The 55,520-nt window shown below is 68.2% G+C and carries 56 protein-coding genes (1 of these 56 running past the window's edge); 32 read left to right on the top strand and 24 right to left on the bottom strand.

What is annotated here, in order from left to right:
- The 3 genes from NN2_RS14970 to NN2_RS14960 all read right to left on the bottom strand — a co-directional run.
- On the bottom strand, window positions 1-277 hold the 5' portion of the coding sequence (locus NN2_RS14970) for a hypothetical protein (RefSeq protein WP_063014101.1). The gene continues 344 nt to the left of window position 1, outside the view; the window shows 277 of its 621 coding nt (coding positions 1-277); its start codon is at window positions 275-277; its stop codon lies off the left edge, out of view.
- Between the two features lie 207 nt (window positions 278-484).
- A complete protein-coding gene (locus NN2_RS14965) occupies window positions 485-1,111 on the bottom strand; it encodes an NAD(P)/FAD-dependent oxidoreductase (RefSeq protein WP_063014099.1) in 627 nt (208 codons plus the stop codon).
- A gap of 175 nt (window positions 1,112-1,286) precedes the next feature.
- Complete coding sequence (locus NN2_RS14960) at window positions 1,287-1,502, bottom strand: hypothetical protein (RefSeq protein WP_063014097.1); 216 nt, start codon at window positions 1,500-1,502, stop codon at window positions 1,287-1,289.
- A gap of 86 nt (window positions 1,503-1,588) precedes the next feature.
- Between NN2_RS14960 and NN2_RS14955 the strand changes: the two genes are divergently transcribed.
- The 5 genes from NN2_RS14955 to NN2_RS14935 all read left to right on the top strand — a co-directional run bounded on the left by NN2_RS14955 (window position 1,589) and on the right by NN2_RS14935 (window position 5,019).
- On the top strand, window positions 1,589-2,605 hold the full coding sequence (locus tag NN2_RS14955; RefSeq protein WP_063014090.1) for an RNA polymerase subunit sigma-70: 1,017 nt from the start codon (window positions 1,589-1,591) through the stop codon (window positions 2,603-2,605).
- Between the two features lie 14 nt (window positions 2,606-2,619).
- Entirely contained in the window at window positions 2,620-2,862 is a 243-nt protein-coding gene (locus tag NN2_RS14950) for a hypothetical protein (protein ID WP_218022026.1), read from the top strand.
- 62 nt (window positions 2,863-2,924) lie between these two features.
- Window positions 2,925-3,662: an SDR family NAD(P)-dependent oxidoreductase gene (locus tag NN2_RS14945; RefSeq protein WP_063014086.1), complete on the top strand. Its 738-nt coding sequence runs from the start codon at window positions 2,925-2,927 to the stop codon at window positions 3,660-3,662.
- Window positions 3,659-4,393: an SDR family NAD(P)-dependent oxidoreductase gene (locus NN2_RS14940; protein ID WP_063014084.1), complete on the top strand. Its 735-nt coding sequence runs from the start codon at window positions 3,659-3,661 to the stop codon at window positions 4,391-4,393. Before NN2_RS14945 ends, NN2_RS14940 begins: the two co-directional genes overlap by 4 nt.
- Window positions 4,394-4,443: 50 nt before the next feature.
- Window positions 4,444-5,019, top strand: a complete 576-nt coding sequence (locus NN2_RS14935) for a dihydrofolate reductase family protein (RefSeq protein ID WP_063014082.1) — start codon at window positions 4,444-4,446, stop codon at window positions 5,017-5,019.
- Between the two features lie 83 nt (window positions 5,020-5,102).
- Here NN2_RS14935 and NN2_RS14930 read toward each other — a convergent pair whose 3' ends face one another.
- Both NN2_RS14930 and NN2_RS14925 read right to left on the bottom strand, forming a co-directional pair.
- Entirely contained in the window at window positions 5,103-6,344 is a 1,242-nt protein-coding gene (locus NN2_RS14930; RefSeq protein ID WP_063014080.1) for a fatty acid desaturase family protein, read from the bottom strand.
- Between the two features lie 8 nt (window positions 6,345-6,352).
- Window positions 6,353-7,465, bottom strand: coding sequence for a ferredoxin reductase (locus NN2_RS14925; RefSeq protein WP_063014078.1), 1,113 nt, complete (start codon window positions 7,463-7,465; stop codon window positions 6,353-6,355).
- Between the two features lie 254 nt (window positions 7,466-7,719).
- Between NN2_RS14925 and ilvD the strand changes: the two genes are divergently transcribed.
- Together ilvD and NN2_RS14915 are read left to right on the top strand one after the other, a co-directional pair.
- Complete coding sequence (gene ilvD / locus NN2_RS14920) at window positions 7,720-9,411, top strand: dihydroxy-acid dehydratase (protein WP_063014076.1); 1,692 nt, start codon at window positions 7,720-7,722, stop codon at window positions 9,409-9,411.
- A gap of 28 nt (window positions 9,412-9,439) precedes the next feature.
- On the top strand, window positions 9,440-10,234 hold the full coding sequence (locus NN2_RS14915; protein ID WP_063014074.1) for a PIG-L family deacetylase: 795 nt from the start codon (window positions 9,440-9,442) through the stop codon (window positions 10,232-10,234).
- Window positions 10,235-10,265: 31 nt separating this feature from the next.
- On the opposite strand, the gene NN2_RS14910 is transcribed toward NN2_RS14915, so the two are convergent.
- Window positions 10,266-10,916 carry a TetR/AcrR family transcriptional regulator gene (locus tag NN2_RS14910; RefSeq protein ID WP_063014072.1) on the bottom strand — a complete coding sequence of 217 codons (651 nt, stop codon included), beginning with the start codon at window positions 10,914-10,916 and terminating at the stop codon, window positions 10,266-10,268.
- A 112-nt stretch (window positions 10,917-11,028) separates the two neighbouring features.
- Between NN2_RS14910 and NN2_RS14905 the strand changes: the two genes are divergently transcribed.
- Window positions 11,029-11,589 (top strand): OsmC family protein, encoded by a 561-nt coding sequence (locus NN2_RS14905; protein WP_063014070.1) that lies wholly within the window; start codon window positions 11,029-11,031, stop codon window positions 11,587-11,589.
- A 100-nt stretch (window positions 11,590-11,689) separates the two neighbouring features.
- Here the strand turns inward: NN2_RS14905 and NN2_RS14900 are convergent, their stop codons facing one another.
- Window positions 11,690-13,336, bottom strand: coding sequence for a flavin-containing monooxygenase (locus NN2_RS14900; RefSeq protein ID WP_063014068.1), 1,647 nt, complete (start codon window positions 13,334-13,336; stop codon window positions 11,690-11,692).
- 327 nt (window positions 13,337-13,663) lie between these two features.
- On the opposite strand from NN2_RS14900, the gene NN2_RS37745 reads away from it, so the two are divergent.
- Together NN2_RS37745 and NN2_RS14895 are read left to right on the top strand one after the other, a co-directional pair.
- Entirely contained in the window at window positions 13,664-13,819 is a 156-nt protein-coding gene (locus NN2_RS37745) for a DUF6131 family protein (protein WP_086006941.1), read from the top strand.
- Between the two features lie 71 nt (window positions 13,820-13,890).
- A complete protein-coding gene (locus tag NN2_RS14895) occupies window positions 13,891-14,370 on the top strand; it encodes a hypothetical protein (protein ID WP_063014066.1) in 480 nt (159 codons plus the stop codon).
- Between the two features lie 32 nt (window positions 14,371-14,402).
- Here NN2_RS14895 and NN2_RS14890 read toward each other — a convergent pair whose 3' ends face one another.
- Window positions 14,403-14,909 (bottom strand): hypothetical protein, encoded by a 507-nt coding sequence (locus NN2_RS14890; protein WP_063014187.1) that lies wholly within the window; start codon window positions 14,907-14,909, stop codon window positions 14,403-14,405.
- A 171-nt stretch (window positions 14,910-15,080) separates the two neighbouring features.
- Between NN2_RS14890 and NN2_RS14885 the strand changes: the two genes are divergently transcribed.
- The 6 genes from NN2_RS14885 to NN2_RS14860 all read left to right on the top strand — a co-directional run bounded on the left by NN2_RS14885 (window position 15,081) and on the right by NN2_RS14860 (window position 21,492).
- Window positions 15,081-17,027, top strand: a complete 1,947-nt coding sequence (locus NN2_RS14885; protein ID WP_063910767.1) for a glycoside hydrolase family 15 protein — start codon at window positions 15,081-15,083, stop codon at window positions 17,025-17,027.
- A 94-nt stretch (window positions 17,028-17,121) separates the two neighbouring features.
- On the top strand, window positions 17,122-17,541 hold the full coding sequence (locus NN2_RS14880) for a DUF4186 domain-containing protein (RefSeq protein WP_227463013.1): 420 nt from the start codon (window positions 17,122-17,124) through the stop codon (window positions 17,539-17,541).
- A 92-nt stretch (window positions 17,542-17,633) separates the two neighbouring features.
- Window positions 17,634-18,965, top strand: a complete 1,332-nt coding sequence (locus tag NN2_RS14875; RefSeq protein WP_063014182.1) for an APC family permease — start codon at window positions 17,634-17,636, stop codon at window positions 18,963-18,965.
- A gap of 151 nt (window positions 18,966-19,116) precedes the next feature.
- Window positions 19,117-19,614, top strand: coding sequence for a beta-class carbonic anhydrase (locus tag NN2_RS14870; protein ID WP_063014064.1), 498 nt, complete (start codon window positions 19,117-19,119; stop codon window positions 19,612-19,614).
- A gap of 89 nt (window positions 19,615-19,703) precedes the next feature.
- Window positions 19,704-20,552 carry a helix-turn-helix domain-containing protein gene (locus NN2_RS14865; RefSeq protein WP_082856998.1) on the top strand — a complete coding sequence of 283 codons (849 nt, stop codon included), beginning with the start codon at window positions 19,704-19,706 and terminating at the stop codon, window positions 20,550-20,552.
- Window positions 20,553-20,676: 124 nt separating this feature from the next.
- Window positions 20,677-21,492, top strand: coding sequence for a sterol desaturase family protein (locus NN2_RS14860; RefSeq protein ID WP_082857003.1), 816 nt, complete (start codon window positions 20,677-20,679; stop codon window positions 21,490-21,492).
- Window positions 21,493-21,495: 3 nt separating this feature from the next.
- Here NN2_RS14860 and NN2_RS14855 read toward each other — a convergent pair whose 3' ends face one another.
- The 3 genes from NN2_RS14855 to NN2_RS14845 all read right to left on the bottom strand — a co-directional run bounded on the left by NN2_RS14855 (window position 21,496) and on the right by NN2_RS14845 (window position 24,464).
- The gene (locus tag NN2_RS14855; RefSeq protein WP_063014060.1) at window positions 21,496-21,927 is read right to left on the bottom strand and encodes a DUF427 domain-containing protein; all 432 of its coding nucleotides are present in this window, start codon (window positions 21,925-21,927) and stop codon (window positions 21,496-21,498) included.
- A gap of 37 nt (window positions 21,928-21,964) precedes the next feature.
- Complete coding sequence (locus tag NN2_RS14850; RefSeq protein WP_082856997.1) at window positions 21,965-22,873, bottom strand: acyl-CoA thioesterase; 909 nt, start codon at window positions 22,871-22,873, stop codon at window positions 21,965-21,967.
- 67 nt (window positions 22,874-22,940) lie between these two features.
- Complete coding sequence (locus NN2_RS14845) at window positions 22,941-24,464, bottom strand: WS/DGAT/MGAT family O-acyltransferase (protein WP_082856996.1); 1,524 nt, start codon at window positions 24,462-24,464, stop codon at window positions 22,941-22,943.
- Between the two features lie 356 nt (window positions 24,465-24,820).
- Here NN2_RS14845 and NN2_RS14840 point away from each other — a divergent pair, with 356 nt between their 5' ends.
- Complete coding sequence (locus NN2_RS14840; RefSeq protein ID WP_063014178.1) at window positions 24,821-25,855, top strand: hypothetical protein; 1,035 nt, start codon at window positions 24,821-24,823, stop codon at window positions 25,853-25,855.
- 16 nt (window positions 25,856-25,871) lie between these two features.
- On the opposite strand, the gene NN2_RS14835 is transcribed toward NN2_RS14840, so the two are convergent.
- The 4 genes from NN2_RS14835 to NN2_RS14820 form a co-directional block, all read right to left on the bottom strand.
- On the bottom strand, window positions 25,872-26,210 hold the full coding sequence (locus NN2_RS14835) for a histone-like nucleoid-structuring protein Lsr2 (protein WP_063014056.1): 339 nt from the start codon (window positions 26,208-26,210) through the stop codon (window positions 25,872-25,874).
- A 97-nt stretch (window positions 26,211-26,307) separates the two neighbouring features.
- The gene (locus tag NN2_RS14830) at window positions 26,308-27,477 is read right to left on the bottom strand and encodes a zinc-dependent alcohol dehydrogenase (protein WP_063014054.1); all 1,170 of its coding nucleotides are present in this window, start codon (window positions 27,475-27,477) and stop codon (window positions 26,308-26,310) included.
- A 9-nt stretch (window positions 27,478-27,486) separates the two neighbouring features.
- On the bottom strand, window positions 27,487-27,993 hold the full coding sequence (locus tag NN2_RS14825) for an SRPBCC family protein (protein ID WP_063014052.1): 507 nt from the start codon (window positions 27,991-27,993) through the stop codon (window positions 27,487-27,489).
- Between the two features lie 438 nt (window positions 27,994-28,431).
- Window positions 28,432-29,220: a hypothetical protein gene (locus NN2_RS14820; protein WP_063014050.1), complete on the bottom strand. Its 789-nt coding sequence runs from the start codon at window positions 29,218-29,220 to the stop codon at window positions 28,432-28,434.
- A gap of 130 nt (window positions 29,221-29,350) precedes the next feature.
- Between NN2_RS14820 and NN2_RS14815 the strand changes: the two genes are divergently transcribed.
- Window positions 29,351-29,797 (top strand): Zn-ribbon domain-containing OB-fold protein, encoded by a 447-nt coding sequence (locus NN2_RS14815; RefSeq protein WP_425437945.1) that lies wholly within the window; start codon window positions 29,351-29,353, stop codon window positions 29,795-29,797.
- A complete protein-coding gene (locus tag NN2_RS14810; RefSeq protein WP_063014046.1) occupies window positions 29,790-30,989 on the top strand; it encodes a lipid-transfer protein in 1,200 nt (399 codons plus the stop codon). Before NN2_RS14815 ends, NN2_RS14810 begins: the two co-directional genes overlap by 8 nt.
- A gap of 93 nt (window positions 30,990-31,082) precedes the next feature.
- Here the strand turns inward: NN2_RS14810 and NN2_RS14805 are convergent, their stop codons facing one another.
- Entirely contained in the window at window positions 31,083-31,433 is a 351-nt protein-coding gene (locus NN2_RS14805; RefSeq protein ID WP_227463012.1) for a hypothetical protein, read from the bottom strand.
- A gap of 148 nt (window positions 31,434-31,581) precedes the next feature.
- On the opposite strand from NN2_RS14805, the gene NN2_RS37195 reads away from it, so the two are divergent.
- Window positions 31,582-31,743: a hypothetical protein gene (locus NN2_RS37195; protein WP_156511338.1), complete on the top strand. Its 162-nt coding sequence runs from the start codon at window positions 31,582-31,584 to the stop codon at window positions 31,741-31,743.
- Window positions 31,744-31,802: 59 nt separating this feature from the next.
- Here the strand turns inward: NN2_RS37195 and NN2_RS14800 are convergent, their stop codons facing one another.
- Together NN2_RS14800 and NN2_RS14795 are read right to left on the bottom strand one after the other, a co-directional pair.
- A complete protein-coding gene (locus NN2_RS14800) occupies window positions 31,803-32,474 on the bottom strand; it encodes a hypothetical protein (protein ID WP_063014044.1) in 672 nt (223 codons plus the stop codon).
- Between the two features lie 91 nt (window positions 32,475-32,565).
- Window positions 32,566-32,880 (bottom strand): cold shock domain-containing protein, encoded by a 315-nt coding sequence (locus NN2_RS14795; protein WP_245658709.1) that lies wholly within the window; start codon window positions 32,878-32,880, stop codon window positions 32,566-32,568.
- A 264-nt stretch (window positions 32,881-33,144) separates the two neighbouring features.
- Between NN2_RS14795 and NN2_RS14790 the strand changes: the two genes are divergently transcribed.
- Window positions 33,145-33,957 carry an alpha/beta hydrolase gene (locus tag NN2_RS14790; protein ID WP_030518502.1) on the top strand — a complete coding sequence of 271 codons (813 nt, stop codon included), beginning with the start codon at window positions 33,145-33,147 and terminating at the stop codon, window positions 33,955-33,957.
- Between the two features lie 17 nt (window positions 33,958-33,974).
- Here the strand turns inward: NN2_RS14790 and NN2_RS14785 are convergent, their stop codons facing one another.
- Window positions 33,975-34,952 carry an adenylate/guanylate cyclase domain-containing protein gene (locus NN2_RS14785; protein ID WP_063014042.1) on the bottom strand — a complete coding sequence of 326 codons (978 nt, stop codon included), beginning with the start codon at window positions 34,950-34,952 and terminating at the stop codon, window positions 33,975-33,977.
- A gap of 134 nt (window positions 34,953-35,086) precedes the next feature.
- Here NN2_RS14785 and NN2_RS14780 point away from each other — a divergent pair, with 134 nt between their 5' ends.
- Together NN2_RS14780 and NN2_RS14775 are read left to right on the top strand one after the other, a co-directional pair.
- The gene (locus NN2_RS14780) at window positions 35,087-35,938 is read left to right on the top strand and encodes a SigB/SigF/SigG family RNA polymerase sigma factor (RefSeq protein ID WP_063014175.1); all 852 of its coding nucleotides are present in this window, start codon (window positions 35,087-35,089) and stop codon (window positions 35,936-35,938) included.
- A gap of 131 nt (window positions 35,939-36,069) precedes the next feature.
- Window positions 36,070-36,552 (top strand): hypothetical protein, encoded by a 483-nt coding sequence (locus NN2_RS14775; protein ID WP_146098737.1) that lies wholly within the window; start codon window positions 36,070-36,072, stop codon window positions 36,550-36,552.
- On the opposite strand, the gene NN2_RS14770 is transcribed toward NN2_RS14775, so the two are convergent.
- A complete protein-coding gene (locus NN2_RS14770; RefSeq protein ID WP_063014173.1) occupies window positions 36,528-37,325 on the bottom strand; it encodes a hypothetical protein in 798 nt (265 codons plus the stop codon). The genes NN2_RS14775 and NN2_RS14770 overlap by 25 nt on opposite strands.
- Before the next feature lie 89 nt (window positions 37,326-37,414).
- Between NN2_RS14770 and NN2_RS14765 the strand changes: the two genes are divergently transcribed.
- The 4 genes from NN2_RS14765 to NN2_RS14750 all read left to right on the top strand — a co-directional run bounded on the left by NN2_RS14765 (window position 37,415) and on the right by NN2_RS14750 (window position 40,545).
- Window positions 37,415-38,017, top strand: a complete 603-nt coding sequence (locus NN2_RS14765) for a DUF4232 domain-containing protein (protein WP_063014038.1) — start codon at window positions 37,415-37,417, stop codon at window positions 38,015-38,017.
- Window positions 38,018-38,174: 157 nt separating this feature from the next.
- On the top strand, window positions 38,175-39,125 hold the full coding sequence (locus NN2_RS38580) for a glycoside hydrolase family 25 domain-containing protein (protein ID WP_227463010.1): 951 nt from the start codon (window positions 38,175-38,177) through the stop codon (window positions 39,123-39,125).
- 21 nt (window positions 39,126-39,146) lie between these two features.
- Window positions 39,147-39,482, top strand: coding sequence for a PQQ-binding-like beta-propeller repeat protein (locus tag NN2_RS14755; RefSeq protein WP_063014036.1), 336 nt, complete (start codon window positions 39,147-39,149; stop codon window positions 39,480-39,482).
- Window positions 39,483-39,489: 7 nt separating this feature from the next.
- On the top strand, window positions 39,490-40,545 hold the full coding sequence (locus NN2_RS14750) for a glycoside hydrolase family 183 protein (RefSeq protein ID WP_063014034.1): 1,056 nt from the start codon (window positions 39,490-39,492) through the stop codon (window positions 40,543-40,545).
- A gap of 8 nt (window positions 40,546-40,553) precedes the next feature.
- Here the strand turns inward: NN2_RS14750 and NN2_RS14745 are convergent, their stop codons facing one another.
- Window positions 40,554-41,105, bottom strand: coding sequence for a TetR/AcrR family transcriptional regulator (locus tag NN2_RS14745; protein ID WP_030518493.1), 552 nt, complete (start codon window positions 41,103-41,105; stop codon window positions 40,554-40,556).
- Window positions 41,106-41,267: 162 nt separating this feature from the next.
- Here NN2_RS14745 and NN2_RS14740 point away from each other — a divergent pair, with 162 nt between their 5' ends.
- The 5 genes from NN2_RS14740 to NN2_RS14720 all read left to right on the top strand — a co-directional run bounded on the left by NN2_RS14740 (window position 41,268) and on the right by NN2_RS14720 (window position 52,750).
- The gene (locus NN2_RS14740; protein WP_063910769.1) at window positions 41,268-42,194 is read left to right on the top strand and encodes a ParB/RepB/Spo0J family partition protein; all 927 of its coding nucleotides are present in this window, start codon (window positions 41,268-41,270) and stop codon (window positions 42,192-42,194) included.
- 43 nt (window positions 42,195-42,237) lie between these two features.
- The gene (locus NN2_RS14735; RefSeq protein WP_063014029.1) at window positions 42,238-44,481 is read left to right on the top strand and encodes an MMPL family transporter; all 2,244 of its coding nucleotides are present in this window, start codon (window positions 42,238-42,240) and stop codon (window positions 44,479-44,481) included.
- Window positions 44,482-44,668: 187 nt separating this feature from the next.
- On the top strand, window positions 44,669-50,983 hold the full coding sequence (locus tag NN2_RS14730) for a type I polyketide synthase (protein WP_063910765.1): 6,315 nt from the start codon (window positions 44,669-44,671) through the stop codon (window positions 50,981-50,983).
- Window positions 50,980-51,939, top strand: coding sequence for an AvrD family protein (locus tag NN2_RS14725; RefSeq protein WP_063014027.1), 960 nt, complete (start codon window positions 50,980-50,982; stop codon window positions 51,937-51,939). The genes NN2_RS14730 and NN2_RS14725 overlap by 4 nt, the downstream gene beginning before the upstream one ends.
- 31 nt (window positions 51,940-51,970) lie before the next feature.
- On the top strand, window positions 51,971-52,750 hold the full coding sequence (locus NN2_RS14720; RefSeq protein ID WP_063014025.1) for an ATP/GTP-binding protein: 780 nt from the start codon (window positions 51,971-51,973) through the stop codon (window positions 52,748-52,750).
- 63 nt (window positions 52,751-52,813) lie between these two features.
- On the opposite strand, the gene NN2_RS14715 is transcribed toward NN2_RS14720, so the two are convergent.
- The 3 genes from NN2_RS14715 to NN2_RS14705 form a co-directional block, all read right to left on the bottom strand.
- The gene (locus NN2_RS14715) at window positions 52,814-53,773 is read right to left on the bottom strand and encodes a DUF5996 family protein (protein ID WP_063014172.1); all 960 of its coding nucleotides are present in this window, start codon (window positions 53,771-53,773) and stop codon (window positions 52,814-52,816) included.
- A gap of 35 nt (window positions 53,774-53,808) precedes the next feature.
- A complete protein-coding gene (locus NN2_RS14710; RefSeq protein ID WP_063014023.1) occupies window positions 53,809-54,681 on the bottom strand; it encodes an NmrA/HSCARG family protein in 873 nt (290 codons plus the stop codon).
- A 151-nt stretch (window positions 54,682-54,832) separates the two neighbouring features.
- Window positions 54,833-55,520: mycofactocin-coupled SDR family oxidoreductase (locus NN2_RS14705; protein WP_063014021.1), on the bottom strand; the 688-nt coding region annotated here is incomplete at its 5' end.

Genomic DNA, 55,520 nt, shown 5'->3' with positions numbered 1-55,520 from the left:
TGCTGCGCGACTGGGTGTGACCGATGCAACGCTGCACCGCTCGCTCGACGCGCTGGAGCAGGGCGGCACCACGGGGGAGCGCGGCGAGGCCGCTACCGCGACCGCCGTGCACGCGGTGTGGCGTGCTGGATATCGCGCCGGCGCTCGGGTATTCCGGGTCCGCGCATTCGGACCGGAGCATCGCGTCGACCAATTCGAAGGCCTGCGACAACGCATTCCGCACCGCGACGTGGGCGGTTGGATCGTTGTCGTTGCGGCCAGTGGGGGTGGGAGCCATGGATGGCGTGACCTCTTCATACCGACACACAGCGAGCCGACCCTGCGTATAGAGCCGAGAACGTCGTGCGCAGAATGACCGGTATCGGCCACGGCTAAACCGGAAGTCGCCCCTCGCGCGCTGAGGCGTCGCACACAATGCGCTGTCGCTCACATCTCGCTGATCACCCGTCCCGCACCTGGTCATGCGTCCGAGTGGTGTCCCGGCTCAACCGATTTCGTACTCGCCCGGGTCCGGTGCGCTGGTCCATCTCCAGTAGTCGACGAGGCGGAACGGATTGAGCCCGGTGACCTCGCCCGCGTCGTCGCGGTAGTAGTTGTGTGCGATATGCGGCGATGCCCAGACCTTGCGCGACATCTCCTCTCGGGCCTCGGCGGTGTAGGCGTCGAAGGCCTCGGCGCGGACCTCGATGCGGCGACCATCGCTCGTGGTGAGCAAGCGCAGACAGCACATGATCAGGCGCACCGCGCATTCGGCGGCGAAGATGATGCTGCCACCGCTGGCGAGATTGGTGCCGGGACCGTAGAGCAGGAAGAAGTTCGGAAACCCGGGGACGGTGACGCCGAGGTGGGCGCGGGGGCGTTCGCCCCAGAACCGGTGCAGGTCGCGCCCGGTGACGCGCAGCGGTGTGAGAAAGTCGTTGGGCCGGAAGCCGGTTGCCCAGACGATCACATCCGCGCGATGGAATGTGCCTGTGCTGTCGACGATTCCGTCCTCGGTGAGGCGCTGCGCGCCGGCGCGCACCAGATGCACATGGTCGCGGCGCAGCGTGCGCAGCCAGCTGCCGTTGTCCTGCAAGGCGCGTTTGCCGGTGGGCGCGGTGAGCGATTCCACCCGGTCGGTGATGGCGGGTGCGAGCTGGAATCCGGTGCGCCGGCGCCGACCATGACGACATCCTTACCGGATAGATCGATATCGTGGCGCCAGCGTGCGGTGTGAAACGCCGGACCGGCGAATTCGCCGGGCACATCGGGAACGAACGGCCGATTGAGTTGTCCCACGGCGCTGATCACGATCGCGGCGTCGAGTCCGACATGAAGCCCTGGAATTCGTTGAGCATCGACCCGGCGGGCCGCAGCGGTCCGTCCAGAATCGCGCGACGCCGGTCCGGAGGGGCCGTGTGGATGCACGACAGCAGCAATGCCGGCACGGACAGATCGGTGAGTGCGGCGGCGATGTCGGCGGGCGACTCCGCGAAGGGATTGCCGCTGTGTCTGTTTCGCATACACGGCAGTAAACACTTTTGAAAAACTGTCTACTATTGTTTTCGGCAGACCGATGACCGATGGGGCCCGGATGCGTCATACAGGTATGGATCGGAAAGTGGAGGCAGCGCGCGAGGGCGACCAGGCCGCGTTCGCGCATCTGGTCGAGCCTTTGCGGCACGAGCTGCAGGTGCATTGTTACCGCATGCTCGGCTCGGTCGAAGATGCCGAGGACGCCGTGCAGGAGACCCTGTTGCGGGCATGGTCGCGGCTGGACTCCTACGCGGGCCGCGCTCCGCTGCGGGCCTGGGTGTACGGGATCGCGACCCATACCTGCCTGGACGCGCTGAGAAGGCGCAAGGCACGGGCGTGGCCGGTGGATCTGGCCGGCCCGGCGGACCCGCATCGCTACGAGCTGGCCTCGGTGGACGTGCCGTGGCTGCAGCCCTATCCCGATCGGCTGCTGAACGTAGGCGGCGCCCCGGGGGAGGAACCGGAAGCGGTCGTCACCGCGCGGGAGACGATCGAGCTGGCGTTCCTGGCCGCGATCCAGCGGCTGCCCGCGCGCCAGCGCGCCGTTCTGATCCTGCGGGACACGCTGGACTGGTCGGTCGCCGACACCGCCGCCGCACTGGGAGTCAGCCGCGCGGCGGTCAACAGCGCGCTGCAACGGGCCCATGCCACCCTGTCGGAACATCTTCCCGCACAACGGGATCGGTGGCGTCCCGCCTCGACCGCATCCGAACGCCGGGCGCTGGCGAAGCTGATCACCGCGTGGGAGAGCGCCGATCCGGCCGCACTCGTCGCCCTGCTGCGCGAGGACGCCGCGCTGATCATGCCGCCGGGCACGGTCTGGTTCGCCGGTCGCCGCGACATCGGCGCATTTCTCACCGACCACGTGTTCGGCGAGATGGGCAGCGGCTGGCGGCTCCTGCCCACGGGCGCCAACCGGCAACCGGCGTTCGGACTGTACTGGCGCGAACCGGGCGCGAACGCATTCGATGCCTTCGCCATCGGGGTGCTGACCGTCGACGGCGATTCGCTGGCCGAGATCGCGCTGTTCCACCAGCCGGAGCTGTTCGCCGCGTTCGCGTTGCCGTCCGCCCTGCCGTCCCAGAGCTGATGGACTCTCGGCGCGTGCGGCGCTGGAGCGTGGTCCTGCGGCCGGGGGAGGCACTCGATTACCTCGCCGCCGACTGGGCCGACGCCCTCGTCGTGGTGACCAGCGGCGAACTCGAGCTGGAATGCCGCAGTGGCCGGCGGGCTCGATTCGCCGCCGGAGCGGTCCTCGCGCCCGCCGCCGTGCCGGTGCGACGGCTGCTCAATCCCGGCTCCGAACCGCTCGTGCTGTCCGCGGTGACGCGCCGACGTCACCGATGACGGAACGGGCCGGCGTGCGTCACACAGGTGGACACATCGCAGACACCGAACAGGAGCAAACCATGTCCGTCCCAACCACTCTGGCCGGCAAGGCGGTACTCGTCACCGGCGCCGGGCGCGGCCTCGGGCGCGCACTCGTCGACGAGGCACTGCACCGCGGTGCGGACCGGGTGTACGCCGCCGCCCGCCGTCCGGTCGAGCATCCGGACCCGCGGATCACTCCGGTGCGGCTCGACATCACCGATCCCGAGCAGATCCGCGCCGCAGCCGACCTGGTCGGCTCGCTCGACGTCCTGGTGAACAACGCGGGCGTCTCCACGCCGGACGACCTGACCGACGCGGCCGCCATCGAGGCTCATCTGGCGGTCAATCTGTTCGGCACGTATCGGGTCACCGACGCCTTCCTCCCGCGATTGCGCGAAGCCGGCGGGGCCGTCGTGAACGTGCTCTCGCTGGCCGCGCTGGCGACCGTGCCGGTCACCCCTGCGTACGCCATCTCCAAGGCCGCCGCCTTCTCGATGACGCAGTCGCTGCGGTTCCTTTCGGCCGCGCACGGCGTCGGCGTGCACGCCGTACTGCCCGGACCGGTGGATACCGACATGATCCGCGGATGGGACATTCCCAAAGCCGAGCCCGCGGCGGTGGCCCGCGCCATCCTGTCCGGTCTCGCGGACGGCCGGGAAGAGATCTTCCCCGACCCGATGTCCGGGGCGATCGCGCCCGGGTGGGACGAGGGAGTCGTCAAGAGCCTGGAGCGAGCGAACGCCGCTTCCGTGCAGGCAGTGGCGGTGGCGTCATGAACGCGTCCCGCCGCACGATGGTCGTCGGTGGCAGCCGCGGCCTGGGCCGGGGCATCGCGGTGGCGTTCGCGCGCACCGGTGCGGCGGTCGTGGCCGTGGCGCGCACGGAGTCCGCGCTGCGAGAACTGGCCGCCGAGACGTCCGGCATCGATATCGAGGTCGCCGACGCGGCCGATCCGACCGTGCCGGGAACACTGCTCGACCGCCACCGTCCGGACACCGTCATCATCGTGGCGGGTGCCGCCCCGCTCCCGCGCCCGCTGCACCACCACACCTGGGAGACGTTCTCGGCGAACTGGAATACCGACGTGCGCATAGCCTTTCACTGGTTGCGCGAAGCCCTGCTGACTCCGCTGCCGCCCGGCGGTCGCGTGATCGTCGTCAGCAGCGGCGCCGCCGTCAACGGTTCGCCGCTCAGCGGCGGGTACGCCGGCGCCAAGGCGACGCAGCGGTTCATCACCGGCTACGCCCAGGACGAGGCCCGGCGCGCCGGCTCGGACCTCACCTTCACGGCGGTCCTGCCGCAGATCACTCCGGCCACGAGCCTCGGCCTGCCCGCGGTGCGCGCCTACGCGGCCCGCGCCGGCCAGAGCGTGCAGGAGTACGTCGATCGGCTGGGTGAGCCACTCACTCCCGAGATCGCCGGGGCGGCTCTGCTCGAACTCGCCTCCGTCGATGAGCCCGCGGCGTCCTATCGGCTCACCGCCGACGGACTGACGGCACTGCCGTGACCGCACCGCAGACGTGCCACACCGCGACCGAACGAAAGGAGAGAAGCGGCATGCGCAAGCTCATCGCGGCGATGAAGATCTCGGTGGACGGGAAATACGAAGGGGCGCAGGGGTATGCGGACTGGGTGCACGGCTGGTCCGATGATTACGGCCTGACGCCCCAGATCGACGCCTGTGTGCTCGGCGGCCGGATGTACGACGGATACGAACCGTATTGGACGGCGATCGGCGACGACCCGGGCAAGCCCCTGCCCGAGACCGGCTCGGCGCCGACTCCGGGCGAGCTCGAATGGGCCGAATTCGCCCGTCGCACACCGCATTACGTCGTCTCGGCAACCCGGAGTGCGGCCGCGTGGGCGAATACGCGATTTCTGCGCGGCCTCGACGAGGTCGCGGCACTGAAAACGCAACCGGGACAGGACATCTACCTCATGGGTGGCGCCGCCCTCACCGCCGCCGCGCTCGACGCGGGCCTGGTGGACGAGCTGCGACTGATCGTCTACCCGCTCATCGCGGGCAACGGCCCGGCCCTGTTCGCGAGCGCGAATGTCCGTCATCGGCTCGAACTACGAAAATTCGAGCAACTGCCCGACGGCCGGTCGAGTTACGTCTACGACATCGGCTGACGCACATCGAACGCCGAACCGCTCCCGGGCCTCCACCCGGCGGCGGGCCGGCGTTCGATGTGGGTGGTGTCGGCACCCCGCGGTCAGGACGCCGCTCGCACCGGCGCCTGCTTCAGTTCGCGCAGCGCAGTGCGCAGCCCCCGGCGCTTACCGGTCTCGGGGTCGACGCCGAAATGTGCACGCATCCCGTCGCGGATCGCGAACCGCAACTCCGACGCGGTCTCGGGAGCATCGTCGGAGCTCGCGGTGAGCAGCGCGTTGGGCAGCGCCAGTTTCGCGATCGTCCGGAACGACTGCAGGTATTGGCGGCCGAGCGAACCGGTCGTGTACGGCAGGTCGTACTTGTCGCACAGTTCCCGGACCCGGACGCCGATCTCCTCGTACCGGTTGCTCGGCAGGTCGGGGAAGAGATGGTGCTCGATCTGGTGGCTGAGGTTACCGCTCATGAAGCGCATGAGCGGCCCGGCGCGAAAGTTGGCCGACCCCAGCATCTGTCGCAGATACCAGCGCGGCTGATCCTCCTCCGCGAGTTCCTCGGTGGTGAATTTCTCCGCGCCGTCGGGGAAGTGGCCGCAGAAGATGACCATGTAGGCCCAGTAGTTGCGGATGAGATTGGCGGTGGCGTCGGCGGTCAGCGTCGTCTTCCAGTTGCGTCCCGACAACGCCGGATAGATCAGATAATCCTTGGCCGCCTGTTTGCCGACCTTCGTGCCGATGATGCGCAGATCCCGGAACGCCTGCCGCCAGGTCTTGTCCTTGCGGCGGATCTTCTCCACCTCGAGGTGGTGCAGCGCGACGCCCCATTCGAACAAGGTCCCCAATGTCAGGTTGTACACCGGATTTCCGATGTTCCACCACTCCCAGCGCTGGTCCCGGGTCACCCGCAGAATTCCGTAGCCGACATCGTCGTCCCTGCCGACGACATTCGTGTACTTGTGATGGACGAAATTGTGCGAATGCTTCCACTGCACGCTGGGGCAGGTGGTGTCCCACTCCCACGACGAGGAGTGGATCTCCGGATCGTTCATCCAATCCCATTGCCCGTGCATCACATTGTGGCCGAGCTCCATATTCTCGATGATCTTGGCCAGCCCGAGCATCGCCGTGCCGGCCAGCCATGCGACCTTGCGGTTGCTGAACATCAGTGTCACCCGTCCACCGGCCGCCAGGGCACGCTGCAGGGCGATGGTGCGATGGATGTAGCGAGCGTCCCGTTCGCCGCGGGACTCCTCGATATCGCGGCGGATGGTGTCGAGTTCGGCGCCGAGCGCCTCGATGTCCTCGGGGGTGAGATGGGCGTAGGCGTCGATATCGGTGATGGCCATAAGGGCTCCTACAGATCGAGGGTGCATTCTCCGGACACGCTGCTGATGCATGTCTGGATTCGTTCTCCTTCGCGTCGCTCCGCGCCGGTGCGCAGATCGCGCACATATCCCCCCGCCAGCGGCACGACACACGTTTGGCAGATGCCCATCCGGCATCCGAAGGGCATTCCGATGCCCAGCTCTTCTCCTGCTTCGAGAAGTGTGGTGGCGCCGTCGATCTCCGCCTTCTTCCCGGATGCGGCGAAGTAGACCGTGCCGCCCTCACCGCCGTGGTCGGTGCGGGCGATGGTGAACCGCTCGGTGTGCAGGCGGTGGCGCAGGCCGCCGGACTCGTAGTGCGATTCCATCTCGTCCAGCAGGGCCGGTGGGCCACACGCCCAGCAGTGGCGTTCGCGCCAATCGGGCACCCATTCGTCGAGGCGTGCCGCGTCGAAATTGCCCATCTCCCGGGTGAGTTGGAGAGTCAGGTCGTAGCCGGGGGAGTCGGCGGCACGGCTCTGCATCTCGTCCAGGAAGATGACGTCGTCGCGGGTGGGCGCCGAATGGATGTGGCAGATGTCGGGCGCCTGCTCATGCGCCTCGAGCGCGCGCAGCATCGCGATCACCGGTGTGATCCCGCTGCCCGCGGTGACGAACAGCAGTTTGTCCGGCACCGGCTCCGGGAGATGAAAATCGCCCTTCGGCGCCGCCAGCCGGATGACGGTGCCCGGTGCGACACCGTCGACCAGATGCGTCGAGAGGAACCCGTCGGGATTCGCCTTCACCGTGATCGAGATGTCCTTGTCGTCGGCCCCGCCGATCGAGGTCAGCGAATACGAACGCCAATGCCAGCGGCCGCCGATCTGCAGCCCGATGCCGACGTACTGTCCCGGTGTGTACGTGGTCGGAAACCCCCAGCCGGGACGGATTGTGACGGTGGCCGAATCGGCGGTCTCCTTGACGACGTCGACGACCTTGCCCCGCAGCTCGCGGGCGGTCCAGAGCGGATTGACCAGGCGGAGGTAGTCGTCGGGAAGCAGTGGCGTGGTGGCCCGCGCCACCAGCCCGCGCACGACGTTGACTCGCGGCTTCTTCGCGCTGACGTCGGCGGCAGGCCGTTTACTCCACTTCAGTAGATCCATGGAAGCCCTCACTTCCGTGTACACCCGTACACTCGAAATGCCTGTGCCTACGTGCGGTGGTATACCACCGTCGAGCGCGCGTACACAGGATTCTCGAGGTTCTGATGAATCGGCTGCCCCTGCCCGGGCGTGCCGCGCTGCGATCAGATTCGCTCGCCTGTTGAGTGGACGCCTGTGCGCCGAACGGTCTCGCCCCGCCACGCGCCGAGGCCGGCCAACCGGTCGGGGGTTCGCGCCGGTCGTAGGCTTGCCGCATGGCACACGATCGCGACAGGTCGCACGACATCAAGCCTCGCTCCCGCGACGTCACCGACGGGCTGGAGAAGACCGCCGCCCGCGGCATGCTCCGTGCCGTCGGTATGGGCGACGACGACTGGGCCAAACCGCAGATCGGCGTCGCCTCCAGCTGGAACGAGATCACGCCGTGCAACCTGTCGCTCGATCGCCTGGCGAAGGCGGTCAAGGAGGGTGTGCACGCAGGTGGTGGCTACCCGCTGGAATTCGGCACGATCTCGGTCTCCGACGGCATCTCGATGGGCCACGAGGGCATGCACTTCTCGCTGGTCAGTCGCGAGATCATCGCCGATTCCGTCGAGATCGTCATGATGGCCGAACGTCTCGACGGATCGGTCCTGCTCGCCGGCTGCGACAAGAGCCTGCCGGGCATGCTGATGGCCGCCGCCCGCCTGGATCTGGCGAGTGTGTTCCTCTACGCCGGTTCCACGCTGCCGGGCAATGTCGACGGCCGCGACGTCACGATCATCGATGCCTTCGAGGCGGTCGGCGCCTGTATGAAGGGATTGATCAGCCGCGAGGACGTCGACCGGATCGAGCGGGCGATCTGTCCGGGCGAGGGCGCCTGCGGCGGCATGTACACCGCCAACACCATGGCCTCGGCCGCCGAAGCGCTCGGCATGAGCCTGCCCGGCTCGGCCGCCCCGCCCGCGCCCGACCGTCGCCGCGACGAATACGCCCGCAAGTCCGGTGAGGCCGTGGTCGGATTGCTCCGCAACGGCATCACCGCGCGCGACATCCTGACCCGCGAGGCGTTCGAGAACGCCATCACCGTCGTCATGGCGCTCGGTGGTTCCACCAACGCCGTCCTGCATCTGCTGGCCATCGCCCGTGAGGCCGGAGTCGAGCTGACCCTCGCCGACTTCAACCGGGTCGGTGACAAGGTGCCGCATCTGGGCGATCTCAAGCCGTTCGGTCGCTACGTCATGAACGATGTCGACCGGGTCGGCGGCATCCCGGTCGTAATGAAGGCCCTGCTCGACGCAGGGCTGCTGCACGGCGATGCGCTGACCGTGACCGGCGCGACCATGGCCGAGAATCTGGCGCATATCGACTTGGGTCTCGACGGTGACGTGATCCGCCCGCTCGACCGGCCCATCCACAAGACGGGCGGGCTGACCATCCTGCACGGCACCCTCGCGCCCGAGGGCGCGGTGGTCAAGAGCGCCGGATTCGATTCCGATGTCTTCCGCGGCACCGCCCGGGTCTTCGATGGCGAGCGCGCCGCGATGGACGCGCTCGAGGACGGCACGATCGGCGCGGGTGACGTGGTCGTCATTCGTTACGAAGGTCCCAAGGGCGGGCCCGGTATGCGCGAGATGCTCGCCATCACCGGCGCGATCAAGGGCGCCGGCCTGGGCAAGGACGTGCTGCTGCTCACCGACGGCCGGTTCTCCGGCGGCACCACCGGTTTGTGCGTCGGTCACATCGCACCCGAGGCCGTGGACGGGGGGCCGATCGCCTTCGTCGCCGACGGCGACCCGATCGTCCTCGACGTCGCCAACCGCATTCTCGATGTCGAGATCGACGAGGCCGAACTCGCCGCGCGCAAGGCCGGCTGGGAACCGCTTGCGCCGAAGTACACCTCGGGAGTGCTGGCCAAGTACCGCAAGCTGGTCAGCTCCGCCGCCCACGGCGCCGTGACCGGCTGAGCCGCGAGCCGTCACGTAGCGTGGCGCCATGGCAACGTTGGTCAGTTTCCACGCCCATCCCGACGACGAGGCGATCACCTGTGGCGGCGTGATGCGCAAGGCGTACGAGCAGGGTCACCGAGTGGTTCTCGTGGTCGCGACACGCGGCGAGCACGGGGAGGTGCCGGAGGGTTTCCTCGACGACGGCGAACAGTTGTGGCAGCGGCGGGTGCGCGAAACCCACGCCGCCGCAGAGATTCTCGGCGTCGCGCGGGTGGAGTTCCTCGGCTACGTCGACTCGGGGATGATGGGGACGTCCACCAACGACGCGGCCGGTTCGTTCTGGACCGCTCCCGTCGAGGACGCCGCACGGCGGCTGGCCGCGATCCTCGCCGAGGAGGACGCCGAGGTGCTCACCGTCTACGACGACAACGGCGGATACGGTCACCCCGACCATATCCAGGTCCACCGCGTCGGCATGCGCGCCGCCGAACTCGCCGGTACCCCACGGGTTTTCCAGAGCACCATGAATCGCGACGAGGTCGTGCGCGGGATGACGGAGATGGCCGAACAGGCCGGGACGCTGGGGATCGAGCCGCCCGATATCCGCGAGGTCGCCGAATTCGGGAAGCCGGAATCGTTGCTGACCACGGCGGTCGACGTATCCGCCTACCTCGACCACAAGCGCGAGGCCATGCGGGCGCACCGCAGCCAGATCGACGAGCAGTCCTTCTTCCTCGCGATGCCGGACCCGGCGTTCGCGCGGGCGTTCGGCACCGAATGGTTCATCCGCAGCGGCGCGCGACCGGGAGCCCTCGAGACGGATCTGTTCGCCGCGGGCTGACCGGTCGCGCCCACCGGCCGGATTGCCTCGGCTACCGGAGTCGGTTTCCGCCGGGGGTGTCGCGCTGGTCCAGTCGTAGCCGTCGGCGGATCACATTGCGGGCCATGGCCAGATACGCCGGGTCGTCGTACAGGACGAATTTGGTGTCGGCGCCCAGCAGGATGGCGTGTAGTTCGAACGCGAGCAGGTCGGGGTCTTCGTCGGCAGGCAATTCCTGTTGCGCCAGTGCGGTAACCGCGCAGGACCGCAGCAGCGCGGTGAAATCCGACTGAATGGCGGTGAGCCGGTCCTTGACCGGACCGGGGCGCGTGCCCATCTCCAGGGATGTCGCGGCGAAGAAACATCCGCCGGGGAACACCTTGCGCTCGACATAGCCGAGGAATGCCTCGCATGCCGCCACGAGCTGGTCCAGGCCCGGGCGGGCCGCGAGCGCCGGCTGGACGACCTCTTCGGTGAGGATCCGTTCCGCCTCGGCCACAGTGGCCAGCTGAAGCTCCTCTTTGGAGCGGAAGTGCGCGTAGAGGCCGCTCTTGCTGATTCCGATCGCGGCGGCCAGGTTGCCGATGGACAGTCCCTCCAGTCCGTCGACGGTGGCCAACGACGCGGCAGCCCGCAGGATCGTACTGCGGGTGCGCTCGCCGTCGCTCCGTGCGCGCCGCGGGGTCCTCGCTTCTGTCGTCATATTGACAAGTTAGCACGAACGGTCGTACTGTCGGAGTTAGCACGATCGATCGTGCTAACTAAATGGATCGACAGGTCCCGCATTCGTTCAGACCGCACACCAGGAGCCCATCATGAATGTCACCACCACCGTCAACGGCGTCGACGTGAATCAACTCGCAGGAACGATCGACGCCGTCAGCGCCGATCCCTCGCTGGCCCGGTTCCAGTTCCGCGCCGACAACCATTGGATCGATGGCGGCTACAGCCGGACGGCCATCAAAGGCTTCTACGGCACCGGCCGAGAAGACACCACCCGCACCGAGCCGTTCACCCTGGATTCCGACGAGCCGCCCGTCCTGCTCGGTCGCAATCGCGCCCCCAACGCCGGCGAATACCTCCTGCACGCCCTTGCCGCGTGCCTGACGGGCACGATGATCTACCACGCTGCTGCCCGCGGTATCGCGGTGAAGAGTCTGGAATGCGCGGTTCAGGGCGAGCTGGACCTGCAGGGCTTCCTCGGGCTCGACGGCACTGTCCGCCCGGGCTACGAGCAGATCCGCGTGGCTATCACCGCCGAGGGCGACTTCGACGACAACCAGTTCGCCGAGCTCGCCGGCCTCACCCGTTACTCGCCCGTCCGCGACATCGTCAGCAACCCGGTGCCCGTCGACATCGACGTGATCCGAGCTTGAGCCCTGTTTCCGAGTTTTCGCGACGGCCTCGAAATGATCGAAGGCCCGGCCGGCGGCCTCGAGGCAGCCGGCCGGGCCTTCGCAGGCGAAGACATCGCCGCTACCAGAGGTCCGCGGGGGCGTCGATGACGTCGAAGCCCTTGTACTCGGCCGCGGCCACCTCGGCGATGATCTCGCCGTAGACGCCGAAGCCGCCGACGAAGGGCATGAAGACTCGTGGTCTACCCGGGACGTTCGCGCCGAGATACCACGAATTTGCTTGTGGCATCAGAGTTTTCGCGGCTCGTTCGGCGCATTCGGTGACCCAGGCCGAGACCGCGTCGGGCCGTGCCTCCAGCGCGGCGGCGCCGCGGCGGTCCAGGAAGTCGATCGCATCGGCCACCCAGTCCACGTGCAATTCCGAATGCAGCACCATATTGGCCAGCACCGAGGGACTACCGGGCCCGGTGAGGTTGAACAGATTCGGGAAGCCGCTGATGCCCAGGCCGAGATAGGTTTTCGGGCCCTCGCGCCATGCCTCGTTCAGGGTTTCGCCGCCGCGGCCGACGATATTCATCTTCGCGACCGATCCGGTCATCGCGTCGAATCCGGTGGCCAGGACCAGGGTGTCGAGCGTGTAGTGCGCGTCGGTGGTGTGCACGCCCGTGGCGTCGATCCGCTGGATCGGTGTCGTGCGCAGATCCACCAGTTCGACGTTGTCGCGGTTGAAGGTCTGGTAGTAGTCGGTGTCGGTGCAGATCCGTTTGGCGCCGATCGGATGGTCGCGCGGGATCAGCAGGTCGGCGACGCGCGGATCGTCGATCACCGCACGCACCTTCTCCTCCCAGAACAGGCGCGCCGGCTCGTTCGCCTCGGCGGTCACCATCTGATCCGGGAACGTCTTGCTGAACAGCACACCGCCCAGCTGCCAACGCTTTTCGTAGGCGGCGCGGCGCTCCTCGGCGGAGACCTCGAGGGTGTTCTTCGGATGCGGCTGGTGCGGTGAACCGCCGCCGCTGGTCATCGACAGCCGCCGCCGTTCCGGATAGCCGGCTTTCTGCTCGTGGCGCGTCTTCTCGTCCAACGGCGTATTGCCCGCGGGCACACTGTAATTGGGCGTGCGCTGGAAAACGTACAGCCGTTGCGCTTGCTCGGCGAGATGTGGAATCGCTTGAATGCCCGAGGATCCGGTGCCGATGACGCCCACGCGCTGCCCGGTCAGGTCGACACCATCGGCGGGCCAGCTGGAGGTGTGCAGCAGCCGGCCGGCGAAGGTCGGCAGGCCGTCGATGTCGGGGGTATTGGCGTTCGACAGCGGACCGGTGGCCAGCACGACGAACCGCGCCGTCACCTCGGCGCCGCTGTCGACGCGGACCCGCCAGTGCAGTGTGCTCTCGTCGAGCACGATATCGGTTACCCGCGTGCCGAATTCGATGTCGCGGCGCAGATCGTAGCGGTCGGCGACGTGTTCGAGATAGGACAGGATCTCGGGCTGGGTGGCGTATTTCTCGCTCCAGTTCCATTCCTGCTGCAGGGCTTCGTCGAACGAGTACGAGTAGTCGACGCTCTCGACGTCGCAGCGCGCGCCCGGGTAGCGGTTCCAATACCACACTCCACCCACGCCGTCGCCCGCCTCGAACGCCCGCACGCGCAGGCCTTGCCCGCGCAGCCGGTGAATCGCGTAGAGCCCTGCGATGCCTGCGCCGACGATCACCACATCGACGCCGGTACGGATATTCCCAGTGGACGATGTCGTCTCGGGGGTCACAGTCGGATACCTTTCGCCGGAGACCTGTTTCTCCGCCTTCGACGCTAGGAACGTGCGCGGTTCTCGAGCAGATGTCGTCCCGCTGACCGGCGCTCACGGCGGTACGGTTCCCGATGACCGGGACCTGCGCTGCGCCGGGCATCCGCATCGGGACCACCGGTCGCCGCGGCCGCAGAACCGGGTTGCGGGCCGGAGCCGAACACCGTTGACAGGGTGCGTTCGCGGTGGTTGTGTAAGTTCTACAGCGTGTAGCCGGTGGGTAGCTTTGCAGACCGTCGAAGTGCCCGGTACAGGCCCGTCGCTCATTCGCCGAATCAGGTGTCGACCATGATCATTCTCGGAATCATTCTCCTCGTCGTCGGTTTTCTGCTGAAGATCCACATCATCTGGATCATCGGAATCGTGGTCCTCGTCATCGGTCTGGTGCTGCTGGCCATGGGGTCGATGGGTCGTGCCGTCGGCGGGCGGCGCCATTACTACTGACGCCATTACTTCCGACGCCGGTACCGGTGCCGGCCGCACGCCGGAACCCCGAGCGAGTTCGAGGAGTCGAGATGAGTACCACCACGATCGTCGTGATCGTTGTTGTCGTGGTTGTGGCGATCCTGGTCATCGCCGCGCTGGCCCGCGTGGCCGTGGCCCAACGTAGGGAACACCGCCGCACGGAAGCCGCGGAGATCCGGGCGAAGGCGACCGAGCGGTCCCACGAGGTCGGCCGCCGCCAAGCGCTCGCCGACGAAACCGCGGCCAAAGCCCGGGCAGCGGCCGCCGAGGCCGATATCAAGGCGGCACAGGCGGCCGGTCTGAAGGAACAGGCGGCCGCCCACCACAACGACGCCGCGACGTCGCGCGACGAACTCACCCAGGAGTTCCACCGTGCCGACAAGGTCGATCCGGACGCGCGAACCCGCGAGCCGGGGAAGGACGCCGAGCCCGGCCGGACTTCCGGATCCGATGCTCGGAGTAACGACGTCCCGAGAAGTGACGTTCCGAGAAACGACGTTCGGCGAAACGACACCGCCGAAGGGCGCTGACCCCTGCCGCCGTCACCGCGGGTATCGGGCCGTCATCGCCCCCACAATGCGCGGTGCGCGCGCGGCCAGAACTCGAATCCGGCGGTAGCCAGCCCGCCGAGGCCGATCACCAGCACCGCCGCATCGACGCTGGTCCGTCCCTCCCGTGCCCAATAGACGTCCTCGAGATCCAGCAGCAGCGCCAGTTCGTCGACGATCAGGGCTGAACCGGCGCCGTAGGAGGTGGCCACCACCGGATGCCGGCGGGCGCGTTCGGTGCCGCGCAACGCCACCAACCCCACCGCCGCGAGCGTCGCGATCCCGATGTTGTAGTGGTGGAAATGCTTGCCGCCCAGACTCATTCCGCCACCACTGGGCCCGTGCCCGGCGCGGATCCAGTGCGTGAGGGCGCGCGTGGTCCCGAAGGTCGCCGTGAACGCCGCCCAGGCCCACACCGCCGACCGCTCCCCGGGCCCCAGTGTCTCCAGCCAGGCTCGCCGCACCTCGCGGCCCCGATGTTGCGCGGTGGCGAGGGCGCTCCTGCCGTCTTCGTCGGTCACCCTCTCATCGTCGTCGGGCGGCAGCGTCTCCACGCCGTATTCGGCAAATTTCCAGACAACCAGGTGGATGCTCGCATCGCCTTCCCTACGCCGGTAGAAACCGGGCACCGGCGGACTTACGATCGAAGCAGTGCCCGAGCGGGCCGATCAGGTGGCGAATGGGAGCACCGCATGAACGACCATCCGGAACACACGCCCCGGGTCACCGCCTTCCCGCGCATCGACGACTACGCGTTCATCTCCGATTCCGAGGTCACAGCCCTCATCGCGCCCAGCGGCGCCATCGAATGGATGTGTCTGCCCCGCATGGATTCTCCGAGCGTCTTCGGTGCGATCCTCGATCGTTCCGCCGGGTCGTTCCGCTTCGCTCCTGACGACATCGCGACCCCGGCCGATCGCCGGTACATCCCCGGGACGATGGTCATGGAGACGAGCTGGCGCAGTGGCGAAGGATGGGCAACCGTGCGCGACGTTCTGCTGGTCGGCCCGTGGCGGCACCAGCAACCCGGCCGCAGCGCGCACCGGCGCGCACCCACCGACTACGACGCCGAACACATCCTGCTGCGCATCGTGCACTGCGAGACGGGGCAGATCCAGTTCGTGCTCGACTGCCAGCCCGCCTACGAATACGGGCGCGCCCGGGCCACATGGGAATACCTCGACAGTTACCACCTGGCCCAGGCCGACGCCGACGGTGTCGATCTGCCGTTGCGGCTCACCACGGATCTGCGCCTCGGAATCGAGGGCTCGCGGGCGGTGGCCCGCACCCTGCTCAAGAGCGGCGACACCCGCTACTGTGCGCTGTCGTGGGGGAGCCGGGCGGCTCCCGAAACCGTCGACGAGGCTCGCGAACGGCTGATCGGAACCGTGCATCACTGGCGGCACTGGCTGGCCGGCGGCCGGTTCCCGGACCACCCCTGGAGCGCCCAGCTCACGCGCAGCGCCCTGACGCTCAAGGGCCTGACCTTCGCCCCGACCGGCGCCATCGTCGCCGCGCCGACCACATCGCTGCCGGAAACACCTGGCGGAGAACGCAATTGGGACTACCGCTACACCTGGATCCGGGACTCGGCCTTCGCGCTGTGGGGTCTGTACACCCTGGGCTTCAACTGGGAGGCCAACGACTACTTCTCCCACATCATCAATCTGGCCGAGAACGCCGAGGACATGCAGATCGTCTACGGCATCGGCGGTGAAACCGATCTGCGGGAACGCACCCTGGACAACCTGCGGGGGTACGAGAACGCCGGCCCCGTGCGGGTCGGCAACGACGCGTATCGGCAACGCCAGCACGATGTCTGGGGTGCGGCGCTGGATTCGGTCTATCTCTACGCCCGCCATCAGGATCAGATCGACGCGCGCACCTGGCCGCTGCTGCGCTGGGCGGTCAAGAGCGCGCTCGCGGTGTGGCGCGAACCCGACCACGGTATCTGGGAGGTGCGCGGGAAGCCGCAGCACTTCACCTCCAGCAAGGTCATGTGCTGGGTCGCCGCGGACCGCGGCGCGCGCCTGGCCCGTATCCATCAGGATTTCGAACGTGCCGCCCGCTGGCAGCGTTCGGCAGACGAGATCCGCACCGACGTCTGCGCCAATGCCGTCGACTCGCGGGGTGTGTTCACCCAGTACTACGGCAGCACGGCACTGGACGCCTCGACCCTGCTCATCCCGCTGGTCCGGTTCCTGCCTCCAGACGACGAACGCGTCCGCAAGACGGTGCTCGCCATCGCCGACGAACTCACCAGCGACGGCCTCGTCCTGCGCTACCGCACCGACGAAACCGACGACGGATTCTCCGGAGCCGAAGGCACTTTCACGATCTGCTCGTTCTGGCTGGTGTCGGCGCTGTCGGAAATCGGCGAGAAGCACCGTGCCAAACAGTTGTGTGAGAAGCTGCTCGGCTATGCCAGCCCGCTGGGCCTCTACGCCGAGGAGATCGATCCCGTGACCGGACGGCACTGGGGCAATTACCCCCAGGCGTTCACGCACCTGGCGTTGATCAATGCCGTCATGCACGTCGTCCGGGACGAGCGGATCGAGTTGCGCACGGCACTCGGGGGAGAGTCCATCGCCCCCCGCCTCGACGACGGCATGCTCACCGGCGGATACATCCACATCTGAGCCTCCCGATGCCGGACCGTGGCCGGATGCGGAGCTGTCGTAGCCGCTCGTCCGGGCGAACGGTCGTGTCGGCCGGTCGTTCTAGGCTGGTGTGGTGCGGCTGGACCACGCAACTCTCGACGCTCGCCTCGCTGCCATCGCGCGGCAGCCGTTCCGGGCGAAGTTCCACCTGCGTGAACCCGAGATGGAGTTCGTCGCGCTGCGTGGCATGACGGTGGTGCGCGAGCACGCGGCCGATCTCATCGGCAAGCGGCTCGCGCCGGCTCATCCCGCGAAGGACGGGAAGCAGACTCCCTGGGGCGGTCATCCGGTCTTTCGCGCTCAGCACGCCACCGGCACCTGCTGTCGCAGCTGTCTGCAGCGAACGCACGGCATCGGCAAGGGCCGCGAACTGACCACGCCCGAGCGTGAATACGTCGTGGACATCATCTGCCGCTGGGTCGAAAAAGAGTGCGCTCGCAGGACGGTACGGGTACCGGGCGACGAGGACTCGGACCGCCGCGGCGACGGATAGGGCTGCGAACGCGGCCGTCCGGCGACCCGCATGTCGGCGCACGGTCACCGGCATTTTCGGTTCGATGCGCGCCGGGCGGGTACGTGGCCGATATGCCCCGTTCGTTGAAGCGCGCCGTCAGTACGCCTCTGCTGTACTTCTTCATCCTGGGCGACGTGCTCGGGGCCGGCGTGTACGTGCTGATCGGTTCCGTGGCGCAGGCGTCGGGCGGTGCGGTCTGGTTACCGCTGGCCGTCGCCCTCGGACTGGCCACACTCACCGCGGCGTCGTATGCCGAGCTGGCGACGAAGTACCCGCGGGCCGGTGGTTCGGCGCACTACGCGACCCGCGCACTGGGACCCGCCGCCGGTTCGCTGGTCGGCTTCTGCATGCTCGCCGCGGGTGTGGTGTCGGTGGGGGCGCTGGCGCGGGCATTCGCCGGTGACTATCTCCAAGCGCTTGTGTCCGCACCGACCGCGCTGGTCATCGTGGTCTTCCTGGTCGCGCTGGCGTTGCTCAACATTCGGGGGATCAAGGAATCGCTGCGCGCCAATGTGGCGGCGAGTCTGATCGAGCTCAGTGGGCTGGTGCTGATCATCGGGTTGGGTGCGTGGATCCTGGTTCGCGGTGACGCCGATCCCGGCAGGCTCACCGAGATCGGCACCGCGGAACACGGTCCGGTTCCGGCAGTGCTCGCGGGGACGGTGCTGGCCTTCTACTCCTTCGTCGGTTTCGAGACCTCGGTGAATCTGGCGGAGGAGGTGCGCGATCCGCGTCGCTCGTACCCGTTCGCGCTGTTCGGCGCGCTGCTCACCGCCGGAGTGGTGTACGTGCTGGTGGGTGTGGTCGCCAGTGCCGCCGTGCCCACCGGCGAACTGGCACGGTCGAGCGGTCCGCTGCTCGAGGTGGTGCGCCGGGCCGGCGGGGTGCCCGACCGGTTGTTCAGTGTGATCGCCCTGGTCGCCGTCGCCAACGGCGCATTGCTGACCGGCATCATGGCCTCGCGGCTGGCCTACGGCATGGCACGCGACGGACTGCTGCCGGCGGTGCTGACCCGCCTGCTTCCCGGCCGTCGCACTCCGTGGGTCGCGGTGGTGGCGACCTCGGGCGTATCCGTCGCCCTCGCGCTCACCGGCGAGGTCGCCGTGCTGGCCGAAACTCTGGTTCTGCTTCTGCTCGTCGTCTTCGCGGCGGTGAACTGTTCGGTTCTGCTCGAGCGCCGCCATCCCGTCGACACCGACCACTTCCGCGTCCCGACGCTCGTTCCGTGGCTGGCACTGGCCTCCTGCCTCTACCTGTTCACCCGCATCGATGCCGACATATGGGCGCGCGGGTTGGTCCTGGTCGGCCTGGGCGCAATACTCGCGCTGGTCAACAGCGTGCGCACTCGTCGCGCCCACCCGGAATCGCGCATCGCGCACGCGGCGAAGGCGATGCGTCCGTGAATCCGCGCCCGGCCGACGCGCGGCGGTCGTGTCACCCGATCGGCAACCGTTGACTTCACGCTGAGCGAATACCTGGTGTTCGCGGCGGGCGGGAGTCACGATCCATGCGTACATGTGAATGTCCGCAGCTACCCCGACGAAGGGCGCGATCATGACCGTGACCGACGAGCTTCTGGCCAACAACGCCGAATACGCAGCACAGTTCAGCGGACCGCTTCCGCTGCCGCCGAGCAAGCACGTCGCCGTCGTGGCGTGCATGGACGCGCGGCTGGACGTCTACCGCGTTCTCGGCCTCGAGGAGGGGGAGGCGCACGTCATCCGCAATGCGGGCGGGGTGGTGACCGACGACGAGATCCGTTCGCTGGCAATCAGTCAGCGGTTGCTGGGCACCACCGAGATCATCCTGATCCATCACACCGACTGCGGCATGCTGACCTTCACCGACGACGAGTTCAAACGCGGAATTCAGGACGAGGTGGGCATCGAACCCGAATGGGCTACCGAGGCTTTCGACGATCTGGATGCGGATGTGCGCCAGTCGATTCGGCGAATCGAGGCCAGCCCGTTCGTGACGAAGACGACCTCGCTGCGCGGCTTCGTCTTCGTCTTCGACGTCGGCACCGGCAAACTCCAGGAGGTCATCGCCTGAGTCCGAGGCGGTGCGGAGAGCCGCTGCCGCGTGCGGTCGGCGGATGGCAGGATAGGCGGGTTCCCGCTTCCCGTCCGATGGTTCGATACATGCCGAGTGACTTCTCCGACGCCGAAGGCCCGTTCCTGCGCGAGACAGGGTGCGAGGGTGCCGGCGCGGCGGTCGATCGCTCGAAAGTCGTTGCGGTAACCGATGTTCCGGATGCTGGGCGATGGTCGGGCGCGGCGCTGCTGCTGCCGGGCGTGCTGGCGTACGCGGGCGCGATCGGGCCGACCGAACGGCACGCTCACCATGCGGTACAGCTGATGGTCGCGGCGAGGGATCTGCGAGTGGTCGGCGACGACGGGCGCGTGCACACCGGAACTCGGCTGGGGATTCCCTCCGATACCGGGCACGCGATCATGACGGGCGCCCGTACTGCGGTCGCGCTGTTCGTCGATCCGGAATCCGCGCTGGGTAGTGCGGTGGAGCACCGTCTCGGCGCGGACTGGGCGGGCGCCGAGCTCCTGGCCGGCCTCGATCCGGCCGTCCGCGACCTGCGCGCCGCGGTGTCGGCGCTGACCCGGTCGGTGGGCGCCGGGGCCGCACCACCGCCGCGCCATCCGGGTGTCAGCGCCGCGCTGGAACTGCTCCCCGAGCTGATCGCGGCGGGCCCGGTGCGCACCGGCACCGTGGCCGGGCGGCTGGGGATGTCGACGAGCCGGCTGACCCACGTGTTCACCGAACAGGTCGGGTTGCCGCTGCGCCGGTACGTGTTGTGGCTGCGCGTCATGACCGCCGTCGCGCGGACCGCGGCCGGTGACGATGTGACCGCCGCGGCGCATGCGGCGGGATTCGCCGACAGTGCGCACCTGTCCCGAACCTGCCGTGCCACCTTCGGCCTGCCGCCGTCCGCGCTGAGCCGCAACGTCCGCGTGGACATCGATTCCGCGACCTAGCCGAATCGTTCAATCGCCCCGGCGGCAGTTGCGCGAGGCTGGAACGGTGACCGATACCACCACGGCGAAGAAGACGAAACAGTCTGTCCCGCAATGTGTTCTGCGCTACTGCTATGTGCCGTTCATGCTGCTCGGCATCGACGGCGCCGCGATCGCCCTGTCGGCCGCCGGCGCTGCGGAGGTGTGGCTGCTACCGCTGCTGATGATCGCCGTGGCGTCGTCGTTCCTCACCGAGCGGGTCATTCCGTACGAGCGGTCGTGGAATACCGACCACGACGACACTCGCCGCGACCGCATCCATGCCGTGGTGAACGAAACCATGACTCTGGCCGGTGTGGCGGTGATTCCGCTGGTGGCGGCCGTGGCTCCGGGCCCGGATCTCTGGCCGCGGCACTGGCCGTTCCTGGCCCAGGCTCTCGTGGCGATCGTGGTCGCCGATTTCGGGATCACGACCGTACATCTGGCCAGCCACAAGATCGGCGTGCTGTGGCGATTCCATGCCGTGCACCACAGCGTCACCCGGTTCTACGGACTCAACGGTCTGATGAAACACCCTGTGCACCAGGCGATCGAAACGGCCGCGGGGGTGGCGCCCCTGATCCTGGCCGGCCTGCCGGTCCATGTCGCCGGCGCGCTGGCCGTGGCGGTCGCCGTGCAACTGCTGCTCCAGCATTCCAATGCCGACTACCGCGTCGGCCCGGCGAAACACGTGCTCGCCCTCAACGCGGGGCACCGTTTCCACCACCTCAAATGGGCCGGTGCCGGCGATGTGAACTTCGGGCTGTTCACGCTGATCTGGGACCACCTCTACCGGACCTACTCCTTCGATCCCGCGCGCCGATTCACCTCCGCCGAACTCGGCATGGCGGCGAAACCGGACTATCCCACCGCCTATCCGGCGCAGCTGCGCCATCCCTTCACCGCCGACGGGGGGTGCTGAGGACTATTCGGCGGCGCGCGGTGTGCTTCCGGCCTCCGCCCGCTGCCGCACACCCGACACGGCCGGGGTCGCCACGCCGACCTCGAGACGGACCCGATCCTGATAGAAGCCGATGTGGTCGCGGATCAACGCCACCTCCGGATAGGGATCGGTGTACTCCCACGCGATCGGCTCCGCGCTGTCGTGCGGGCGCCAATACCGGGCCCGGCCCTTGAAGGAGCAGCGCGAGGTGAGCTGTTCGTCCAGGGTGAGCAGGTCGAAGCGCACATCGGCGACCGGAATGTAGAACACGATCCCGTGATCCTGTTCGGCCACGAGCAGACTCGCGGTGGTCTCGGCCAGGTGCCGGTCGTCGTGCGAGACGCGGACCAGATTGCGAATGCGCCGCACGTCGATGCGATAGTCGGGCCACTCGGCGAAGCCGGACGCTTGCATGTGTTCCTCCGAACGTGTTGCCCCGGAATACGGATGGTCAGAGTACGGTGCCGGCCCGGGTGCGGACAGCGGTATCGGCCGGCCGGAACGCACGCACCATCGCGTGCACGCTGTAGGTGGCCGTCAATCGTCCGTCGGCGGCGTGTACCCGTCCTTCGCTCTGGGCGTGGCCGCGTCCGGCGTAGACGACGCGGGTGCCGTACAGCAGCCACTGCGTCACATCCGGTTCGTCGTGAAAGGCGATGGTGGCCATGGTGATTCCGGTCGAGATCGCGGAATGTGCCATCGATTCACCGTAGTCGGGATGCGGCCGCAGCGCCGCGGCCACCGTCCAGTGCGCGCACGACTGCGCCAGCAGCGCCGCGTGCAGGTAGTAGGCATCCGGCGCGTCGCGGTACCGCGTCCATACGAACAGTTCCGGCGGGCCCACATGTCCGGGATCGGGACTGTACGCGCCGCCGACCACACGCATGTCGCGGCCGTCGACCTCCGTTCCCGGAATATCCAGCGGCGTCGACTCGTCCGGTGGATCGACGACCGGCATCGGCGCGGCCGAACGGATCAGGTCGGGCGCGCCGGCGTCGAGGAGCACCGTGCCCGCACACCGCAGTGTGTCGTCCTGGCGCACCCGGACCTGCGCCGTGCTGTAGGTGCGACCCGAGTGCAGGACCTCGACCTCGACGTCCAGCAGCGCGTCGTGGGCGGCGACCCGCGAGAAGATCATCGACGCCGACACCACCCGCTGTCGTGGCACTTCCTTGGCGGCCGCCACGATCGCGTCGCCGAGCATCTGACCGGCCTCGACGACGTTGCGGACCGTCGGACCGTGCGCGGGCGCTACGTAATGTCCTGCGCCACAAGGGCGTACGTCCATGAGGCGCGACAGCTCGGCCTGGCTCCACGGTGGCCCGCCCGGGCCCGCCCCGGCGTGCGGATCGTCGACCATCGGACCCCTCGTGCGTATATGACGTTCTCGTTATTGGAGAGTCATATTACCAAAGTCGCGCGTCGCGTCACGAGCTCCGCTGCAACTCCGACAGCGCATCGGCGAGGTGGGTGGTGATGTCCCAGACGTCGGGAACGGCTTCCGGGCAGGCGACGATGCCGAAGTCGAGGTGACCGTCGTAGGACATCACCGTGATGTTCAGGCTGCCGGACAACTCGGTGAGCACCGAGACCGGATAGCTGGCCAGTACGCGGATTCCGTCGAGATACAGCGGGAGCTGTGGTCCAGGGACGTTCGAGACGATCAGGTTGACCAGGGGAAGGGTGGGGGCCGCGGCGCGCAGCAGCGCACGCGTCGGCAGCCCGTGCAGGGCCGGTGTGAGCATTGTGGTCAGTTCGTGCAGCAGGGTCGGTGGCTGTTTGCCGAACCGGTCCTTGGCCACGAGCAGATTGTTGTGCAGCAGTTTCAGCCGGGCGTGTGGATCGTTCTCCCCGATCGGCAGTTGGGACAGCATGAGCGAGAACTGATTTCCCGCACTGCCGAACTGCTCGGGTGTGCGCACCGAGACCGGGATCGCGGCCAGCAGGGGCCGGTCGATGGGAAGTTCGCGGTCGAGCATCCAGTTGCGCAACGCCGAGGTGCACAGAGCCATCACGACATCGTTGACGGTGCCGTCGATCGATTTCTTGATCGCCTTGACCGCCGCGAGGGGCAGTGAGGTGTAGGCGACGCTGCGGGTCGTGGTGAGCGGCTGGTTGAACGGGACATCGTCGTGCTTGGCGCGGAATGCGTCCCGGGTGCGCAGCAGTGTCGGCACCGCGTCGAGGGCAGCGCGCGTGCGGGCCGACTGGCGGGTCACCGCCTTGGGAGCGCTGCGGGCCAGCATCTCGACGATCGAGGGCGTGCGATCGCGGCGCATACCGGCCTCGGGTAGCGGTGTGGCCGTGGGGGTTTCGGAGATGTCGAGGATCGCGCCCATGATCTCCGCCGCGGACACGCCGTCGATCACCGCGTGGTGCACCTTCGTGTAGACCGCCTGACGGCCGCCCGAGAGTCCGGAGACGAGATGGCATTCCCACAGCGGACGGGATCGGTCGAGCGGCTGGGCGTGGCGGCGGGCGACGTAGTCGGCGAGGTCGGCGTCGGTCGCACCGTCGGGCAATCGCACGTGCCGCACGTGGAAACCGAGATCGACGGCGGCGCAATCTTCCCAGTACGGCTCGTCGAGGCCCAGCGGCACGGTGCGTACCCGGCGGCGCAGCGGCGCCACGAGGTGCAGCCGGGCGGCGAACAGCCGCCGCAGTGTGCCGGCATCCAGCGGGCCGCGCGGCCCGCGGCCCGAATCGAGCAGCATCACGGCGCCGATATGCATGGGCGCCGCTGCGGTTTCGCTGTCCAGCAGATGCAGATCCAGGGCGCTCAACTGCCGCGGTGGTCCGATTTCCGCCGCGGCCGGGATCGTCGTGGACGCCGGCGCGGCCGCGCGCTGCGCACCGCTGGTCAACGACTCGCCGGGGGTGCGCAGGTGGACGGTGGTCTCTCGCGCGTGGGTCTCCCGTGCGTGCGAGACAGTGCTGGACGAGCCGGTCATCGTTACCTCCCGGGAGACGGTCCGGGAAGGTTCAGCGGCAGCACAGGTGCACCGAATCGAGCCCGGACAGCGGGGTGGCGCCTCGGTGAGGCGCGCAGACGGAGTTCGCGCGGCACTGGTCGAACGACGAGTCGTCTCGATATCCGAAACGTGGCTGCGAGTCTAGGGCCGATCGTGGCCGGCTGGGCTTCGCGGAGAATTCGGGCCCGTAAATTGTGTGCAAACACCCGATGTGCGCCGGTCCGCGCGGACCGGCGCAGGCCGGCTCCTGCGGCGCGCCCGGCAGCACCGGCGAGCGTCTCGGCCCGGTTCCGCGTTCGGCAGAACATGTGCCCCGCGACTTGTACGATGTGGTAATGCGTTCGCGGAGCGTGCATTTCGTGGGTAGCTTCCCCGCCACGACTACGGATGAGGCGATGCGGGCGATGGCCGACAGTGCCGGTCCGTTGTTACACACCCTGCCCACCGGCGAGACCCGCCGCTACGAGTACTACGTCCGGCCGATCCTGGAAGACCTGGTCGCTCAGGGCGCGCTCGAGGTCGCCCGGGCGGGGGAGTGGCGGACTCGGCGCGATCGACCTCGGTACCGCCTGCCGCCGGGCCGCACGCCGACCGGGGCCGGGATGGACCTCGGATATGCCGGGGAAGCCGCCGAGGCGCTGCCGATCTTCTCCGCCGTGCGCGCCGACCTCGGCCGGCCCGAACTCGCGTTGCAGATCGGCATGCCGACCGACCTCACCCTGGCGTTCGTCGCCTTGGGGCCCAAAGGGATTCGATCCGGGCGCGCGCCGTTCACGGAAGCCACGGCACGCGAGATCGCCACCATCGCGCGGATGGGCGGCGACGATGTCGTGATCCAGCTGGAGGCGACCGCGGAGTTGGTGGCGATGGCGCTGACTCAGCCCGCGCATCGCATGGTGGAACGCGTGCTGGGCTCGGGCCGCGGCATCGCGGCACTCGCCGCCGCGGCACCGCAGGGCACCCGCATCGGCGTGCACCTGTGCCTGGGCAGCCTGCACAACAAGGGTGCGCCGCTGCGCACCGCACGGCCCTTCGTCGACCTGGCCAATTCCGTTGCGCGGCACTGGCCTGCCGGACGCACCCTGGAATACGTTCATGTCCCGTTCGCCGCGGGCGACCGACCGCCGGCGGCCGGGGCCCGGTTCTACGCGCCCCTCGCCGATCTGTCCCTGCCCGCGGGCACCCGCTTCTACGCGGGCGTCGTCCACGACGTACCCACCGCGGACGAGCAGCGAAAGACGCTGCGCACCATCGAGAATGCGCTCGGCCGCCGCGTCGACGGCGTCGCCTGCGCATGCGGTCTGGGCCGTCGTCCCCGCGCTGTCGCGGACGCGCTCATGGCGCGCGCCGTGACGTTGGCGGGTTCGTGACCGGGCGGACCGGGGTCTAGCCGGCTTTGTTGTACGCCTCGACGATGTCCTTGTGGATGCGGCCGCGGCTGGAGATCTCGTAGCCGTTGTTGCGCGCCCACTCCCGGATGGCGGCCGTCTGCTCCCGGTCCGGTGTCGTGCGGGCGGTACCGGACTTGACGGCGCCCTTGCGGTTTCGGCCGACCTTGCGGGCGGGCTCGGTCCACTGCTCGAAGATCTTGCGCAGCTTCTCGGCGTTCTTGGTCGACAGGTCGATTTCGTATTCGACTCCGTCGATGCCGAAGTGCACCGTCTGGTCGGCATCGGACTTGCCGTCGTAGTCGTCCACCAGCTCGACGATGACCTTCTTGGCCATGAAAACCCACCCTCCACTCAGCTCGTATGTGACGCGGCGAAAATGCTAATCGAGTTCGCGAGAGCGTCGTTGAGCAGGGTGAGGACCGCGGCTCGGGTCACGGGCGGAAGATCGCGCGCACGCAGCCTTCCCGTTTGTTCTTGAACATGTCGTATCCGCGTACGGAGTCCTCGAGGGGCAGGTCGTGGGTGATCAGGTAGGACGGGTCGAGGTCGCCCTGCTGGATGTAGTCGAAGATGCGCCGCACGTAGCGCTGGCCGTGCTGTTGCGCGCTGCGGATCGTGAGGCTTTTGTTCGTGACGATGCCCATCGGGAATTTGTCGGTCAGGCCGTAGACGCCGAGCACCGACACCACACCGCCCTTGCGGCACGCCAGCAGCGCCTCGCGCAGAGGTGTCGCGCGGTCGGTTTCGAGACGCAGAAGTTGTTTGGCGCGGTCGTAGGCGTTCTGCAGTCCGGTGCCGTGCCCTTCCATGCCGACCGCGTCGACGCACGCGTCCGGGCCGCGGCCGCCGGTCATCTCGGCGATGGTGTTCTGCACGCTGTCCACCGCGGTGTAGTCGATGGTTTCGGCGTCGAAATGCTTGCGCGCCAGTGCCAATCGTTCCCGATAGCGGTCGATGACGATCACGCGATCCGCGCCGAGCAGCCGCGCCGAGTGCCCGGCCATCAGGCCGACCCCGCCGCTGCCCCAGATCGCGACCGTATCGCCGGGAGAGATGTCACAGAATTCGGCGCCCATCAGACCGGTCGGCACGGCGTCGGAGACGAACAGGGCCTGTTCGTCGGTGATCTCCCCGGGGACGGGGAAGCAGTTGACGTCGGCGAAGGGCACCCGCACGTATTGGGCGTGCGAACCCTGATATCCGCCGAAGGGATGGGTGTAGCCGTAGATGCCGGCGGTCGGATAGCCGAGCGCGGGGCGCTGCAGATGTGCGTTCGGGTTGGTGGTGTCGCATGCCGCCCACAGTTCGTGTTCGCAGAACCAGCAGGAGCCGCAGCCGATGAACGAGGGGACGACGACGCGCTCACCCACCGTGCGGTGGTTCACCTCCGGCCCGACATCGACGACTTCGCCGACGAATTCGTGTCCGAAGACGTCGCCGTGCCGCATCCCGGGCAGGTAGCCGTCGATGAAATGCAGATCCGAACCACACGTGGTGCTCAGATGGACCGCGACGATCGCGTCGTGCGGGTTGACCACCGAGGGGTCGGGCACGGTTTCGACGGCGAGATCGTTGACCCCGTTCCAGCACAGTGCGCGCATGAATCGTTCCTATTCGTCCGAGGAGGCACGCGCGCTCGGATTACCGGCGAGGGTCGGTATCTCGCCGGTCTGCAGCAGCGCCCGCGCACGGTAGAGGACCGCGAATGCGGCGGTATCGGTGAGGACATCGGCGATCGGCGCCAGCACCGACAAGGTCACTTCGGTGCCCAGCCCGCGGGGCGCGTCGCGGAAGTTCAGTTGCAGGGCGGCGCCGGCGGCCTCGGTGCCGGTGAACCGCAGTGTTCCGGGACCTTCGGTCAGTGTGGTTGTCCACGTGTCGGTTTCGTTGCCGTGCGAACCCAGCCGCCACTCGAACCGGTGACCGTCCTCGCTGCTCACCGAGGCCACATCCCCGAACACCCGGGACAACCGGTGGGGATCGCGCCAGAGCCGCTGCACATCCTCGCGCGGGCGGGCGATCGTCACCGACTGCGGATGGCCGTACCCGGAGGCCGCGCCCACCACTTTCGTAACCACCGTGCCCAGTCGATCCTTGACCGCATCGGTGACGTTCATCCGGTCCTCCTCGCCGGTCGCTTCGCTGGCGAGCTACCCGGGACCGAAGGTGGTAAACGCCGATTGCCGCAAGGTCGCGGGCCGGCAGTGATCGTTTCGGATGAGACTTTCCCGACCGGTAGAGTGTCGGTCCTCGGTGTCCTCACGTGGGAAGCGAGGCGTGCGCCGACTCGGTCGAGTGCGGCGAATTTTCTGAAACGTCCTTCTTTCATAAGATTGCTGAGCTAGGTTCACGGCTACGCCGGACACTCGGCGATGAGTAAGTCGGAGGACACCGTGGAATTTCTTGGCTCAGTCGCTGGCATCCTGCAGATGGTGATCGGCACCATTCTCTCCAACACCGGTTCGGGTGGCTCCGGCTCCGGTTGGTGAACGTGACGAATTCGGCTCGCTACCGGTGAGCCGAATCCCCCGCGTGTGTGGGTAGCGCCGGGTCGTTCACTGGTCGAGGGCATGCTCCGGCTGGCAGACATGCATCGGCGACGGCAGGTACCGGACCATCGCGTCCAGCAGTGCGGTGATGTCGTCGGTGTGCGGCGACGCATCGCACAGGACGGGTACGACATCGCCGATCCGGGTGAGGTGGCGGATCCGGTCGTGCAACTGTCGCGGTGGCATCTTCCCCGGGCCCGGCAGGCGGGGCCGCGCGGTGTCCTGCGCCAGCACCGTGTCCACGAGTTCGTGATACCGCTGTACGGCCACCGGCCAGTGACTGCCGAAGAATTCGGCGGCCATCGGTTCGAGTTCCCACATCGGTACCAGATCGATGACGCCTTCGAATTCGGCGCCGATGCCGAGCGGCATCTGCAGCGTCACCGGCACCGCTCCGCGGGTGGCGGCGACCGTGCGCACGCAGTGACCGAAGTCCGCGGCGTGCTGGTCGAGTCCGCGCACCAGGCACAGGCGTGCGACCTGGTGGTCGTCGGCCACCCGCAGTATCGCCTCGAGTCGCGGAGCGCTCGTCGCGGCCGCGTTCATCGGCACGACCACTCCGTCGGCCGTCCGGATGGCCCGTTCGAGTTCCGCGATGGGCGCGTGGCTCGACAGTTCGGTGATGCGAACCGTGTGCTCGGCGCGGTCGGTCACCCACTCGACGGTGACCGCTGAGCGGGACCCGGGTGCGGTGGGCCGGCGACGCAGCCGGCGGATGAGCGCCGTCGTCTCTTCGGGCTCGCCCACGATCGTGACGTTGCGAATCGACTGCGGGTCAATGATTTTCACGCCCATCGCGTTGCGTACTCCCGATCGGCTCGCGGGTGGGGACCGTCCTCGACGAGGTCTCACCGTACCCGCGGGGGCGCATCGGCGGAGCGGAATTCCTCGCCAAAGTAGAACGTGTTCCTATATCGTCGGCGCTGTGCAGAAAGAACAACGCCCCGCCGTGGAAGGTTGGTTCACTGCGGACGACGGCACGGTACGTCTCCAGGGAAGTCGCTGCGATGTGTGCGGCACACCGTATTTCCCTCGGAACACCCTGGCCTGCCGCAACCCGCAGTGTGCGAGTCCCAAGGACGGATCCGAGCTGGTCGAGTACCTGTTCTCCACGCGAGGCCGGATCTGGTCGTACGCGGACGCCCGCTACAAACCGCCCGCGCCCTATGTCTCGCCGGATCCGTTCGAGCCCTACGTCGTCGCAGCGGTGGAGCTCGAGGAAGAGCAGATGGTGATTCTCGGGCAGGTCGTGCGCGGCCTCACCGTGGACGACCTGGCCGTCGGCATGCCGGTCGAACTGGCCCTGGGCGTGCTGTACGAGGACGAGGAAGCGGAACACACGGTGTGGATGTGGAGGCCGGTCGATGCCTGACAACGATCGCGATATCGCCGTCCTCGGTGCGGGCATGCACCAGTGGGGCAAATGGGGACGCAACTTCGTCGAATACGGCCTGGTGGCCGCGCGGGCGGCGCTGGCCGATGCCGGCGTGGACCACCGCGACGTCGGCTACATCGCCGGCGCGGACACGATCCGCAACGGCTACCCGGGATTCGTGTCGGGTGCGACGTTCGCCCAGGCGCTCGGCTGGTCCGGCGCCCGCATCTCGAGCAGCTACGCCGCCTGTGCCTCCGGCGCCCAGGCCATCGCCAACGCGCGGGCCCAGATTCTGGCCGGGTTGACCGATGTGGCGCTCGTGGTCGGTGCCGATGCCGCGCCGAAGGGTTTCTTCCAGCCGGTCGGCGGTGAACGCCGCGACGATCCGGACTGGTTGCGCTTCCACCTGCTCGGCGCCACCAACCCCATCTACTTCGCGCTGTACGCGCGCCGGCGGATGGCGCTGCATGGGGCCACGCTCGACGATTTCGCCGCCGTCAAGGTCAAGAACGCCAAGCACGGCCTGAACAACCCCTATGCCCGCTACCGCAAGGAGGTCGCGGCCGAGGAGGTCGCCGCGTCGGCGATCGTGTCGGATCCGTTGCGGCTGCTCGACATCTGCGCGACCAGCGACGGCGGCGCCGCGCTGGTGCTGACGTCGATGGACTACGCCCGCCGCCACGGCATCGCGGACCCGGTCCGCATCCGGGCGCTGTCGACGGTCACGCCCACCTTCCCGAAGACCGTGCTCGATCTGCCGGATTTCGCGACCGACTCGGCGGTGGCCTTCGATACGCCCTCGCGTTCGTTCCGGTCCGCGATCGCGGACGCCGCCTACGAGGAGGCCGGGCTCGGCCCCGCCGACCTGTCCTTCGCGGAGGTCTACGACCTGTCCACCGCGCTGGAACTGGACTGGTACGAAGACATCGGGCTGTGTGAGATCGGCGGTGCCGAGGAGCTGTTGCGCAGCGGCGCAACCACTTTGGGCGGTCGCGTGCCGGTCAACCCCAGCGGTGGCCTGGCCTGCTTCGGTGAGGCCATCCCGGCGCAGGCGATCGCTCAGATCTGCGAACTCACCTGGCAGTTGCGCGGCCGGGCCGACGGTCGTCAGGTGGAGAACGCCCGCGCCGGTATCGCCGTGAACCAGGGCTTGTTCGGCCACGGTTCGGCGATCATCGCCACCCGCTGAACTCCGCTCCGCTCACGAAAACCCGGGTGCGACCCGGGTTTTCGCGTATCCGGGAGGGTTCGGGGCCGCCGGCGTGGCAGCGGTCCGGTTCGCTCAGCCCCAGGTGGCCCGGTCCGGCACGGTGGACGTGAAGATCACATAGAAGTGCTGGCCCGGCAGCAGTTCGTTGATGTCGTGCCAGCTGCCGGCGGGATCACGCTGGTAGTAGCGCTGAATGCCGGTGCCGTCGTCGTAGCACACGATGCCGGCGGTGCCGAACGGACTCCAATACACCTCGGTGCCCGGTCGCGGTGGTTCCAGCGGGGTACGGAACTGCTGGCTGCACGGTGTGATCACCGGGTGGTAGATGGTGGGTTGGGCGGCCGCGCTCGGTGCCAGTGCGGCGAGTCCGGCGCCCGAAATCGCGGCGGCGGTGAGGACACGGCGGAAGGTGAAAATCGGCAATTCCACTCCTTGCTGGGCGGAGAAGAGTTCACTGGCCTGTGTCGGCAACCCTACGGTCCGGGGCGTGTGACGAAAAAGTGGTTTGGCAGGCCGGGATCGGGGTTTTCGGTAGTCAGCAGTGATCTTGGGGGAACGAGGAGTGAGCCGCATGCCGAGTAACAGAGATTCCGTATTCGTCGACGATGAAGCCGTGGCCTCGATGCCGGCCGAACAACCGGCTGCGGTGAGCTGGCCGGACCCCAGCCCCCTCGATTCGTGGTGGAACGACATCATGGGCCTGTCGGCCGACCTGCCCCGGCCCGCCGCCTGACGGAAGGGCGAAATCCTCAGCGCCCAAATCCTCAGCGCCGCAGTGGTTTCGACCGGCTGCTACGGTCGCTCGGCGCCGCGTCCTTCGCGGCTGCCCCGGTAGGCGCTGCGCCGGATGCGAGTGACGAACCCCGGCGCCAGCGCGACGCCGGGCGGGTGGTGCAGGGTCGGGTCGACGGCGTCCTCGGGCGGTGGGGCGACGGTTTCGGCGGTGAGCCGCAGATTCGCGAACGGTTCCTCGGGTCCGTGCAGTCGCCCGGCGGTCAGTGTGAAACCGAGGCCGTGAGTGGTCGTGTATTCGTGCAGCGTCGCCAGGGAGGCGTCCGCAGGTTGATCGGCGTCCGGCCGGGCGAATATCCACTGGGGTGCGCCGCCGTCGAACCGATAGGCCATGAGCGTCCCGTAGGTCGCGTGGCGCCACGACGGGACAGGTATCGCGAAAAATCGGGTCAGCGTGCCGGTGGGTGTCGATGCCAGCGCGAGGTCCCAGCGCCCGCCGGGGGTCTGCACGCGCAGTCCGATTCCCACGGCGTCGGGCAGCCGTCCCGGCATGCCGAGGGCCTTGGACAGGCGAACCTCGACGTCGCGTTCTCCGTCCCCGAAATACCTCTCGAAGGCCGGCGCGGAGTGCAGGCGCCCACTGAACCAGAGGCCGCGCGGATGGAAGACGCGGGCGCGCCGGACGCGGGCGACCAGCTCGAACGATTCCTCGACCAGGCGTTCGGCTTTCACATCTCTGCTTTCGTCGTGACGGTCGGGTCGGATCGGCGGCAGCCGACATCTGGCCGGTACCCCGTCACGGCCGAGGTATTCGCCTCCGCAGTCAGGATTCGTCGCCGGCGTGCGGGTACGGGAGGACCTGTGTGGCCTCGGGCCCGCCGCTGGCGTGGGTCACGGTGAAGACCACCGTCTGCCCGGGGCTGAGAGTTTTGTAGCCGGGCATGTCGATCGTGCGGTAGTCGACGAAGACCGCGTCACCGGAGGCGCTGGTGAGGTAGCCGAACCCCTTCTCGGCGTTGAACCACGTGACCTGCCCCCGCTGCCAGCCCGGCAGCTTGTCGTCGACCGGCATGAGGTGCGGATCCGGGTGGGCCCGGTGCTCGGCGGGAACAACGGCGGGTGTCCAGGTCACGGTCATGCGCAAACTCATTCCGGTCGCGGTGGGGAAAACTGGTGGCCGGTCACCGGCTTCCCGGCGCCGACGCCCGAGATACCCGGTCGTACCGCGGCCAAACAAGCCCTGCTGTTTCCCGTCGACTCCGCTTCCGGGCCGGGTGAACGGATCTTCCGGATCGGCTGCCGGTCTACTCCCGAGAGCGCTATCGTCGCTGCCAGGTCGCCTTTGCCCATTGGTTGCCGGCCGTGCGCGCATGCCCGCCGGCGCAGCGATGAAGGGACAGCCATGAGGATCACCCGTTTCGCGAAAGCCGTTTCGATCGTGTTCGCGCTGATCGCCGGTTTCGTCGTGGCGGCACTCGGACCCGCGAACGCTCAGACCATGCCGACGATCGTGCTGGTTCACGGCGCGTTCGCCGACACCACCAGTTGGGACGCCGTCGCCGGCGATTTGCGCGGGCGGGGATACCAGGTGGTGGTGCCCGAGAATCCGCTGCGCGGACCGGCCTACGACGCCGCGGCGGTCGAGAAGACCGTCGCCGGAATCTCCGGTCCGGTGGTCCTGGTCGGCCATTCCTACGGCGGCGCGGTGATCACGAACATCCACAATCCGAATGTGAAGGCGCTGGTGTTCGTGGCGGCATTCGCGCCGGCGCAGGGCGAGCCGGTGGCCCTGGCACTCGATCCGATCCGTTTCCCCGGTAGCCAACTACTGCCGCCCGCACTGCAGATGAAGGTCGTCGACGATTCGAGCAACGCCCTCGGCCGCAACCTCGACGCCTACATCGCCGACGCGTCGTTCCATCAGGTGTTCGCCCCCGATGTCAGCGACGCCACGGCCGCGACCATGCTCGCCCACCAGAAATCGCTCGCGGTGGCGGCGAATGTCGAGCCGTCCGGATCGCCCGCGTGGTCGAACACGCCCAGCTGGTATTTGGTCTCGGCGAACGACACCGTGATCCCGCCCGCCGCGCAACGGTGGATGGCGGGCCGGATCGGCGCGCACACCAGCGAGGTGCAGGCGTCACACGTCGCGCTCGTCTCCCAGCCGGCCGTGGTGGCCGATGTGATCGCGTCGGCGGCCGCGGCGACGACATAGCCGCGGCGGCATGATCGTCAGCGCTGTTTGCGCTGACGCTCCCGGAGCACATGGGAACGCAGGCGGGAGAATCCCTTCACGCGCACGCTGCGTAGGTGACGGAGGGAGAATTCGGTGTCGCCGGCCAGGGCCGCGGCCGCGCCGTCGTCCACGAGCACCGTGCCGGGACGGGCGACACCGGTCAGCCGTGCGGCGGTGTTGACCACCGTGCCGTAGAGATCGCCGAAGCGGGTCAGCACGGGACCGTAGGCCAGGCCCACCCGGATCTGGGGCATCTCCGAAATCTTCTGTGCCGCCCGGCCGATCGCCACGTGCAGGGCCAGCGCGATGCGCGCGCCCCGGTGCGGATCGTCGACGGCGAACATCACCTCGTCGCCGACGTTCTTGATCACCCAGCCGCCGTGGGCGGTGATCGCCTCGGTGGTGGCGGTTTCGAACGCTTCCAGCAGATCGGTCAGCTCGTCGGGGTCGAGGTGGCGCGAGAGCCGGGTGTAGCCGGCCATATCGGCGAAGCCGACGAGCAATTGCCGTGCGGCGCCGTCGGATTCGAGCGACCGGCTCAGCGCCGCGGCCAGATGGCGCCGCCAGGCGTACTGCTGCAGGTCGGTGAGCACCTCGATGGCGTGGGTGGTGGCCTCGGCATCGGTGCCGGCGCCGAGTTCGCGGGTGATCAGGTCTGCCTGCCATTCGGCCAGCCGCGCCATGGACTGCCCGAGGGTACGGGCCGCGGCAATCTGGTTCTGCTCGTTGACATTCGAGGCCGGGCCCAACGCGCAGAAGGTGCGTACCGCCGCGACGTCGGCCTCGGTGAACGCCTCCTCGTCGTCACTGGCCGCCGCCGGAAAGCCCAAGGCGATCCACAGTTTGCGGGCGCTGTCGACCGAGACCCCGGACAGCTCGGCGACCTGAGCGCGGGTGTAGCGGCGGGGACCACCGAGGAGAGTTTTTTCGACCACCGCGTCGACCACGTCGGCCGGCTCACCAGACTCGCTCACCCGGCAAGTACAGCACACGCGGCGGGGATGGCGCCGCCGTCGTTCGGACGGATTCGACCGAAAAATCTTGTTTGAGCGTCCGAGCCGCGGATACCCAGGGCGGCATGGTTCATACGGAAGCTGCGGAGACGATCATGAGCACCGATACCACTGCTGCCTCGCCTCGTTCCGCGACCGCTCGCGACGACGGTGGCCGCAATTCCTATGACGGAATCGAAGATTCCTTCCGTGCGCTGGCCGAACTCGATGCCGCCGACCCGCGCCGGGCCCGGCTGCGGGAGCAGATCATCGCCGACTGCATGCCGCTGGCCGCCCATATCGCCCGCCGGTACGAGGGCCGCGGCCAGTCGCGGGAGGACCTGCAACAGGTCGCCAATCTCGCACTGGTGCTGTCGGTGGACCGTTACGACGTTTCCCGGGGCGCACCGTTCCTGGGCTTCGCCGTGCCGACGATCATGGGGGAGGTGCGGCGTTACTTCCGCGACAGCGGGTGGGCGGTGAAGGTGCCGCGCCGGATGAAGGAACTGCGCGCCCGCATCTCCCAGCACAGCCTGGTGCTGTCACAGCAACTCGGCCGCGAGCCCAGCAGCCATGAACTCGCCCGCGCCCTCGACGTCCCGGTCGAGGAGGTCGTGCAGGCCACCGTCGCGGCCAACAGCTATCTGTGCGACTCGCTCGACGAAACCCAGTCCGCCGAGAGCGACAGCCCCACGCCGCTGGGCGCCCGGCTGGCGGTCGACGAACCGCGCTACGAGTTCACCGAGGATGCCATCACCGTGAAACCGCTGATCGAGGCGCTGCCCGAGCAGGAGCGCAAGATCTTGATCCAGCGTTTCTACGAGAACAAGACCCAGTCCGAGATCGCTGCGCTGCACGGTATCTCGCAGATGCAGGTCTCGCGGATCCTCAGCCGCGTCCTCAGCGGTCTGCGCGACCAGGCGCTCGCCGAACCCACGCGCCCCCGGCATCTGCGCGCGGTGGCGTGACCTGCGCGCCGGCACCGAATTTGCCGGTTCCGTACCCGAATGTCCGGACCTGCGGCCATGATCGGTAGGGCGTGCCGATTCTAGACCGCAGGGTCGGTTCGTTTTCTCGGCGAGAGAGGTCGGGCCGATCGATGGCTGAGACTCCAGCGGTCACCACCGCCCCCCGTGCTGCCGGCGTTGCCGGACTGTTGATGCGCATCGACGAGGTGATGCGCCGCCACGCCGGTCACACCTTGCTCCGCATCGTCACCGCGGTCACCGGCCCGGTGCGCGCGGCCCCGGATTATCTGATCCTGCACGCCGAAGCGGTGATCGACGAGGCCGTGCGGCACCTCGTCGCCCAACCCGGCGCCGACACCGTCGTCGTCACGGTGTCGGTCACGACGACGGTGACGGTGGTCGTCGAAGCCACCGGTCCGGTCGGAATCCTCCTGCCGCCGCTGCTCGGCTCGAGCGCACGGGCGCGGCTGCTGGGCGGGCACTGCGCTGTCGAGCGGGGTGCTCGCCTCGTCTGGTCGGTTCCCCTGCCTCCGGCCGACATCCACGCACGTGTGCCCGCCGGTCCGGCGCGCCGGCGCGGTGATCGGCCCTACGCGAAGTTCTCCGTGATGTAGTTGGCCGCCGCGGTCGTCCAGGTCACATCGGTGCCCGGCATGTCGTGTGCCGGATACAGCACGTGCTGGCCGTCGGGATACGGAGTGAGATAACCGATCACGCCGTTGACGGCGGTGGCGAATCGTTGCAGGTTGGCCACCGGATTCGACATCAGGAACTCCAGCAGCTGCGCGAAGATGAGATAGCTCGCGTTGCCGAAACGCGCGCCCTCGACGAACGAGAACGGCGAGATGCCCACGTCGATGACGCGAAGCGGCGAGTCGGCCGGAGACGCGGTGATGATGTCGCCCGGGTTCGCGTACTCGTGGGTGGCGACCGCCGCGGGCCAGGCGCCGTGCTGACCGTGCAGGCCGTACGTCGTGGGCGGGCACAGGTTGTTCACCGAATCGCCGGCCTTGCGCAGGGGGTTGGCGATGAAGACGGCGAAGGCGATCTCGAGCGGGCTGCCGTCGGTGTTGGTGTACTCACCCGAGGCCACCCCTTCGAGTATCCGGCTCGCGCAGATGCCGCCGAGCGAATAGCTCAGCAGCGCACAGACATTCGGCGACTGCTGAATCGCCTCGACCCCCGCGGCGATACCCAGCCGGACCGAGGTGTCCAGCGACGGCCCCCACAGATTCGGGTCGGGCCCGACCGAGGCGGGCCAGTCGGGTTCGAAGAAGCTGAAGCTGTCGGTCGAGAGCAGATCGGTGACCGCGGCCAGCATGCCCGCGGGGCTGCCGTCCGCGTTCCGGGGCTCTCCGGTTCCTCGCAACGTGATGATGTCGATCATCGGGTTCTCCTTGCCCGCGACGAACTTCGACGGATCTTCCACGGTAGGCCCCGAACCGAGTACGGTCGGGTGTTGTGAAAAGAAGGCGGATGGCGTGGTGGTCGCTCACCGCGGCCGTGGCTGTGATCGTCGCCGGCTGCGGGTCGGACCAGTCGGCGCCGGACACTCCGAATACGAGCGCGGCCCCGGCCTTACACGTGGGTTCGGTACCTTCCGATGATGGTACCCCGCCCACCCGCGCCGCGAATGCCGTTGCGGCACAATGCCGGACATCCGATCTCGCGGCCGCGCTCGGTCCCGCGAACGCCGCTGCCGGAACTGTCGCGTTTCCGATCGTGTTCACCAACAACGGGTCCGGCCCGTGTGTCCTCGAAGGTTTCCCGGGCGTCTCCTACGCCACCGGCCCCGACAGCGCACCCGTCGGCACTCCGGCCGCCCGCGAGGGAACCGCGTCCGGTCCGGTCTCGCTGACGCCCGGCGGCCAGGCGTCGGCGCTGGTGTTCGCGGTCGACGTGCACAACATTCCGGCCGAGCAGTGCGGGCCCGTCGACGTGGCGGGGCTGCGAATCTACCCGCCCGACAACACCGCATCGCTGTATCTCGACCATGCGGCGACGGCGTGCGGTAACGGACAAATGACTGCACACCAGCTGCGGGTGCGCGCCCTCGTACCGGGCGCCGAGGGGCGGTAATTCGATCTTCGACGGGTTTCGTTGGGAGACCGCCGATTACGACGCGGTCACGAGAACCGCACTATCGATGACGGGACAGGCGTAGCCTCGGACAATGAGATAGCCACCCACTCGAAACCCGGTCCTGCCGAGGACCGGTCGACTCTTGGAGGGGAATATGGTCGATTCCCTTTTCGCCGACGTGTCCGAGTTCCAAGTGCCGGTCGACGACTCTTACCCGTATCAGCTCTTCTCGTTCCGTTCCAACGACGGGACCTACCAGGACCACAACTTCTATCAGAACTATGCCTGGGCGGCCCGGGCCGCCGATTCCGGACGCATCGCCTGCTTCATCGTCTACTTCTATTGGCGGCCGAACTGGCTCGATACCGTCGACACCCACCGGGGCATGGTCGGTCAGGCGGGTGGCCCGCATCCGAAGATGATCGCGATGATCGATGTGGAGTCGGGCGGCAATCCCGGCGGGGATCAGTCGGACGGAATCAACCGCGCCTATTGGCGGCTGGCCGATTGGCTGGGCTCGACCCGCCGGGTCATCGGCTACGCCAACCGCCCGGATTTCGACAGCATGTGGCCGGTGCGCCCGGACGGCCTCAACATGATCGGCGCGGGTTACGGCAGCAATCCGAACCTGCCCGGCCAGATCGCGCACCAGTACACCGACGGTCAGGGCTACGGCGGCGGCCTGCCCGAGGGCGCACCGCCGTTCGGCAACTGCGATATGAACTCCGCCGACGGCTTCTCCCCGGAGGATTTCGCCAATCAGGTCGGGGTCGGCACGGTGGCGCCGGATCCGGTGACCGACATGTGGATTCAGTTCATGGGGATCGGCGGCAACGGCTGGCCGCAACTGGCCGGCCATACGCTCGTCGACGGTGTCGCCAGCGTAGGGCAGACCCTCGGCCTGCCAGGCTTCGCGGCGCCGCCGGGTCCCACCCAGGTACCGCTGCCGCGTGACTCCGACGGACGCATCCGCGACGAGTGGATCCAGATGCGCGGCCTGCAGGGCACCGGCTGGCCGCAACTGGGCGGCTGGTCCCTGGTCGACGCCATCGCGGCCATCGGGCAGAAACTCGATATCCCCGGCTTCCAGCCTCCCCATCCGTAAAGCCCCCGACGGAGTATTCGCATGCCGACAATCGCCAGTACGAACGGCCGCTTCTTCGTGATCACCGACTGTGTGCCCCAGGTCCGGGCGGCGGCGACAGCGGCCGCCGCGGGCGGCACCCTCGCCGCCCTCACCACCGCCACGGCCGCCGAGATCGCGTTCCCGGAAGGGGCTTTCGCCGACGTCGCATCCTGTACCGGACCGCAGGCCGGGCCGACGGCCTGGTTCGCCACCTTCAACGGCGGGGTCCCCGACGGCTGTGTCTATGCCATCGACCTGACCACCGGGCAGGTGTGTACCGAGAACGCCAACCGAGCCGCGGCATGGACCCGGTTCGTGCTCGCCGCCCCGGCATGAGCCGGCGATGGCGACGCACTGGGGGACTCCGCTCACCGGGTACGCCGGAAGTACGGCCAGACAATTCGGTGTAGGTGGCACCGATCTCGGAATCCCGTACGACCGAGATCATTTCGCGCCGCGCGCGTCGGGATTCGTCTTCGGCGACACGTTCACCGGCGACAGTCAGGGGTCCGGAACCTGGCTCGGCTCGCCGGTGTTGCTGTTCAGTTCGAACCTCCCGGACGCCACCACCACCTTTTCCGCGACCCCCGGTGGCGCGCAGGCGCGCCAGGCGCTCACCTACGCCCACAACGCCGACAACGGCTACGGGGTGGAGGTCAGCCGCATTCCCAACGACGCGTTCGTCGATCCGAACGGGCGGACGTGGCTGACCTACACCAGTGTTCACGACTGGAGCATCCCCGACGATCGATACGGCGCGCTGTTCTGTGGCCTGGCCTACTCCGACGACGACGGCGCGACCTGGACCGATTACGCGGCCGTCTGGCCCAACGACGGCAGTGACGGCTACGCCGGCTGGAGTCCGTTCATGATGCAGTCCTTCGCCGGCATCGGGAACAACAACGGCGACGGCTATCTGTACATCGTCTCCAAGGAGTGGGGCCGCAGCCACAATCGCAACGGCCCGATCCTGATGCGCGTGCCGTGGCAGCAGATCGCCGTCCGCGCCGATTACGAATACTGGGGCTACAACGGTTCGGCCTGGCAGTGGGGCAATCCCACTCCCACGCCGCTGTTCGGCGGTATGGGCCCGATCGGCGAGGTGAGTGTGAAGAACATCGCCGGGACGTGGGTGATGTCCTACTTCGACGTCGCCGGCGCCTGCATCTCGACCCGCACCGCACCGGCCATCGATCGCGTCTGGACGTCGCCGAAACGGCAGATCGTCGCCTCCGCACCGTGGTGGCAGTTCTGGGTTCGTACCTTCCCGCAACTCTACGGCGGCTACATCCACCCGCGATCGAGCTCACTCACGGACATCACTCTGTATGTCTCGCAATGGAATACCACCACGAACAATCCGTATTGGGTGATGCAGTTCGACGGCATCACACCGTAGCCGCCGGGTCAGCGCGGCGGGCGACCGGCGAGCATCGCCTTCGCCGCGGCGCGCAGGTCGGCGCGCGGGGCGCGGGTGTCGAGTTCGGCGATGCAGATCTCGCGCACCATCGCGACCTTCAACATCGACGCGGCATCCGGATCGGACCAGCCGACCGCGACCATATCGGGTCGGCTGGCGGCGAGGAAACCCTCGCGCCGCTGGGCGATCTCGGTACGCAGGCCGGGATCCGACTGGGCTTGCAGCATGAAGGCCTCGGTGCCGCAGCTGTGCAGGCAGGCGTCGAGGAAGGCGTCGACGCTGACCGCGAGCCGGTCCGGACCCGGCGCCATCCCCCTGATCGCCTCCGCCACTCGCGCGCTGATGAGCGTGAAGAACTGGCGATACAGCGCCACCAGGTAGGTGTGGCGGTTGGGGAAATGCCGATAGAAGGTGCCCTTGGCCATGCCCGCCTCTTCGACCACGGCATTGATCGAAAGGCGCTGTAGTCCTTCGCGTTCGGCTACGACCATGCCGGCGGTGAGCAGGGTGGCGCGGCCGGATTCGGCGACGACTGTCATGGCGAGGGCACTCCTGGAGCGTTCTGTTCGGAAAGTCTAGTCGTGATCATCCGGCGCGCCTACGCTGTGACCGATCGGTCGGCCCGGCACCGGGTTTCGAACGGCCGGTTGCGGTCATCGGTGACCGGTCCCGTTCCGGACGAACTTCTTTTGGGGGCTGGAATGTCCGCTCAGCGTAAAGCGAACGTCGGCGCAGTGGTGCCGCTGACATCCGATGCGTGTTATCGAGTCGAACTGCAGCGGCTGCTGCCGGCGGATTCGCCGCGTTCCACCGGGGAGGATCGCCGCCACATCGTGCGGCTGGCCGAAAGCGAGTCGCAGTGGCCGCCGATCCTGGTCCACCGCGCGACCATGCGGGTGATCGACGGGATGCACCGCGTGCATGCGGCGCGGATGAAGGGCATGACCCATATCGAGGTGTTGTTCTTCGACGGCAGCGCCGCGGAGGCATTCCTGCGCGGCGTCGAATCCAATGTGGTGCACGGGCTTCCGCTGACGCTGCCCGACCGGAAGGCGGCCGCGGAGCGCATCCTGGAATCGATGCCCGAATTGTCCGATCGTACCATCGCCACCAGCACCGGATTGTCGTCGAAGACGGTGGCGCGCATCAGATTGCGTTCGACCGGGGAAATTCCGCGGTCGAACATCCGGATCGGCGCCGACGGCCGTTCCCGGCCACTGGATTCCTCCCGGCGGCGCCAGCAGGTGATCGAATTGCTCACGGCCTCACCGGATATGCCGCTGCGCGCACTGGCGGCGGCCGCCGATGTGTCGGTCAGCACCGCGCACGCCATCCGGAAGAAGATGCGCGAGCGTCTGTGCTCGGACGGCGATACCGCCGAAGGGCCCGATACCAATGCCCTACTGCTGCAGAAACTTACCCGTGACCCGGCCATGCGGGCGAGTCAGCAGGGACGAGATCTGTTGCGCTGGTTGCATTCCCATTCCATGAACCGCAAGATGTGGCCGCGGGTGGCCGAAGCGGTGCCGCCGCATCTGGCCGCGACCGTCGCGGAGCTGGCCAGCCGCAACGCGCGGGAGTGGCGTGCGTTCGCGGACCGGATCCAGTCCTCCGACACCGCCATCTGAACGCCCCGCATCCGTTTCGTCGCACTCCCGAGAGGTTCGGCACATGCTGTCCACCGTCGCCGCTTTCGCCACCCGACACGCCCGCGCGGTCCTCGCGGCATGTCTGCTGGTGGGCATCGTCAGCATCGCCTTCGGCGCCACCGCGCCGACGCATCTGAAGACGGGCGGGTTCTCGCCGCCCGATACCGAATCGGCACGTGTGTCGTCCTTCCTGGGCGACGAATTCCCCTCGGCCGTGCCGAATGTCGTTCTGCTGGTGCGCGCCCCCGGGGGAGTCGAGTCCGCAGCGGCACGGACGGCCGGTGAACGCGTGGTCGCGCAGTTGCACGCCGACCACCATGTCGACGCCGTGCAGTCCTACTGGCAGCTGGCGCCGGATCTGCGCTCGGCGCTGCGCAGCGGAGACGGCCGGGAGGCGCTGGTGCTGGCGCACGTCGCGGGGGACGACACCACCGCACCACAGCGTGCGGGCGCGCTCGTCGATCGGATCGGCGGTGACTACGACGGTGTCACCGTACTCGCGGGCGGTCAGGCCGTGGCGTTGAATCAGATGAGTGAGCAGGTGGTGAAGGATCTGATCGTCACCGAGGCGATCGCGGTCCCGTTGACCGGGCTGGCGCTGATCATCGTTTTCGGCAGTGTGATCGCCGCCGCGATACCCCTGGCGGTGGGTCTGTTCACCATCGCGGTCACGCTGCCGCTGCTGCGCATCCTCGCCGAGTTCGGCGACGTGTCGATCTTCGCGCTGAACATGATGAGCGCTCTCGGTTTCGCCGTGGCGATCGATTCGAGCCTGTTCCTCGTGAGCAGATTCCGCGAGGAACGCGCGGCCGGTCTCGACACCGGTGCGGCGGTCGTGCGCACCGCGCGGACCGCGGGGCGCACGGTGCTGTTCTCCGGTGCGGTCGTGGGGCTTTCGCTGTGCACGCTGCTGGTGTTCCCGCTGTATTTCCTGCGGTCGCTGGCCTTCGCGGGGCTCTCGGTACTGGCCGCCGCCGTGGTCACGACCCTGCTGCTGGTACCGGCCGCGCTGGCGGTGACGGCGCCGCACCTGCACCGGTTCGATCTGCGAGTTCCGTTGCGGCGCTGGGCTCGCCGACCGGCACCGAGCGGAGTGCCCGCGCAGCCGGCCGACACCCGCTGGTATCGGGTGGTGCGGGCGGTGATGCGCCGGCCGGTGCTGTCCGCGGTCGCGGTGGTGGCGCTGTTGCTGGTCCTGGGCACGCCGGCCCTCTCGATGCGATTCGGCTCCGCCGACGACCGCGTCCTGCACGGTGCGTCCAGTCACGAGGTCGGTGACGCGCTGCGCGGCGACTTCCGTGAGAATGCGATGGCGGCGGTGACCGTGGCGCTGCCCGGCTACGGCCTCGTCTCACCCGAGCTGGAGCACTATGCCGCCAATCTCTCCCGGGTCGAGGGCGTGACCTCGGTGTTGTCCGCCTCGGGAGTGTTCGCCGAAGGAACCCGGGTCGCGGCGGTGCCGGACGGGATGGGCACGCCGGCCGGAACCTATCTGCGCGTCGGCACCGAGGCCGACCCGTCGTCGCCGGCGGGCAACGATCTGTTGCACCGGATTCGTGACGTGCCCCCGCCGAGCCCGGCACTCTACGGCGGCGCCGCGGCCGAGAACGCGGATTCGGTGCACGCGTTGACCTCTCGGTTGCCGCTCGCGCTGGGCCTGATCGCCGTGTCGACCCTGCTCGTACTCCTGGCTTTCACCGGCAGCGTGTGGCTTCCGGTCAAGGCGTTGCTGCTGAATACCCTGTCGCTGTCGGCGACATTCGGCGCGATGGTGTGGATTTTTCAGGAAGGTCATCTGTCGGCAATATTCGGTTTCACGCCTACCGGATTTCTGGTTCCGACCATGCCCATTCTCATGTTCTGTCTGGCCTTCGGTGTTTCGATGGATTACGAAGTATTCCTGCTCTCTCGAATTCGTGAGGAATGGATTGTGACCGGAGACAACACCCGGTCGGTCGCGATCGGCGTGGCCCGCACGGCGCGCATTTTCACCGCCGCCGCACTGCTCATGACGATCGCCTTCGCGGGGATGGTGACCTCGCGGGTTTCCTTCATTCAGCTGTTCGGCCTGGGACTGGCGCTCGCGGTGCTCAGCGATGCCACCCTGATCCGCGGCATCCTCGTTCCGGCCCTGATGCGCCTGCTGGGCGCGGCCAACTGGTGGGGGCCGACATGGCTGCGGCGGTTGCCGGCCGGACTCGAGGGCGGGCCGGATCCGGATTCCCGGGCCCGGCCGGGGCCGGATCCCGTTCCCGTACAGAATTGACCGACAGAAAAATGCGCGAGGCGCCGGTACGCACCGGCGCCTCGCGCATTTGTGTGCGCTCGGAATTCGTTGACCGCTCCGAATCGCACACCATAAGCTGCACGCATCCGGTACAGGTGTCCGGAATTTGGACAACGCCGCGGTTCGTCCCGACGAATTCGGGCACTGTTCACAGCCAGGAGTGACAATGGTCGACATTGCGATAGTAGGTATCGGCTGCCGTTTTCCCGGTGGCATTTCCGATCCGAAAGGTTATTGGGATTTCCTGCTCGGGCGCGGCGACGGAATCGTGGATATTCCGCCGGACCGATGGAGCATCGATAAGTACTACGACCCGGATCCGGACGCACCCGGCCGGATGTACACCCGCCGAGGCGGCTTCCTCACCCAGCCGCTGTGGGACTTCGACGCCGACTTCTTCGGCATCGCCCAGCGCGAAGCCGCGATTCTCGATCCGCAGCAACGGCTGCTGCTGGAGGTCACCTGGGAGGCGCTCGACGACGCCGGGATGGCCGGGCGGGTGTCCGGCGGCCGGATGGGTGTCTATGTCGGCGGCTTCATCCTCGACAACGCGCTCGGGCGCAGCGGGCCGCTGGTGCGGTCGGCGATCAACAACCACACCGCGATGAGCGCCTCGCACACGCTGCTGTCCAACCGGATCTCCTATCTGCTGGATCTGCACGGGCCGAGCCTGACCGTCGACACCGCGTGCTCGTCGTCGCTGGTGGCCACTCATCTGGCGGTGCGGGCGATTATCGCCGGCGAGTGCGAGACCGCGATCGTCGGCGGCGCCAATGCGATGCTGCAGCCGGAAACCTTCATCTCCATGTGCAAGGGCCGGTTCCTGTCCGTCGACGGCCGCTGCAAGACGTTCGAGGCCGGCGCCGACGGCTACGGCCGGGCCGAAGGGGCCGGCGCGGTGGTGCTCAAGACGGTCGATGCCGCCGCACGCGACAAGGACCGGATCTACGCGGTGATCCGCGCGACCGGCGTCAATCAGGACGGCCGGACTATGGCCATTCCGGTGCCGAATCCCGTTGCCCAGCAACAACTCGCCGCGCAGGTCCGCGAGGAGTCCGGCATCGCGGCCCGCGACATCGGCTATCTGGAGGCACACGGCACCGGCACCGCGGTCGGCGACCCGATCGAGATGAAGGCGCTCGGTCAGGTCTACGGCGCCGTCGACGGGCGGACCGCCGCGGTGCCGGTCGGATCGGTGAAGAGCAACTTCGGCCACACCGAAGCGGCGGCGGGGGTGGCGAGCCTGATCAAGGCCGCGCTGACCCTCCACCACGGCACGGTCGCGCCGCACTTCTCGCTGTCGAATCCCAACCCGGAGATCGCGTTCGACGAATGGCGCCTGCGGGTGCCGCTCGACAGCGAGCCGCTGCCGGGCACCCCCGGGCAGCGTGCGGTCGCGGTCAACGGATTCGGCTACGGCGGCACCAACGCCCACGTGATTCTGACCGAGGCGCCGGCTTCGGCCGCAAGCCCCGAACGACTCGACGTACCGCGGATCGCGCCGCTGTCGGGCCGCTCCGAGGCCGCGGTGCGCCAGACCGCGGCGGAACTGGCCCGAACCCTGCACGACGACACCGTCGACTCGGTGACGGCGGCGCTGTGGACCCGGCGCGCGCACCATTCGCTGCGCACCGGATTCGTCTACCGCGATGCCGAGGATCTGCGTACTCAGCTGCACGACTTCGCATCCGGTGCGGGTAAGGCGCCCGCCCGCGCGGTCGGCGACGGTTCGGTCGAGCCGGTGTTCGTCTACAGCGGTATGGGCCCGCAGTGGTGGGGGATGGGCCGCGAACTGCTCACCGGCGACACCACCTTCGCCCGCGTGGCCCGCGAGGTCGACGCGGAATTCACCGCGGTGGCGGGCTGGTCGATTCTGTCGGAAATGCTTGCCGGGGAGCAGGATTCGAAGGTCGCGCAGACCGCCGTCGCGCAACCGGCGAACTTCCTGCTGCAGGTGGCGTTGACCGCCGAGCTCGCCGAGTACGGCGTGCGTCCGGCCGTGGTCGTCGGTCACAGTGTCGGAGAGGTCGCCGCGGCGTATGTGTCGGGCGCGTTGTCGCTGCGCGACGCGGTCCTGGTCAGCTATCACCGGTCCCGATTGCAGGCCACCACCGCCGGAACCGGGGGCATGCTCGCGGTCGGCATGCCCGAGGCGGACGTCCGGACCTTGCTGGCCGACAGCCCCGGCATCTCGATCGCGGCGGTGAACAGCCCCAGCGCGGTCACTCTCGCCGGCGACAGCGCCGATCTGGAGATGCTGCGCGATATGCTCTCGGCGACAGGGACTTTCGCGCGCATGCTGCGAGTCGAGGTGCCTTATCACAGCCATCTGATGGATCCGATTCTGGCGGATCTGGCCGACGCGCTGGCGGAGCTGACCCCGGGAGCGGCCACCGTGCCCAGCTATTCGACGGTCACCGCCGACGCGCTCGAGGGCACCGCGTGGACCGGGGCCTACTGGTGCCGCAACGTACGCGAACCCGTACGCTTCGCCGACGCGATATCGAGCCTGCTCGACGCCGGACATCGGGTCTTCGTCGAGGTCGGGCCGCATCCGGTGCTCAGCGGCAATATCCGCGAGCTGCTGATCCACCGCGGTGTGGTCGGCGCGGCGGTGAGCACGCTCTCGCGCGACCGCGACGACCGCCGCCACATCCTGCAGGCGGTGACGGACCTGTATGTCGCCGGTTCCCTCGACGGCACCAGGGTCCCCGGACATCCGGAGGCGGCGCGGTCGCCGTATGTCGCGCTGCCGAGCTACCCGTGGCAGCGCAAGCGGCTGTGGCACGACGAGCCGATCACGACGCGCGACAAACTCGGCGCCGCGAACAGCCCCGCGCTGCTGGGCGAGACCACGGCCGGCGCCGGATCGGAATGGGAAGTGCAGCTGTCGGTGTCGCGACTGCCGTGGCTTCCGGATCATGTCGTCGACGGCCATGTGGTGCTGCCCGGCGCGGCCTACCTCGACGCGGCCCTCAGCGCGGCGGCCGAGCGGACGGGCCGCAGCCGGATCGGGCTCGAGGACATCGAATTCGTCGCACCGCTGGTGATCGACGAACACGACGTCCCCGTCCTGCGCGTCACGGTGGAGGAGAGCACGCGGCGTTTCGCCGTCCACTCCCGCCCGGCCTCGGCCGAGGTCTGGACCCGCAACGCGGTCGGACGGCTCGTCGAAACCGATTTCGACACGGCGGTCGAACCGTTCGGCGCGCCCGAGGGAGCGGCCGTGGTGGCCGGCGCCGACCTGTACACGGGCCTGGCCGCGCGCGGTCTCGACTACGGCCCGGCGTTCCAGCGCATCGTCTCCGCGGTCATCGGCGGCGATACCGTGCTGGCCAGCGTCACCGGCGATGCGCCCGCGAATCCGGACCACCCGCACCTGGCTCATCCCGCGGTGGTGGACGCGGCGTTGCAGTGCGTCGCCGCGCTGGCCGCCGACAGCGGTCCCGACGCGGGCGCGATCGTCCCCGCAGCCATCGGCAGCGTCCGCCTGCTGGCCCCGCTGCCGCAGCGGCCCCGGGTGGTCGTCACCCGGCGCGGCACCGATCCCTTGCGCGCCGATATCGCCATCCTCGACGAGGACGGCGCGGTGTCGATGCGGATGACCGGGGTGGAGTTCCGCCCGGTGTCGGTGCGGCCCGATGTGGTCCATCAACTGGGTGGGGTGTTCTACCAGCAGGTGTGGGAAGAGGTCGACTACGGAGAGTTGCCTTCGGCGACAGCAGGATTGGTCGTCATCGGCATCGGCGCCGATACCGCCGAACGGGTCGCCGCCCTGGCCGGCGCGGACTCGGCGACGAGTGTGGTGCTCGCCGATGTGGACGAGATCGACGAGGAGCGGCTGCGTGCGGCGCTCACCTCGGCAACCGGTCCCCGGCACGTCGCCGTGGTGGCCTGCGGTGATGCGCCCGCCGACGGCACCGTCTACGCCCTCGCGCGGATCGCGGCGGTAGTGGAAGCGCTGCTCGCCGAGGACGATTCGACCGATCTGCGGTGCGTGGTGATCACCGAGCACGCCCTGTGCACGCCGTCCGACACGGCCACTCATCCCGAACACGGGGCGCTGGTCGGGGCGCGACGGGCGCTGCTCAACGAGCAGCCGGCGGCCGGATGGCGTCTGCTGGACCTCGACGGGGCGGGCTGGGACGACTGCCGCGCACTGGTTGTCGCCGACGACATCGGTGACGAGATCGCGGTGCGCGCGGGCACCCCCTGGGCCGTGCGGATCGCGCAGAATCTGGACGATTATCTGCGGCAGCGTGATACTGCCCGGCCGCTCACCGATCCGGAAGCCGGATTCGAGGCCGAGATTCCGCGTTCGCGGCTGCTGTCGGATCTCGCGTTGCGCGAATCCCCGCGGCGCGCGCCCGGACCGCGCGAGGTCGAACTGCGGATGGATGCCGTCGGTCTCAACTACAAGGACGCGATGAAGGTCCTGGGCGTGCTGACCGAGAAGGAACTCGGCGACACCTACTTCGGCATGACCGTCGGTATGGAGGGCTCGGGTGTGGTGACCCGGGTCGGGGCGGATGTCGACGAGGTCGCCGTGGGTGACCGGATGATGTTGTGCGCGGGCGACATCCTGCGCCGCTATGTGACGATGCCGGTCGACGCGGGCGCCTCGCTCCCGCATCGGCTCGATCCCGGCGAGAGCTACGATCCGCTCACCTGTGGTTCCGGATTGCCTTATCTGACAGCGGATTTCGGTCTGCGGACGCTGGCGCGGCTGCAACCCGGTGAGACCGTGCTCGTGCACGGTGCGGCCGGCGGCATGGGAATGGCCGCGGTGCAGGTCGCCCAGCACATCGGCGCCCGCGTCATCGGCACCGCCAGTACGGAATCGCGACGCGATCAGGTGCGGCAGCTGGGCGTCGACGATGTCCTGAACTCGCGGTCCGCGGGGTTCGCCGACGAGATCGCGGCCTTGACCGGTGGCCGTGGCGTCGATGTGGTCTACAGCTCCGCGCCGGGTGAGATCCTGCGTCAGAACTTCCGGGTCGCAGCGGAATTCGGCCGGATCGTAGATATCGGCAAGGCCGACATCTACGGCGGCGGTGTGATCGACCTGGCCCCGTTCGACCGCAACCTGACCTTCTTCGCGGTGGATATGGACCGGGCGCTGGCCCACGATCCGGAAATTCTGCGGGCGCCGCTGCGGATCGCGCAGCAGCGGCTGCAGGACGGCACCTACCGCTACCTGCCCTATACAGCGTATCCGGCGTCGGAGTTGCCGGCCGCGTTCGAAAGTGTCGCGCGCTCACAGCATGTGGGTCGCGTGGTGATCGATATGCGGGAGCAGGAGCCCGCGGTGCGGCCACCACTCGGGCATCCGGTGATCGACCCGGACGGGGTCTATCTGGTCACCGGTGGATTCGGCGGATTCGGTCTGGCCACCGCTCGCTGGCTGGCCCGCTCGGGAGCACGGCGGCTGGTACTGGTGGGCCGGCACGGCGCCGTCACGCCGCAGGCCGTCGCCCAGGTGGCGGCGTTCACCGAGGCGGGCATCGAGGTGGTCGAGGAACGCCTGGACATCGCCGACTACGCCGCGACCGTCGCACTGCTGCAACGGATTCGGAGCACCGCGCCGCTGCGGGGCATCTTCCACGCCGCCGGTGTCGTGGACAATCTGCCGATTCCGCAGATCACGCGCGACTCGCTGAGCGGATTGTTCACCAAGGTGCGCGGCGCCTACAACCTCGACCGCGCACTCACCGCGACCGGGATCGAACCCGACATGTTCGTGCTCTACTCCTCGATCAGCGCGCTGGGCTGCATCACACCGCAGGTCGGCTATGCGGCGGCCAATGCCGCACTCGACGGTCTGGCCGCGAGCCGGCGTGGACGTGGTGCCGCGGCGCTGTCGGTGAACTGGGGCTTCATGGCCGGTGGCGGTATGGCCGACGGCAGTGAGGCGCTCGTCGGGTACGTCAAGATGCTGGGCTTTCGCCCGATCGATATGGATCGCGCGACGGCGTTGCTCGCGGAATGCCTCGCGCTGGACACCGCGCAGGTCGCGGTCGCCGATATCGACTGGGGTGTGTGGGCGAGCGGCGCCCGGCCCTCGGTCGAGACCCGGCGCTTCCGGCAACTGCTGGCCGATGCCGGTGTCGGCGGTGAAGGGCAGGGCAGTCTGCGTGGCGAGGTGATGGCATTGCCGCCCGAGCAGCGCGCCGATTTCGCGGCCCGCCAGCTCGCCGAGCAGTTGGCAGTGGTGCTGGGCGTCGCCGTCGAGACGGTCGATATCGACGAACCGGTCACCAATGTGGGAATGGATTCGCTCATGGCCATGGAATTCGGCGCTCGTGCCGAGAAGTCACTGGAAGTGAAGATCTCCGCGCTGGAGCTCAGTCGCGGACTGTCGTTGCGCGGCATCGCGGCCCGGGTGGTCGAGCGGTTCGGCGAAAGCTCCGCGAGCGAACCGGTGGCCATCGTCGCCGCCGGTCCGGCCGACGATCCCGACGACGAGGCGGATGCGGCATGAGTACCGGACAGATCGCCTATCCCGATATCGATACGGTGCTCGGAGATCGGACCGGCCGATTCTTCGGTGAAGGCTACAAGCGCATCGGCCACGAGATCTTCGACATCACCGTCGAGCCGCGGCCGACGGGGCCGGCACTGACCGCCGTCGCCGGGGTGCGCTACCCGCTGGACTGGTCGCAGAAGAGCACCCGGGTGCTCACCCCGCATCTGAGCAGCATCGACTGTTCGATCTTCGGGTACCGGCTGCTGGCGGTGATCCTGCGCGAGTGCGGTCTGAGCGATGCCGACATCAGCCGGTGCTGGATGCCGTTCGTGCAATTCAGCAGCGGCACGGTCGCCACCGAGAACCTGGACCGGTTCCCGATCGAGGCGGCCGTCACGGGCAGTACGGCGAATACCTTGACCATTTCCGGATCATTCGGCAGCACAATGGAATTGGAGGCCGTTGTTGCGCTGCCCACCCCACCCCGGTTCCCGGCGCCGGGTCCGGCGCGGACGGTGGCCGAGCCGGTGGGCGGCTACTCGCACGGTCCGGTCTACGGGCGCAGCCAGTACCTGCGCGATATCCGCCTCGACGGCGAGGGGACCAGCGCGAGTGCGGAATTCACTCTCTCGCTGGAGGATTCGGACGCGTCGGGCACCGGAGTCGCCGATTTCTACCAGCCCTCGATCACCTTGGTCGACGCCACGGTGATCCTGGCGCAACTGTCGCAGGTCGTGCTGTACGAGCTGGACAATATCGCCCGCAAGGACAGTGAGACGTTGTGGATGCGCCGGATGACCGCGCGGGCGGAGGCGCCCCCGCCGCCGTACACGCCGGGTTCGGCGACCACGCGGATGGCGCGCTCGATGGTTCTGGGATTCGGCGGGGGTAAATGGCGGATCTCGAATTGGGAGTCGGAATTCGCCGGCTGTTCGATCCGCTACGACCTCGCCCACCAGCTACCGGCCTGATCTCGAAAAAACCTCTCTCGAAAGGCTTTCCATGTCCGGAACAAACTATCGGCGCATCGTCGTCTCCGGCACGTACTCCACCGGTAAGACGACCACGTCCACCGCGCTGGCGCTGCTCACCGGCATCCCACGGGTCGACGCCTCCTCGGCGCGCGAGGTGGTGACCGAATTCTTCCCCGGGATGCGCTTCCAGGATCTGAACACCACCGAACTGATGGCGCTGGGCTTTCGCCGCCTGGAGTTGCGCATCGAGGCCGAGACGTTGCTCGAGGCGCAGGGCAACGGTTTCATCGCGGACGGATCGGTGCTCAACGAATGGGTCTACGGTGCGACCCGCCTGATCACCGGCCCGAATCCGGGGTCCACCCGCTTCCACAAGATCGTCAAGAACACCGTGACCCTGCCGGGCCGCCCGTTCTTCCGGCGCTACCTGGACGCCTACGGCGAGATGGCGCGCCAGCGCGCCCGCAAGGGCTACGACATCTTCTTCCACCTTCCGGTGGAGGTGCCGATGGATCCCGACGGACATCGTCCGGTGGACGAGCGCTACCGTGCGATCTCCGACAGCAAACTGCTGCACACCATCAGCGAGCTGGGGGCGCCCGTGGTGACCGTGCGCGGCACACCCGAACAGCGGCTCGAGCAGATCGTGAAGGTGCTCGACATTCCGACCGTCATGGATATCGATGTGGCGGTGAAGGAGGCGGTCGAGTTCGTCCGCACCAGCCGGGAACGGGTCCAGGAGATGATCATCTCCCAGGCGCAACCGCACACCCTGGGACGTAAGCTCCGCTTCGCCGTGCGGGTGTAGCGCGTCGGACCCCGCGGCCGGCTCGCATCGGTGCGAGCCGGCCGCGGCGCTGTGTCGCGTCCGTCAGCGCAGCGACCAGGGCGCGGCCGCTTTCTTCTCGGCCCACCGATGCGGATCGCATTCGAGTTCGGCGCGATCCCACCGGCCCAATTCGGCTGCGGCCGCATATGTTTCGCGCAGAAAGGCCGCGACCACGGCGTTCGGATCATCCGCCGTCCGCACGGTCTCGTACGGAAGGACGAATTCCCCCAGCGCGGCGTCGTAGCCCGCCCCCGGCACCTGCAGCTGCCGCTCGCGGTAGCCCTCGGGTTCGGGATATGCGTAGGCGTAGAACGCGCCTTCCTCGCCGCCGCCGGGCCAGAATCCGCAGCTGCTGAGTTCGTGGGAATACCCCTCCACCATGACCCAATCGGCACAGTGCGGCGCACCGCCGCCGTGTTCCGGCGCGGTTCGCCCCGAAAATCGGGTATAGGCGAGATCCATTGCGCCCCAGAAGAAATGCACCGGACTGGACTTGCCGACATATCCCGAACGGAATTCGCCGAGCGCGCGATTCGCATGCACGAGCTGGCGCCAGAACGCTCGCGCGGACTCCGGATCGTAGGAGGCGTGCCGGGTATCCTCGGCGAACGGAATGGACGGATCGACCTCGTTCGGCCGCCCCTGAATCCGCGTCCGCAACCCGAGCTCGTCGAGCGCCTGCATGGTTTCGGCGTAGAACTGCGCCACAGTTTTCGGTGCGAGCGCCACACTGCGCATATCGCCGGTGTCGGCGCGGATCACCAACCGATCCGCGAGAAAGTCGAATTCGATATCGAACAGCCGATCACCGTAAGGAATCGCCGGCGTCATCAGCCCCCGCGGGCTCACGAAAAGCGTGACCTGCCACCAGTGATTCAACAACGGAGCATGCGCGAGCCGAACCTTCCCCACGATCTGCATCCACATATGCAGGGTCTCCCGCGTCTGCGCCCACTCCGCAACCCGCAACCGCGGCCACGCGGTGGAATTCGTCTCCGACATATCGATGGTCCCTTCGTTGTCGATGTCGATTCGAGTCACGGATTGCGAGGAGATTCCGCCGCTACCGCGGGAAGGGTCCGTAGCGCCCAGCTACGAAACGACGTCCACTCGACCTCGGGCGTCGCGCGATGCAGAGCCTCGATGTCGACGCGGTAGCCGCCGGCGTCGAGGAATGCCCACATGGCGTGCATATCCGGATTGCCGATGGCCTCGAGCGACGTCTGCCGATGGACGACGGGCCGGCCCAGCGCGTCACCGATGTCGGCGGCCATGTCGGCGGGTGTGGGGGCGTCGCCGGCCAGTTCGACGCGCTCGCCGAGATAGCGGTCCGGCTCGCGCAGTACATGAGCGACGAACTGCCCGAGATCTTCTCGCGCAAGCTGCTGAAGCGGGCGATCGGAAGGTATGGGTAGCTCCAGCACGCCGTCGAGAAGCTCCCGGCGGCCGCCGAGCGCGTTGTCGAAGAAATATGTCGGTGCGACGACGGTCGCCGGCAGACCACTGGCCGTGAGTTCCTGCTCGATCACCGCTTTGCTCTCGAAATGCGGAATCATCGTGTTCTGGTCCGCCGACGCCACGGAACTGAACACCAGATGCGGCACCCCCGCATCGCCGGCCGCCCCGATGATCGCCCGCCCCTGCCGGACCTCCGCATCCACACCCGTCTCGAACGGTGTGGTCAGGGCGAACACGCCCGCGACATTCGCCATCGCCGCCGCGAGCGCGGCCCGGTCGTCCAGCGATCCGCTCACGAGTTCCGCGCCGCGCTCATCGAGCTGCTGCGCCCTACGACCCTGCGGATCGCGCACCATCGCGCGCACCGCCACCCCGCGCGACAGCAATGCGTCGGCAACGGCGCCGCCTTGTCCCCCCGTAGCTCCGAGTACCAATACTGGCGGATGTGTCACCGCACTCCAATCCGGTCGATTGGTCAGAAGTACCGACAGGCTACGTCAGCGCAATCGAGAGTGACGCGACCTACACCACCGGCGCCGAACGTGTGGTGGACGGTGGGGGGGCACCGAGTTGTGACATCCGGCCGCTCGAGCGCTTCGGCAGTCATCCCAGGAATCCGCCGTCGGCGTGCACCACAGTTCCGGTGACGGCGGCGGATTCGGGGGTGCACAGCCATGCGATGGCGGCGGCGACCTCGTCCGGCTCGAGGATGCGGTCGAGGAGTTGGTGAGAGGCGAATTCCTCGACGGTGTCGAGGTGGTAGATGCGGGCGGTTTCGGTGAGCAGGGCGGTGCGGGTGGAGCCAGGGGAGACGGCGGTGGCGGTGATGCCGGTGCCGCGCAGGTCGTGAGCGAGTCCCTTGATCAGACCGACGACGGCGTGTTTGGCCGCGTTGTAGCCGGAGAGATGCCACATGCCGTGATGGGCGGCGGCGGAGGCGAGGGCGATGAAGCGGCCGGTGCGAGGTTCGGGGCGAGCGAGCATCGCGGGGATGGCGACCCTCGCGAGGTTGGCGATGCCGTGGACGCCGATGTCGAACATGGGCTCCCAGTCGGAGTGGGTGGTTTCCCACAACGGCCGGCCGCCGGTCATGACGGCCGCGGCGGCGACGGCCGCGTCGAGCCGGCCGAACCTGTCCAGCGCGATTTCGACTGCGCCGCCGAGGCTTTCGACGTCGCGCACATCCGCTTCGACATCGACGACCGTCCCCGCGTGCGCGGCGGCCACCGCCGCGAGTTGGTCGCGGGTGCCGAGCGGGTAGCCGAGAGCGGGATCGTCGCGGCAGATGTCG

The sequence above is a fragment of the Nocardia nova NBRC 15556 genome, assembly GCF_001613005.1.
Taxonomy (GTDB): Bacteria; Actinomycetota; Actinomycetes; order Mycobacteriales; family Mycobacteriaceae; genus Nocardia; species Nocardia nova.
The sequence above is the reverse complement of the archived record's forward strand: the minus strand, read 5'-3'. Positions and strand labels throughout refer to the sequence as shown.

Bases quoted from the DNA above. Each gene is read 5' to 3' on its own strand.
- NN2_RS14960 (WP_063014097.1), bottom strand. From the start codon at position 1,502: ATGCGAAACAGACACAGCGGCAATCCCTTCGCGGAGTCGCCCGCCGAC.
- NN2_RS14955 (WP_063014090.1), top strand. From the start codon at position 1,589: ATGGATCGGAAAGTGGAGGCAGCGCGCGAGGGCGACCAGGCCGCGTTC.
- NN2_RS14945 (WP_063014086.1), top strand. From the start codon at position 2,925: ATGTCCGTCCCAACCACTCTGGCCGGCAAGGCGGTACTCGTCACCGGC.
- NN2_RS14940 (WP_063014084.1), top strand. From the start codon at position 3,659: ATGAACGCGTCCCGCCGCACGATGGTCGTCGGTGGCAGCCGCGGCCTG.
- NN2_RS14935 (WP_063014082.1), top strand. From the start codon at position 4,444: ATGCGCAAGCTCATCGCGGCGATGAAGATCTCGGTGGACGGGAAATAC.
- NN2_RS14930 (WP_063014080.1), bottom strand. From the start codon at position 6,344: ATGGCCATCACCGATATCGACGCCTACGCCCATCTCACCCCCGAGGAC.
- NN2_RS14925 (WP_063014078.1), bottom strand. From the start codon at position 7,465: ATGGATCTACTGAAGTGGAGTAAACGGCCTGCCGCCGACGTCAGCGCG.
- ilvD (WP_063014076.1), top strand. From the start codon at position 7,720: ATGGCACACGATCGCGACAGGTCGCACGACATCAAGCCTCGCTCCCGC.
- NN2_RS14915 (WP_063014074.1), top strand. From the start codon at position 9,440: ATGGCAACGTTGGTCAGTTTCCACGCCCATCCCGACGACGAGGCGATC.
- NN2_RS14910 (WP_063014072.1), bottom strand. From the start codon at position 10,916: ATGACGACAGAAGCGAGGACCCCGCGGCGCGCACGGAGCGACGGCGAG.
- NN2_RS14905 (WP_063014070.1), top strand. From the start codon at position 11,029: ATGAATGTCACCACCACCGTCAACGGCGTCGACGTGAATCAACTCGCA.
- NN2_RS37745 (WP_086006941.1), top strand. From the start codon at position 13,664: ATGATCATTCTCGGAATCATTCTCCTCGTCGTCGGTTTTCTGCTGAAG.
- NN2_RS14895 (WP_063014066.1), top strand. From the start codon at position 13,891: ATGAGTACCACCACGATCGTCGTGATCGTTGTTGTCGTGGTTGTGGCG.
- NN2_RS14885 (WP_063910767.1), top strand. From the start codon at position 15,081: ATGAACGACCATCCGGAACACACGCCCCGGGTCACCGCCTTCCCGCGC.
- NN2_RS14875 (WP_063014182.1), top strand. From the start codon at position 17,634: ATGCCCCGTTCGTTGAAGCGCGCCGTCAGTACGCCTCTGCTGTACTTC.
- NN2_RS14870 (WP_063014064.1), top strand. From the start codon at position 19,117: ATGACCGTGACCGACGAGCTTCTGGCCAACAACGCCGAATACGCAGCA.
- NN2_RS14865 (WP_082856998.1), top strand. From the start codon at position 19,704: ATGCCGAGTGACTTCTCCGACGCCGAAGGCCCGTTCCTGCGCGAGACA.
- NN2_RS14860 (WP_082857003.1), top strand. From the start codon at position 20,677: ATGCTGCTCGGCATCGACGGCGCCGCGATCGCCCTGTCGGCCGCCGGC.
- NN2_RS14855 (WP_063014060.1), bottom strand. From the start codon at position 21,927: ATGCAAGCGTCCGGCTTCGCCGAGTGGCCCGACTATCGCATCGACGTG.
- NN2_RS14850 (WP_082856997.1), bottom strand. From the start codon at position 22,873: ATGGTCGACGATCCGCACGCCGGGGCGGGCCCGGGCGGGCCACCGTGG.
- NN2_RS14845 (WP_082856996.1), bottom strand. From the start codon at position 24,464: ATGACCGGCTCGTCCAGCACTGTCTCGCACGCACGGGAGACCCACGCG.
- NN2_RS14840 (WP_063014178.1), top strand. From the start codon at position 24,821: ATGCGTTCGCGGAGCGTGCATTTCGTGGGTAGCTTCCCCGCCACGACT.
- NN2_RS14835 (WP_063014056.1), bottom strand. From the start codon at position 26,210: ATGGCCAAGAAGGTCATCGTCGAGCTGGTGGACGACTACGACGGCAAG.
- NN2_RS14830 (WP_063014054.1), bottom strand. From the start codon at position 27,477: ATGCGCGCACTGTGCTGGAACGGGGTCAACGATCTCGCCGTCGAAACC.
- NN2_RS14825 (WP_063014052.1), bottom strand. From the start codon at position 27,993: ATGAACGTCACCGATGCGGTCAAGGATCGACTGGGCACGGTGGTTACG.
- NN2_RS14820 (WP_063014050.1), bottom strand. From the start codon at position 29,220: ATGGGCGTGAAAATCATTGACCCGCAGTCGATTCGCAACGTCACGATC.
- NN2_RS14810 (WP_063014046.1), top strand. From the start codon at position 29,790: ATGCCTGACAACGATCGCGATATCGCCGTCCTCGGTGCGGGCATGCAC.
- NN2_RS37195 (WP_156511338.1), top strand. From the start codon at position 31,582: ATGCCGAGTAACAGAGATTCCGTATTCGTCGACGATGAAGCCGTGGCC.
- NN2_RS14795 (WP_245658709.1), bottom strand. From the start codon at position 32,880: ATGACCGTGACCTGGACACCCGCCGTTGTTCCCGCCGAGCACCGGGCC.
- NN2_RS14790 (WP_030518502.1), top strand. From the start codon at position 33,145: ATGAGGATCACCCGTTTCGCGAAAGCCGTTTCGATCGTGTTCGCGCTG.
- NN2_RS14780 (WP_063014175.1), top strand. From the start codon at position 35,087: ATGAGCACCGATACCACTGCTGCCTCGCCTCGTTCCGCGACCGCTCGC.
- NN2_RS14775 (WP_146098737.1), top strand. From the start codon at position 36,070: ATGGCTGAGACTCCAGCGGTCACCACCGCCCCCCGTGCTGCCGGCGTT.
- NN2_RS14770 (WP_063014173.1), bottom strand. From the start codon at position 37,325: ATGATCGACATCATCACGTTGCGAGGAACCGGAGAGCCCCGGAACGCG.
- NN2_RS14765 (WP_063014038.1), top strand. From the start codon at position 37,415: ATGGCGTGGTGGTCGCTCACCGCGGCCGTGGCTGTGATCGTCGCCGGC.
- NN2_RS38580 (WP_227463010.1), top strand. From the start codon at position 38,175: ATGGTCGATTCCCTTTTCGCCGACGTGTCCGAGTTCCAAGTGCCGGTC.
- NN2_RS14755 (WP_063014036.1), top strand. From the start codon at position 39,147: ATGCCGACAATCGCCAGTACGAACGGCCGCTTCTTCGTGATCACCGAC.
- NN2_RS14750 (WP_063014034.1), top strand. From the start codon at position 39,490: ATGGCGACGCACTGGGGGACTCCGCTCACCGGGTACGCCGGAAGTACG.
- NN2_RS14745 (WP_030518493.1), bottom strand. From the start codon at position 41,105: ATGACAGTCGTCGCCGAATCCGGCCGCGCCACCCTGCTCACCGCCGGC.
- NN2_RS14740 (WP_063910769.1), top strand. From the start codon at position 41,268: ATGTCCGCTCAGCGTAAAGCGAACGTCGGCGCAGTGGTGCCGCTGACA.
- NN2_RS14735 (WP_063014029.1), top strand. From the start codon at position 42,238: ATGCTGTCCACCGTCGCCGCTTTCGCCACCCGACACGCCCGCGCGGTC.
- NN2_RS14730 (WP_063910765.1), top strand. From the start codon at position 44,669: ATGGTCGACATTGCGATAGTAGGTATCGGCTGCCGTTTTCCCGGTGGC.
- NN2_RS14725 (WP_063014027.1), top strand. From the start codon at position 50,980: ATGAGTACCGGACAGATCGCCTATCCCGATATCGATACGGTGCTCGGA.
- NN2_RS14720 (WP_063014025.1), top strand. From the start codon at position 51,971: ATGTCCGGAACAAACTATCGGCGCATCGTCGTCTCCGGCACGTACTCC.
- NN2_RS14715 (WP_063014172.1), bottom strand. From the start codon at position 53,773: ATGTCGGAGACGAATTCCACCGCGTGGCCGCGGTTGCGGGTTGCGGAG.